Source organism: Micromonospora sp. WMMA1923 (assembly GCF_049179195.1).
GTDB lineage: Bacteria > Actinomycetota > Actinomycetes > Mycobacteriales > Micromonosporaceae > Micromonospora > Micromonospora yangpuensis.
Map to the genome: position 1 here is coordinate 6064644 of NZ_JBMHLZ010000001.1, position 55182 is coordinate 6119825.

Below are 55182 nucleotides of genomic sequence, written 5' to 3' on the forward strand. Positions count from 1 at the left end.
CGTCTCGGGTACGTGGCGGGACCTGACCGACAACGTGAACTCGATGGCGTCGAACCTGACCAGTCAGGTGCGCAACATCGCCTCGGTCACCACGGCGGTTGCCAAGGGCGACCTGTCGCAGAAGATCACGGTGGATGCCCGGGGCGAGATCCTGGAGCTGAAGTCGACCGTCAACACGATGGTGGATCAGTTGTCCTCGTTCGCCGACGAGGTGACCCGGGTGGCCCGGGAGGTGGGCACCGAGGGCAAGTTGGGTGGTCAGGCCCAGGTGAAGGGGGTTGCCGGCACCTGGCGGGACCTGACCGACAACGTGAACTCGATGGCCTCGAACCTGACCGCCCAGGTCCGCAACATCGCCCAGGTCTCCACCGCGGTCGCCCGGGGCGACCTGTCGCAGAAGATCACGGTGGACGCCCGGGGCGAGATCCTGGAGCTCAAGGACACCGTCAACACGATGGTGGATCAGCTGTCGTCGTTCGCCGACGAGGTGACCCGGGTGGCCCGGGAGGTGGGTACCGAGGGCAAGTTGGGTGGTCAGGCCCAGGTCAAGGGCGTCTCGGGTACGTGGCGGGACCTGACCGACAACGTGAACTCGATGGCGTCGAACCTGACCAGCCAGGTGCGCAACATCGCCTCGGTGACCACCGCTGTCGCCAAGGGCGACCTGAGCCAGAAGATCACCGTCGACGCACAGGGCGAGATCCTGGAGCTGAAGAACACCGTCAACACGATGGTGGACCAGCTGTCGTCGTTCGCCGACGAGGTGACCCGGGTGGCCCGCGAGGTCGGCATCGAGGGCAAGCTCGGCGGACAGGCCCAGGTGAAGGGGGTCTCCGGCACCTGGCGGGACCTCACCGAGAACGTCAACCAGCTCGCCTCCACCCTGACCACCCAGCTGCGGGCGATCGCCCGGGTGTCGACCTCGGTCACCCGGGGTGACCTGACCCAGCGGATCGCGGTGAAGGCCCAGGGCGAGGTCGCCGAGCTGAAGGACAACATCAACCAGATGATCGTCACCCTCCGGGAGACGACGCACAAGAACGCCGAGCAGGGCTGGCTCGACTCGAACCTGGCCCGCATCGGTGGCCTGTTGCAGGGCCAACGGGATCTCGGCGAGGTCTGCCGCATGATCATGCAGGAGGTCACGCCGCTGGTGAACGCGCAGCTCGGCGCGTTCTTCCTGGCCGACAACTCCGAGGGGGTGATGCGGCTACGGCTGACCGCCTCGTACGGCTACGTCTCCCGGGGCCACGACGTCACCTTCGGCCCCGGCGAGGGACTGGTCGGGCAGACCGCGCTCTCCCGCCGGACGATCCGGGTCGGCGCGGTGCCCGACGGTCGCATCACCCTGCGCTCCGGGCTGGCCGACACCCCGCCGGCCGATCTGGTCGTGCTCCCGGTGCTCTTCGAGGGCGAACTGCTCGGGGTGATCGAGTTCGCCACCGTCACGCCCTTCTCCGAGCTGCACCTGGCGTTCCTGGAGCGGCTGGTGCTCACCATCGGGGTCGCGGTCAACACCATCCAGGCCAACCGGCGTACCGAGGAGTTGCTGTCCCAGTCGCAGCGGCTGGCGCACGAGTTGCAGGAGCAGTCGGCGGAGTTGCAGCGCACCAACGCCGAGCTGGAGGAGAAGGCCAAGCTGCTCAGTGAGCAGAAGGCGAACATCGAGACCCAGAACCGGGAGATCGAGCTGGCCCGGCTCGGCCTGGAGGACAAGGCGCAGCAGCTCACCCGGGCCTCGGCGTACAAGTCGGAGTTCCTGGCCAACATGAGCCACGAGCTGCGTACCCCGCTGAACTCGTTGCTGCTGCTGGCCCGGCTGCTGGTGGAGAACTCGGAGCAGAACCTCACCCCCAAGCAGATCGAGTTCGCCCGGACCATCCACGGCTCCGGGTCGGACCTGCTGCGCCTGATCGACGACATCCTCGACCTGTCCAAGATCGAAGCGGGCCGGATGGACATCGAGCCGACCGAGATCCGGTTCGCCGAGATCCGCGGCTACGTCGAGCAGGCCTTCGCGCCGCAGGCCGAGGAGAAGGGCCTGGACTTCCAGGTACGGGTGGCCAAGGACCTGCCCCCGGCGCTGGTCACCGACGCCCAGCGGTTGCAGCAGATCCTGCGCAACCTGCTCTCCAACGCGGTCAAGTTCACCGACAACGGCGCGGTGACGCTGCGGATCGCCCCGGCGGCGGAGAACGTGGTCTTCGACGTGCCGGCGCTCACCAACGCCCGTCAGGTGATCGCCTTCACGGTGATCGACACCGGGATAGGAGTCTCCGACGACAAGCTGTCGCTGATCTTCGAGGCGTTCCAGCAGGCCGACGGCACCACCAGTCGCCGGTACGGCGGCACCGGGCTCGGGCTGTCGATCAGCCGGGACCTGGCCCGACTGCTCGGTGGCACGATCACGGTCACCTCGGCACCCGGGCAGGGCTCGACGTTCACGCTCTTCGTACCCGACGTGCTGGCCCCGGACGCGGTGGTCGCGCCGCTGCCGCCCTCACCGGCGCGGGCCGGGCTGCCGTCGTCGCTGCTGATGCCCCCGCTGGAGCTGCCCCAGGCGCCGCAGACCCCGGCCACCCGGCGGCTGGAGGGGGCCACCGTGCTGATCGTCGACGACGACGTACGGAACGTCTTCGCCCTGACCAGCGCGCTGGAACTGCACGGGATGACCGTGCTGTACTCGGACAACGGGGTGGACGGGGTCCGGGTGCTGGCTGAGCACCCGGAGGTGGACATCGTCCTGATGGATGCCATGATGCCCGACCAGGACGGTTACGAGACGACCCAGCAGATCCGACGCAACCACCGGTTCGCCGACCTGCCGGTGGTCTTCCTGACCGCGAAGGCGATGCCGGGGGACCGGGAGTCGGCGCTCGCGGCGGGCGGTAGCGACTACATCACCAAACCGGTCGACCTCGACCAGTTGATCGAGCTGATGTCCGGCTGGATCAGCCGCAGCCACGGCAAGGAGAGTTCGTGACCCAGATGGCCAAGGCGTTGCTGGTCGACGACCGCCGGGAGAACCTGATGGCCCTGGAGGCGATCCTCCAGGGCCTGCCGGTCCAGTCGGTGGCCGTGGAGAGCGGTGAGGCGGCGCTGAAGCAGCTGCTGGTCGACGACTTCGCGGTGATCCTGCTGGACGCCCAGATGCCCGACATGGACGGGTTCGAGACCGCCGGGCACATCAAGCGGCGGGAGCGGACCCGGCACGTACCGATCATCTTCCTCACCGCCGCGGACCGGGACGCCCAGCTCGCCCTGCGCGGCTACGCGGCCGGCGCGGTCGACTACCTGACCAAGCCCTTCGACCCGTGGGTGCTGCGGGCCAAGGTGTCCGTCTTCGTCGAGCTGTGGGTCAAGTCCCGTCAGCTCGCCGCCCAGTCCGACCTGGTACGGGAGCGGGAGACCCAGTGGCGCACGTTGGCCGAGGCGGTCGACGAGGCCACCGCGCTGCTGCGCACCGACACCCCGGACGCCCGGAGCCGGGCCGTGGAACTCCTCGAACAGGCCCGCTGGGGCCCGACCGGCTGAGCCGCCGCCGGAGGGTCAGCCGGTGGCCTGGTTGTTGCGGATCATCAGGGCCGAGCGCAGGCCGGTGATGTCCAGGACGCGGAGCAGGAAGTCGCCCACGTTGGTGAGGATCAGCAGGCTCTGCGCGTGGCTGGCCTTGCGGCTGAGCACGACCAGGGTGCCCAGCCCTTGCGAGTCGCAGAAGGTCACCCCGCCCAGGTCGAGCACGATCCGCGGCGGTGCGTCGGCGAGGGCCTCGTTGACGACTGTCGACAGCTGGGCGGCCGTGAGCATGTCGATCTCACCGGCGAGGCGAAGCACCACTTCGTCCCCCGACCGGTGTACCGTGATGGACAGTTCGGCACGATCCACCCGGTCAGCCTAGCGCGATCCGTCCGGCCCGGCCCGTCGAGGCGGATCCGGGCGTGCCGGGCGGGTGTGATTCTCCCCGTGGACGGGCCCGCCCAGCCGCCCCGCCACCCCGCCGAGCAACCGGTTCCGGGCACCGCCGCGACACCGCCCGCAGCGCGTCGGCGGGTGGTCGCCGTCGGGTGAGCCCGGTAACGCTGAGCGGGGTGCCTGCCGATTCGGCTTCCGGCGCTGACACAATGGCTCCATCGTGACCGAAATGTTTCCCGCCGGACCCGGCCGCTATCCGGCCGCCGCGCCGGCCTCCGAGGCCCTGTTCGACCGCGCCCGTGCCCTGGTGCCGGGCGGGGTGAACTCCCCCGTGCGCGCCTTCCACTCGGTCGGCGGCACCCCGCGTTTCATGGTCCGGGGGGAGGGGCCCTGGCTGTACGACGCCGACGATCGGCGCTACGTCGACCTGGTCTGCTCCTGGGGTCCGTTGATTCTCGGTCACGCCCATCCCGAGGTGGTGGCCGCCGTGCAGGCCGCCGCGGCGAAGGGCACCAGCTTCGGCACCCCCACCCCGGGTGAGGTGGAGTTGGCCGCCGAGATCGTCGAGCGGACCCCGGTCGAGCAGGTCCGGCTGGTCAACTCCGGCACCGAGGCCACCATGTCGGCGATCCGGCTGGCGCGCGGATTCACCGGCCGCTCCAAGATCATCAAGTTCTCCGGTTGCTACCACGGGCACTCAGACGGCCTGCTCGCCGCCGCCGGCTCCGGCGTGGCCACCCTCGGGCTGCCCGACTCACCGGGCGTCACCGGCGCGGCGGCCGGCGACACCATCGTGCTGCCGTACAACGACGTGGCCTCGGTCGAGGCGGTCTTCGCCGCCGAGGGGCCGCAGATCGCCGCGATCATCACCGAGGCCGCCGCCGGCAACATGGGCGTGGTGGCCCCCCGCGACGGCTTCAACCAGGCGCTGGCCCGGATCGCCCACGCGCACGGTGCGCTGCTCATCGTGGACGAGGTGATGACCGGGTTCCGGGTCTCCCGCGCCGGCTGGCACGGCGTCGACCCCTGCGACGCGGACCTGTGGACGTACGGGAAGGTGATGGGGGGCGGGCTGCCCGCCGCGGCGTTCGGCGGACGCGCGGAGATCATGGCCCGACTCGCGCCGGCCGGCCCGGTCTACCAGGCCGGCACGCTCTCCGGTAACCCGCTGGCCTGCGCCGCCGGCCTGGCCACCCTGCGGCTGGCCGACGAGGCGCTCTACCGCCGGCTGGACGAGACCGCCGCCGTCGTGGGCCGGCTCGCCAGCGACGCGCTCACCGCCGCCGGTGTCGCCCACCGCCTGTCGTACGCGGGCAGCATGTTCTCGATCTTCTTCACCGACGCCGAGGTGGTCGACTACGACACCGCCCGCACCCAGCAGGTGCCGGCGTTCCGGGCGTTCTTCCACGCCATGCTCGCCGCCGGGGTGTACCTTCCCCCGAGCGCGTTCGAGGCGTGGTTCGTGTCGGCGGCGTTGGACGACGCCGCCCTGGACCAGGTCGCCGGGGCCCTCCCGGCGGCGGCGACAGCAGCGGCAGCAGCGGCAGGCACCGGGGGGTAGCTGGTGAGCGCGAGGAGTGAGCCGGTTTTGCGAGCCCCGCAGTCGCGAACGAAGGGGGCAGTGGTGAGCGCGAGGAGTGAGCCGGTTTTGCGAGCCCCGCAGTCGCGAACGAAGGGGACAGAGCGGTGAGCAGTACGGTCGTCCACGTGCTCCGGCACGGCGAGGTCTACAACCCTGGCCAGATCCTCTACGGCCGGTTGCCCGGTTTCGCCCTCTCCGAGCTGGGCGTACAGATGGCCAAGGCCGCCGCCCAGGGCCTGGCCGAACGCGAGGTCGTGCACGTGGTGGCCAGCCCGCTGGAACGCGCCCAGCAGACCGCCGAGCCGATCGCCGCCCAGTTCGGCCTGCCGGTCGGGGTGGACGAGCGGCTGATCGAGAGCGCGAACTGGTTCGAGGGCAAGCGGGTCTCGCCCGGCGACGGCTCGTTCCGGGACCCGCGTAACTGGTGGGTGCTGCGGGACCCGGTCACCCCGTCCTGGGGCGAGGCGTACGTGGCCATCGCGGAGCGGATGTTCGCCGCCCTGCACGCGGCCCGGATCGCCGCCGAGGGGCGGGAGGCGGTGCTCGTCTCCCACCAGCTGCCGATCTGGACCCTGCGCCGGTACGTCGAGCGCAAGCGGCTCTGGCACGACCCGCGTCGCCGGCAGTGCGGGCTGGCCAGCCTCACCTCGTTCCACTTCGACGGGGCCAAGGTGGCCGGTATCGGGTACAGCGAGCCGGCCGCGCACCTGATCGCGATGTCGCCGACCGCCCGGACGGCCAAGGGGGCCTGATGAGAGCCCGCAGGTGGATCACCGGTGCGCTGGCCGCCACGGCGGTCGCGGCGGGTCTGGTCGGCTGCTCGGCCGACGACGGCGAGCAGCGCTGCACCAACACCGAGGGCATCATCGAGTGCGCCCCCGACGAGCGGTCCACGGTGCCCGAGGTGACCGGTGAACTGCTCGACGGCACCCCGTACGACCTGACCGACGCCCGGGGACAGGTGGTCGTGGTCAACTTCTGGGGCTCCTGGTGCAACCCCTGCCGGGCCGAGGCCGACGACCTGGAGAACACTTACCAGGCGACCAAGGGCTCCGGGGTCACCTTCCTCGGCATCAACGTGCAGGACGACCGGGACAAGGCGGTCGCCTTCGAGGAGAGCTTCAAGGTCACCTACCCGAGCGTCTTCGACCCGGCCAGCCGGCTGGCCCTGCGCTTCGACATCGCCCCGAACAGCGTCCCGGCCACCTTCGTGCTGGACCGGGAGGGCCGGATCGCCACCGTGATCCGGTCGGCGGTCACCCAGCAGCAGCTGCAGCCCGCCGTGGAGAGGGTCGCCGCCGAACAGGCCGCCATGGCCGGACCGGGCTGATGGGCGAGACGTTCCGGGAGTTGGCCCAGAGCGGTCCGCTGCTGCTCGCCATCGGCGCGGCGGCGCTGGCCGGGCTGGTCAGCTTCCTCTCCCCGTGCGTCCTGCCGCTGGTCCCCGGCTACCTCTCCTACGTAACCGGCCTAGCCGGCACCGACCTCGAGGTAAGGAAGGGCCCCCGCTTAACGCCTACGGTAGAGAAGGGTTCCCCGCTCACCACCCCGAGCGGCGGGACGGCCGTCGGCAGCGGGGCGCCCGGGGACGGTACGACGTCCGACGCGGGAGCCGTCGGAGTGCGGGAGCGGATTGGGAAGCAGGCCGGGGAGCACGCCGCCGGGCGCGGGGAGCGGGCCGGGGAGCAGGCCGGTGGACGTCGGGCGGCGGCGGTCAAGGGCCGGGTGCTCGCCGGGACGTTGCTGTTCATCGCCGGCTTCACCGTCGTCTTCGTCTCCACCGCGGTCGTCGTCTCGCAGCTCGGCCAGCTTCTCTTCGCGTACGACCGGATCGTGGAGATCGCCGTCGGCTCGCTGATCGTCCTGCTCGGCCTCGGGTACCTGGGCCTGGTCCCGGGGTTGCAACGCGAGTTCAGGATCAGCCGGCTGCCCTCGGCCGGCCTGCTCGGCGCGCCGGTCTTCGGCGCGGTCTTCGCGCTGAGCTGGGTGCCCTGCGTCGGCCCGACCCTCGGCGCGGTGCTCGGGATGGGCGCTGTCGGCGGTCAGACCGACCGGGCCGTGGTGCTGGCCGTGGCGTACTGCGTGGGGCTGGGGTTGCCGTTCGTGATCTTCGGGTTGGGCTTCCAGCGCCTGCTCGGGGTCTTCAAGGCGGTCCGGCGCAACAGCCGCTGGGTCACCCGGGTCGGCGGCGCGCTGCTGATCCTGATCGGGTTGGCGCTGGTCACCGGGGGTTGGCAGAACTTCGTGATCTGGTTGCAGACCACCGTGGGGGTCGGCGAGGTGAGCATCTGATGACCACCGTGCAGCAGGGGCAGCCGGGCGCCGCCGGTGACGACCGGGGCCGGGACGCCACCACGGACGACCCGGGCCGCCGGGACGCCACCACGCCGCCGCGTCGGCGGCGTACCAACTGGTTGTTGGCCCTGCTGCGCAACTCGTGGCGGCAGCTGACCAGCATGCGTACCGCGTTGATCCTGCTCTTCCTGCTCGCGGTGGCCGCCATCCCGGGGTCGGTGCTGCCGCAGCGCGGGGTCAACCCGGAGGACGTGCGCGACTACTTCGTCCGGTATCCGGATCTGGCGCCGGTGCTGGACCGGCTCGGCGCGTTCGAAGCGTTCGGGTCGGTCTGGTTCTCCGCGATCTACCTGCTGCTCTTCACCTCGCTGGTCGGCTGCATCGTGCCCCGGCTGCGCGACCACGTGCGGGCCCTGCGGATGCGCCCGCCGGCCGCGCCGAAACGGCTGGACCGGCTGCCGCAGCACGCGACGCTGCCGGCCCCCGCCGGCGGCGTCGAGGCCGTAGCCGAGGCGCTGCGCAGGCGCCGCTGGCGGGTCGCGGTCCGGGGCGACGAGGTCTCCGCCGAGAAGGGGTACCTGAAGGAGAGCGGCAACCTGCTCTTCCACTTCTCCCTGATCGCCGTGCTGGTCGGGGTGGCCTTCGGCTCCTGGTACGGCTGGCAGGGCAACCGCCTGCTGGTGGCCGGCGAGGACAAGGCGTTCTGCAACACCCGTCAGCAGTACGCCGAGACGAGCTTCGGCCCTCGGGTGGACGACGCCGCGCTGCCCGGCTTCTGCCTGACCCTGGACGACTTCGAGGCCCGGTTCCTGGACTCCGGCCAGCCCGAGTTCTTCAACGCCACGGTGACCGTGGAGGAGCCCGGCCGGGCGGCCCGCAGCGCCGAGTTCTCGGTCAACTCGCCGCTGCGGCTGGACGACGCCAACGTCTACCTGCTCGGCCACGGGTACGCCCCGGTCATCCGGTACACCGACCGTAACGGGCGCAGCCAGTCCAGCGTGGTGCCCTTCCTGACCACCGGCGACATGGGCCTGACCAGCGAGGGGTTGGCCGCGTTCCCGGACGTCAACGTCGACCCGGCGACCGGCGAGCGCAACCCCGAGCTGCAGGTCGCCTTCGAGGGGCTGTACCTGCCGACCGCGCCGCAGCAGCCACCGTACGTGCGCTCGGAGTACCCGAACGAGCGCAACCCGGCGGTGTTCCTGATCGGCTACCGGGGCAACCTGGGCCTGGACGCCGGCATCCCGGGCTCGATCTACCAGCTCGACCAGCGTCAGGTGAGCAACGGCAGGCTGACCCAGCTCGGTGACGGCAAGCTGCTGCGTCCCGGTGAGAAGTGGGTGCTCGACGACGGCACCGCTGTCGAGTTCCTCGGCACCCGGCGCTACGTCACCCTCTCCGTCCGGCACGACCCCGGTTCGACGATCCTGCTGGTCAGCTGCGCGACGTTGATCATCGGACTGATGGGTTCGCTGTTCGGCCGCCGACGGCGGGTGTTCTTCCGGGTCACCGACCCGGGAAGTGGATCTCCGACAGGCCGTAGTAGCTTGATGGAGGCCGGTGGCCTGCCCCGCACCGACCAACCCGGCTTCGCCGACGAGTTCAGTCAGCTCGTCACGGCGGTCAGCGGGGACGTCCGGGCCGGCGACGATCGGGTCGAGGACGGTCGGGGTCGGCCGCGAGAAGGGACCGAGTGATGTCCGCGCTCTCCGATCAGCTGGTGTCGATCGCGATCCTGGTGTACCTGGCCGCGATGATCTCCCACGCGGTCGAGTACGCGCTCGGCAACGCCCGTACCCCCGCCCGCCCCGCGACCCCGGCCCGCGAGCTGGTCGGCGCGGGCGTCGGGGCCGGCGGCTCCGGTGCCACGCCGCCCGACGGTACGACCGCCACGCCCGACGGCCCGACGCCCGGCGGCCCGCCCGTCGACCGGTCGCGGCTGGCCGGCCTGATCGCGGTCGTGGCCACCGCGATCGCCGCCGTGGTGCACCTGGCCGCGCTGGTCACCCGGGGTGTCGCCGCCGAGCGGATGCCCTGGGGCAACATGTACGAGTTCGTGCTGACGGTCTCGTTCATCGGCGTCGTCGGTTGGCTGGCGGTGCTCTGGAAGCGGCCCTCACTGCGTCGCCTCGGGCTCTTCCTCACCCTGGTCATGGTGCTGCTGCTGGCCGTCGCCGAGCTGGTGCTCTACGTGCCGATCGTGCCGCTGGTGCCGGCGCTGCAGTCGTACTGGTTCATCGTGCACGTCTCCACGGTGGTCTTCGCCTCCGGTATCTTCCTGCTCGGCTCGGTGCCGGCGGTGGCGTTCCTGCTGCGCAACGGCTACGAGCAGGGGCGACGCAGCTTCCCGTACACCCTGGCCAAGCGGCTGCCGGCGGCGGCCAGCCTGGAACGGCTCACCTTCGGCCTGCACGCCTTCGCCTTCCCGGTCTTCACCTTCGCGGTGATCGCCGGGGCGATCTGGGCCGAGGCCTCCTGGGGTCGGGCCTGGGGCTGGGACCCCAAGGAGGTCTGGTCCTTCATCTCCTGGGTGATCTACGCCGGTTACCTGCACGCCCGCGCCACCCCGAGCGTCAAGCGCAACGTGGCGACCTGGCTCGCCGTACTCGGTTTCCTGACCGTGCTGATGAACCTCTTCGGCGTGAACATCTTCTTCGAGGGCCTGCACTCCTACGGCGGCCTCTGACCCCACCGTCAGTGGCAGGTGCCGGTGCCGGAGTCGGTGAACGTCGCGCCGGTCACCGGGAGGAACTGCCAGGTGTAGCTCTGCGGCGAGAGCACCAGCTTCAGCACACCGAAGGTACGACCGTTGCGGACCTCGCTGTTGGCCGCCGGCTCCGGGAAGGTGGCCATCAGGGACCGGCCGCCGGTGCCCACCACGAACTCCCGGATCCCCCGGGCCGGGTCGGCGACCCCGCTCGGGTTCTGCGGTGCGAACCGTTCGTACTGGTGGTTGTGGCCGTTGACGACGATCTCGGCACCGGCGTCGTAGAGCGCCTGGAAGAGCGGCCGGACGTTCGACGACTCCCGGCCGCCGGAGCTGAACAGCGGATGGTGGTACTGCGCCAGGGTGCAGCGGGTCGGGTGGGCGGCGAGATCCGCGCGCAGCCACTGCTCCTGCGGTGAGCCGGCCTGACAGCCGCCCACCTGGCTGCAGTTGGTGTTCAACACGATGATGTGCCAACCGGCCTGGTCGAACGAGTAGTAGCCCTTGCCGCGCGGCAGCACCGGGCCGAAGTAGTCGAAGGTGGGCACGGCCCCGGCGGTGAGATAGTCGTGGTTGCCGAGGATCGGCTTGGTGCGGTCCTTGAACCGGCCCCAGGTCGGGCCGTAGCAGTTGGCGAGTTGAGCCGCCGTGCCGCTGTCGGTCAGGTCACCGCCGGCCAGCACGGTGCCGGCCTCCCGACTGATGATCTGTGCGGTCTGCGCCGCGCCTGTGGTGGCGCACGCCGAGATGTCCCCGGCGTTGAGCAGGACGTTTCCGCCGGTGTCGGTGCCGGTGCCGACCACCAGCCGGGGCGCGAAGGCGCTGGTCTCCCGACTGTCGTAGTAGGCGCCGTCCGGGTTGGTCGACGACAGCGAGAAGGCGTACGTGCCGTTGCCGGTGACCACGGCGGCGACGTCCAGCTCGTACCAGGTGTTGCGCAGCACCTTGCCCAGCGAGCCGAGCGGGCTGCCGATCGCGGCCGGCCGGTTGGCGTAGGTGAGCGTGCCCTCCGACCAGCCGGTGCCGGCCCGCTGGGCGGTGCCGCCGAACGGGCTGGTGGCGGTGGGGGTGTCCTGGGTGTGCACCTGCAACCGGGCGTTGAGCACCGGCTGGGTCAGCCCGGTGACCGCGAACTGCAGGTACGAGATCCGGGTGGGCGTGCCGGCGACCGCGAGGGTGTTCGTCGCGTCGTAGTTCGTGCCGGGGCTGGCGGCGTTGACATAGCTGTCCTGGTTGGCGAGGAAGGTGGTGGTCGTGCTGGCTGCCGTCGCCGGCGGCCCGCCGCCCAGCAACCCCACCCCCAGAATCAACATCAGCGGTACGACCCGAGCTGTCTGCCGTCTCATCCGAACCTCTGTTCCAGCGGAGATCACTGTGACGGCTCCGCCCTGTCCTGGGCGGCAGTGCACACCAGCACCCGTCAACGCCGGGTCACCACTCTCCGGGGTCCGGTGACGCGGAGGATTCGCCAGGCGTGATCGCAACGGCCCGCAGAACTAAAGATTTTCTTTAGTTTGATGCGCACTGACCCGGCTGTACGAGACGGGAGAGTCGACCCGGGTCAGGGGCCTGGTCGACCTGGTGTTGCTGGTGGAGGACGGCGTGCCAGCGGATGCCCACCTCGTTCGCCGGGTCGGCCACGTCTTCGGCATCCGGCAGACCCATTCCGTGCCAGATGAGCTACCGACGCCACCCCGAGCATGGGCTGAGCGGTACGCCCTGCTGGCCGAAGAGATCGGTCTTGCGGTTGCGTCGGCGGACGCGGCCCACAAGATCGTGTGCCGGCACTGGCAGCAGGCCAGAGCCGCTCGGGACGTGGACTAATCGCCGGTGAGGGTCTGCTCGACCTGGCGGGTGATCTGGTAGGCGATCTCCGGCACGTCGGCCAGCTCGATCCGTTCGGCCCGGAGCGCGAGTTGGGCGTGTAGCTCCCGGGCCACCGCGTCACGGATCTTGACCAGCAGCGGCGAGAGACCGTCCGGATCTCCACAGACGTACGCGTCCGACATGACTCCACCGTCCCGGCTCGACGGCTGCCCCGCAAGCACCGGTGAACTTTGTCGCCGCCAGCCCGATGCCCGTCCACCCGCCGTACCGGCCCATCCGCCGGCCTCGTCGGGGTCGGCCTGGGCGGGTCAGCCCGGCTCGTCCTCGTCCGCCGCTGGGCGGGGTTGGCGGTAGGCGGCGATGTACGCCTCCACATCCGACCGCAACCACACCGAGCCGACCGAAAGCGTCTGGAACGGTCGAGGAAAGTTGGGATGCATCGCGATCGCGCGGAACCGAGACCGGCTGACACCCAGCATCTTCAGGATCTCGCCAGCGGCGACGAGCGGGCCCGGCACCTCATCGGTCATAGCCAGAAGGTAGAACAGTGCTTTCGCGTCGCGGTTGACACGTTGACTAAAACACGCTAATGAGAGCGCGACTTCATGGGCGTGCTTGTGGAAACGCGTAGATAAGGACGCGTCAACGTTGACACGTCAGTATCTGAGGGTGTTGGCTTGGTTGCGCGGTGCCCCCGGTTCGGTGGAGCGGAGCTCGGCGGGCCGGGGTGCCGTGACGCGTCCCGCCCAGCTTCGGAGGCAGACCCGCGATGACCGGCAGGGAACCCGTGCTGATCCGATGCTCGTGGCTCGTGTTGACGTACCACCGGCACCGGCGGTGTGGGTCGTGCCGTGACGGCCGGTGTCCCCGCGTCGAGCTGGCCCGGCGGCGGATCCGGGCCTGGCGGCGGTACGGCTCGTGACCGCCGGACCGGTGCGGGTCAGGGTAGGTGCGGAGTTCCGGGCCGGCGACGTGCTGCACGTGACCCGGGCGGCGAGCATCCAGTTCAGCCAGCGGCCGATCATGTTCCGGCTGATCCGGGTGAAGACCGACTGGATCACGTACGACGGCTGGACCTGGCTCGACGGGTACCAACTGGACGAGCAGGGGAACGCGACCGCCCGGCGCAGCATCTTCGTCCAGTGGGCCGGTCTCCGCCTGATGGCACAGCCGGCACCACCCGCCGCCGGTGACGGCCGGAACCGCCACCCGAACCAGCGCCGGCCGCCCGTGCCCCGTCGAACCGGATAGCCGACGAGGGCGGGCTGGCCGGCTCAGGCCTGGAGGAAGGGGAGCAGGAGGGCGAGCAGCTCGTCCGGCTGCTCCTCGAAGAGCCAGTGGCCGCTGTCGGTGACGGTCTCGCCGGTCACCGAGTCGGCGTACCGGCGGACCTGCTCGGCGACCTGGTCGCCGAGGCTGGCCTGCGCGCCGATCGCGAGCACCGGCATGGCCAGCTTGGTCTTGCGGTAACCGGCGTTGTCCGCGACGTCCTGCCCGAACGCGCGGAAGCACTCGAAGCTCGCCCGCAGGTGGGCCTCGTCGCGCAGGTGCCGGGCGTACTCCTCGATGTCCGCCGCGTCCAGGCTGCCCTTACGGATCATGATCGAATCGGTGAACCTGTCGATCCAGAGTGCCTCGCGGCCGGCGACGAGCTGCTCCGGCAGCCCGTTGGTCAGGCTGAAGAAGCCGAAGTTCCACACCCCCGGGCCGGCGGCGGTCAACGCCGGGAACGCGTAGATGCTCTCGTCGGGGATCGGCGCCTCGCTGAGCACCAGCCGGCTCACCCGGTCCGGATGGGCCGCCGCGTACGCGTACGCGACCATCGTCCCGATGTCGTGACCGACCACCCGTAGGTCACGGTCCAGACCCAACCCAGAAAGCAACCCGTGTACGTCCCCAGCCAGCGTCTTCTTGTCGTAACCGGCCGACGGGGCGTCGCTGTCGCCGTAGCCACGCAGGTCCGGGGCGATCACCTCGAACGAGCGGGCCAGCTCCGGCAGCACGTGCCGCCACATGTACCAGGACTGCGGGTACCCGTGCAGCAGGACCAGGGTGGGGCCGCTGCCGCCCCGGACATAGTTGATCGTGACCTCGCCGACCTGCGTCCGCTGCTCGGCGAACCCCGCCGGCACCCGTCCGTCGCCCATGACGTCCTCCTGCTCCTCCGCCTCACCGGGCCGCCGGTCTACCCACCCGACTCCCGACCATGCCGCTCTGCGTCGTTCTGTGCCGTTACCACCCTGCCGCCGCGCCGCGCCGTGCCGCGCCGTGCCGCGCCGTGCCGTGCCGCGCCGTGCCGTGCCGCGCCGTGCCGTGCCGTGCCGTGCCGTGCCGGCCCGCAAGAAGGGGACCCTTCTCTACCGGAAGCGTTAACAAGGGGCCCTTCCTTGCACCTGAGGGGGGTGGGGGAGACTGGGGGGATGGCGGCTCGCAAGTTTCCGTACGACGATCTGAAGGACTTCCTCGCGGCGCTGGAGAAGGCGGGGGAGCTGCGGCGCGTCAGCGTGCCGGTGGACCCCACGCTGGAGATCAGCGAGGTGGTGACCCGGACGGTACGGGCCGACGGGCCGGCGTTGCTCTTCGAGCGGCCGACCCGGGGTGAGATGCCGGTGGCGATCAACCTGTTCGGTACCGAGAAGCGGATGGCGATGGCGCTCGGTGTGGAGAGCCTCGACGAGATCGGCGCGCGGCTCGGCGAGATGCTCAAGCCGGAGCTGCCGGTGGGGCTCTCCGGGATGATGGACGGCCTGGGCAAGGTACGCCAGCTCACCTCGATGCCGCTGAAGAAGGTCAGGACCGCCCCCTGCCAGCAGGTGGTGTACCGGGGCGACGACGTCGATCTGGACCGGCTGCCGGGGTTGCAGGTCTGGCCGGGCGACGGCGGGATCTTCCACAACTTCGGGCTGACCCACACCAAGCATCCGGAGACCGGCAAGCGCAACCTCGGGCTCTACCGGCTGCAGCAGCACTCGCCGACATCGATCGGGATGCACTGGCAGATCCACAAGAACTCCACCGCCCACCACGCGGTCGCCGAGCGGCTCGGCCAGCGGCTGCCGGTGGCGATCGCGATCGGCTGCGACCCGGCCGTGGCGTACTCGGCGAGCGCGCCGCTGCCGGCCGACATCGACGAGTACCTGTTCGCCGGGTACCTGCGCGGTGCCCGGGTCGAGATGGTCGACTGCCTGACCGTGCCGTTGCAGGTGCCGGCGCACGCCCAGATCGTGCTGGAGGGGTACATCGAGCCGGGCGAGCGGATGCCGGAGGGGCCGTTCGGCGACCACACCGGCTTCTACACCCCGGTCGAGCCCTTCCCGGTGATGCACGTGGAGTGCATGACCATGCAGCGCGACCCGGTGTACCACTCGATCGTCACCTCCCAGCCGCCGCAGGAGGACCACGGTCTCGGCAAGGCCACCGAGCGGATCTTCGCCCCGCTGCTGCGCTTCCTGATCCCGGACATCGTCGACTACGACCTGCCCGCCGCCGGGGTCTTCCACAACTGTGCGATCGTGTCGATCCGCAAGCGGTACCCGAAGCACGCCCAGAAGGTGATGAACGCGATCTGGGGCGCGCACATGATGTCGCTTACCAAGCTGATCGTGATCGTCGACGAGGACTGCGACGTGCACGACTACAACGAGGTCGCCTTCCGCGCCTTCGGCAACGTCGACTACGCCCGGGACCTGCTGCTCACCGAGGGGCCGGTGGACCACCTCGACCACGCGTCGTACCAGCAGTTCTGGGGTGGCAAGGCGGGCGTCGACGCGACCCGCAAGCTGCCCGAGGAGGGCTACCACCGGGGTTGGCCCGAGGAGATGCGGATGGCCCCCGAGGTGGTCAGCCTGGTCGACAAGCGTTGGAAGGAGTACGGCATCTGATGACCGCCACCGCCGAGGCGCCCGGGCGGGTACGCGCCTTCCTGAACCTGGTGGCGATCGAACACTCGGTCTTCGCGTTGCCCTTCGCGTACCTGTCGGCGTTGACCGCGATGCAGGTCAACGGGGGGCGGGTCCGCTGGCTCGACCTGCTGTTGATCACCGTGGCGATGGTCGGCGCGCGTACCTTCGCGATGGCGGCCAACCGGATCCTCGACCGGCGGATCGACGCGCGGAATCCGCGTACCGCGAATCGGGAACTGGTCACCGGGGCGGTGAGCGTGCGGACGGCCTGGACCGGCGCGGGCGTCGCGCTGGTGGTCTTCCTGGCCGCCGCCGCCCTGCTCAACCCGCTGGTCCTGGTGCTCGCGCCGCTGGCGGTGGTCCCGCTGGTCGTCTACCCGTACGGCAAACGCTTCACCGACTGGCCGCACGCGATCCTGGCGGTGGCCCAGGCGGTCGGGCCGGTCGGGGCCTGGCTCGCGGTCACCGGCACCTTCGCCGGCTCCTGGCCGGCCTGGCTGCTCGGCGCGGCCGTCGGGCTCTGGATCGGCGGCTTCGACCTGATCTACGCCTGCCAGGACGCCGAGGTGGACCGGGAGATCGGGGTACGCAGCGTGCCCGCCCGGTACGGCAAACGGTTCGCGCTGCACGCCTCCACGGTGGCGCACGTGGTGACGTTCGGGCTCTTCGTCTGGTTCGGGGTGCTTGTCGGCTTCGGCTGGCCGTGGTGGCTGGGGCTGCTGCTGACCGCGGTGGCGTTCGGGTACCAGCACGTGGTGGTCACCCCGACCGACCTGAGCCGGGTCAATCGGGCGTTCTTCACCGCCAACGGGTTTGTCGGCATCGCGCTCTTCGTCTTCGCCCTGCTCGACCTGGTGCTCCGCCTCGGCCTACGCCCCTGACCGTGCGCCCGGCCCGCCACCGGCGCCGGCGGTGTAAGAAGGGGACCCTTCTCTACCGGATGCGTTAAGAAGGGGCCCTTCCTTACCCGTAGCGGGCGCTTTCCAGGGTCCAGTCGATGGTGCCGCGGACGGCGTCGGCGACCCCGTCGAGGTGGGTGGTGACGGCCTCGTCCAGCGCCGGTCCGAACGACGGCACCGTCGCGCGGAGGGTCACGAAGCGGGCCATCGCGGCCCGCCACCGCTCGGCGACCAGCTCCACGGCGGCGTCGACCGGCACACCCCGCTCGGCGGCCACCGCCAGCACCAGGTTGTGCCCGCCGGAGGTCGCCCGGTCCCTCTCCAGCGAGGCCAGGTCGTTGTACCAGGAGAGCAGGTCGTTGCCGACCTCGCCGACCCGGCGCAGCGCCGGATGGTGGTACACCGCGTCGGGCAGCGGCCGGCCGGTGACGAACTCGATCAACGGGTACGACACGTACGCCGCCGAGGTGGCCCGGCGCAGCACCACGTACTCGTCGACGCCGGGCCGTCGACCGGTGGCCCGGTTCATCCGCTCCCGCCAGGTGCCGTCGAGGTGCTCGGCGACCGCGTCGGCGAACCTGGTCCGCCACCGGTCCGGCATCCGGTGCCGGGGTTCCCGCCAGGCCCGCAGCAGCAGCCGGCGCAGCGGACCGGTCAGGCCGGGATGCGCCGGCCGGGGCCCGTACCGCAGCAGGTAGAGCGTGCCCTCCCGCAACGCGCTGATCCGCTCCGGTGACAGTGCCTGCGGTCCGTCGCAGGCGTCGTCGACCAGGAAGAACCAGGTGAACAGGGCGGTGAGCACGCGCAGGTCGGCTTCGTCGGCGTGCGGGTAGAGCCGGGCCGCGTACCCGGCGAAGCGGGCCTGGTGCAGCCGGTGCCGGGCCGGGCCGTCCAGCGGCAGACCCGACTCGGTAAGCAGGGCGGCCAGCCAGTCCTGCACCTCGTCGACCATGGGCGCCGGTCGGCGGGCGGGCAACGGGCAGGCCGACGCCAACGCCCGGAGGGTGCGATCGACCATGGCCCGTCCTCCCCGTACGGCTGCTGGCCCGCAGCATGCCAGGCGGGCCCGGCACGGGGATATCCGGGCACACTTCGCCCATCCCCACCTGGGCTTTCCCGTCCGGATACCGGGGCCGCCCAGCGGGTTCCCAGGCGTACCAGGCAGGCTGGACGGTATGCGTGAGCCATGGGTGGTCGGGGTCTCCGGGGCGTCCGGCACCCCGTACGCGGCGGCCGTTGTCCGGGCTCTGCTCGATGCCGGCGCGGCGGTCGACCTGATCGTCTCCCGGGCGGCCCGGTTGACCGTGCTGGACGAGACCGGCCGGCCGTTCCGGGACGGGCACTGGGCCGACGACCTGGCGGCCTGGCTCGGCCGGGACCTGACCGACGCCGACGTCCGGCACTGGCCCGCCGGTGACCTGGCCGCCGGGCCGAGCAGCGGCTCCTACCGGGTACGCGGCATGGTGGTGGTGCCGGCCAGCACCGCCGCCTGTGCCGGTATCGCCATCGGCCTGTCGAAGGACCTGTTGCAGCGGGCCGCCGAGGTCAACCTCAAGGAACGTCGCCCGGTGGTGCTGGTGCCCCGGGAGACGCCGGTGACCCGCAGCCACCTGGAGCACCTGATCGCACTGCACGACGCCGGTGCGGTGGTGCTGCCGGCCAGCCCCGGCTTCTACGGTGCCGGGGCGTCCGCCTCCGCGGCGCAGCTGGTCGACTTCGTGGCCGGGAAGGTGCTGGACGCGCTCGGCGTACCGCACACCCTGTTCCGGCGCTGGTCCGGTGAGCTGGCAGCGGACCGTTCCCGGTCCGGGCCGGCCGGACCGGGGGTGGACCGGACCTGAGGTCCGGTCCGGCCCCACGGCGCCACCCGGTCAGTAACGGCGCACCCGGTCAGTAACGTTGCCACCGGTCAGTAACGGTGCCACCGGTCAGTACATGCCGGCATTTGCCGGCCCGGGGCCGGTCGACGCCGCCGGGCCCACGTTGCGTGGTCTGCCGACGTCTTCCGCCTCGTCCAGCATGCCCTCCCCTTCAAGCAGGGCCCGCACCTCGGATTCCCGAAACCGGCGATGCCCGCCTGGAGTCCGGATACTGCCGATCCGGCCGGCCGCCGCCCATCTCGTCACAGTCTTCGGGTCCACCCGAAACAGCGCGGCGACCTCACCCGGTGTCAGCAGGCGATCTCCAGTGTCCACAGCCCCCTCCTCGCGTCGACGAAGCCCTCGGCTGAACACACTGCCCCCGGCTGGTGCGAGCCCAGAGCCGTCATGAGGGACGTATGGCAATTACAGCACCAGCGAACAGGCCTGTCCGCCAAACGTGAGAAACGCACGGAGTGGGAAGTTGGTCTATGGGATTTGGTGGTCGACCCTTGCCGACCGCTAGGGTCTACAGTCCGTGGACGCCATCGACCTGAGCCTCGTGGAGCTGTTGCGCGGTAACGCCCGTCTGTCCTACGCCGAGCTGGCCCGCCAGGTCGGTCTCTCCGCCCCGGCGGTACACGAGCGGGTGGGCAAGCTGGAGTCCAGCGGTGTGGTCCGGGGCTACCGGGCGGAGGTGTCGCCCGAGGCGATCGGGCTGGGCGTCACCGCGCTGATCGGGATCGTCGAGGGCTCCGGGGGCGACACCGACGACGTGCTGGAGGCGTTCCGGGCGATGCCCGAGATCGAGTCCTGCTACTTCATGGCCGGGGTGGAGTCCTTCCTGCTCAAGGCCAGGGTGGGCACCATAGCGGAGCTGGAGCAGCTGATCATGCGGCTTAACCGGACGCCGGGGGTGGCCTCGACCCGTACCGCGGTCGCCCTCTCCACCAAGTGGGAGAACCGCCCGCAGCCCGTCCCCACCCCGCCCGCCGGTTGACGAATACTTTTCGCTGTTACCGTTCCGGGGTGACACATCTGGACCGGTGCGACGAGGCCAGCCGGACGTGGGTCACCGAGGCGATCGCCACGGTCGAAGCCGACGCCAACCGCTCCGCCGACACCCACCTGCTCCCCTTCCCGCTGCCCCGCGCGTGGGGGATCGACCTGTATCTCAAGGACGAGTCGGTGCACCCGACCGGGTCGCTCAAACACCGGCTGGCCCGCTCCCTCTTCCTGTACGGCCTCTGCAACGGCTGGATCGGTCCGGACACCACGATCGTCGAGGCCTCCTCCGGCTCGACCGCGGTCAGCGAGGCGTACTTCGCCCGGATGCTGGGGTTGCCGTTCATCGCGGTGATGCCGGCCAGCACCTCGCCGGAGAAGATCGCCCAGATCGAGTTCCAGGGCGGTCGCTGCCACCTGATCCGGGACCCGGCCCAGGTCGTCGTGGAGGCCCGCTGGCTGGCCGAGGACTCCGGCGGCCACTACATGGACCAGTTCACCTACGCCGAACGAGCCACCGACTGGCGGGGCAACAACAACATCGCGGAGTCGATCTACGCGCAGCTGGCCCTGGAACGCCATCCCGTCCCGGACTGGATCGTGGTGGGCGCGGGCACCGGCGGGACCAGCGCCACCATCGGTCGGTACGCCCGCTACCGCCGGCTGCCCACCAAGCTCTGCGTGGTCGACCCGGAGAACTCGGCCTTCTACCCGGCCTGGCAGGCCGGCGACTGGTCGCTGCGTACCGGCCGGGGCTCCCGGATCGAGGGGATCGGCCGCCCCTGCGTGGAAGCGTCGTTCCTGCCCTCGGTGGTGGACCGGATGATCCAGGTACCCGACGCGGCCTCGCTGGCGGCGATGCGGGCCGGTTCGACCGTGCTCGGCCGCCGGGTCGGCGGTTCGACCGGCACCAACCTCTGGGGAGCCTTCGGACTGATCGCCGGAATGCTGGCGGCCGGCCGGACCGGCTCGGTGGTCACCCTCATCTGCGACGCCGGCGACCGGTACGCCGACAGCTACTACGCCGACACCTGGGTCGCCGACCAGGGCCTCGACCTCACCCCCCACCTCGCCACCATCGACCACTTCCTCACCACCGGCACCTGGCCCCCGTGAAAGGAAGGGCCCCTTCTTAACGCATCTGGTCGAGAGGGGTACCCCGCTAACACCGCCGCCGGGCGCCCGACCCCGCCGCGTCGGATGCCCGCCGGGTGGGGTGCCCGCCGGGTGGGGTGCCCGCCGGGTGGGGTGCCCGCCGGGTGGGGTGCCCGCCGGGCGTCGGGTGCCCGCCGGGCGTCGGGTGCCCGCCGGGCGTCGGGTGCCCGCCGGGCGTCGGGTGCCCGCTGCGTCGATGGGCGCCGGGGTCGGGGTACGAGGCGCGGCGGGTCAGGCTGGGGCGTCGTGGCGTACCGCCAGGCCCGGGTAGCGCAGCAGGTAGCCAGCGGGGTCGAGGGTCAGGTCGGCGGTGAAGGTGTCGCTGGTGAACCGGACCTGCCCGGCACCGAGCGCGGTGTAGACCTGCTCGGCCGGTACGACCAGCAGACTCGGCACCAGCACCCAGGCGACCGTGATGCGGTGCTCGGTCCCGGCCGGCGCGGCGGTCAGCCCCAGCCGGCGTACCGGCAGGGTGTTGAAGAGCGGGGAGCCGCCCAGGTCGACGTCGGACGCGTCGACCAACCCGTCCGGGTCGTCGGTACCGGGCAGGCCTGCGGTGGGCTGCCCGGCGGCGGTCAGCGCCCGGTCCAGGTCACCCTGCTCGGTGGTGGTCACCCGCCATCCGTCGGTGCCATGTTCCAGGTGTACGCCGCGCAGCCAGCCGGCCCCCTCGGCCTCCACCTCCAGCCGGCTGGTCGCCCAGTCCGGCCCGGTGACCAGGGTGTACCGGCAGGTGTACGGGATCGGGTCGACGGCGACCTGGGTACCCCGCGCGGTCAGACCCCGCTCGTCGGTGACCAGGGCGTGCTCCGCCCCGGTGGTGTCGATGCGGCTCCAGAACAGCGACTGTCCCATGAACCGGACGTTACCCGCCATTGCTCGCTGCCGGGCCGAGACTTCGGGGAGGCGGTGGTACCAGTGCGGACTGGACACCACCACCTCCCCGAGGCGGCGCTGAGGGTGCGGGTCGGTCAGTGGGTACGTGCGGGAGCCCGGCCGCCCTGGCCCCGGCGGTCGTCATGGCCGCGGCCGTCCGGCCGGAAACCGCTGCGGCGCTCGCCGCGCGGGTCACCCGTCCGGTCGCCCCGGTCGGCGAAGCGCTGCTCGCCCTGCGGCCGGTCGCCGAACCGGCGCTCGCCCGTGGGGCGGTCCCGGAAGCCTCGCTCACCACCGGGCCGGTCGCCGAAACGCTGCTCGCCCCGGGGGCGGTCACCGAAATCGCGTCCGCCGGCCGGGCGGTCCCGGAAACCCCGTCCGTCGGCCGGGCGGTCACCGAAGCCGCGTCCGTCGGCCGGGCGGTCCCGGAAGCCGCGGTCACCGGCCGGGCGGTCGCCGAAGGAGCGATCGTCGCGGTCACCGAACCGCCGCGCCGGCCGGTCGCCGAAGCGCTGCTCACGCCGGTCACCGAAGCCGCGGTCGCCGGAGCCGCCCTCACGCCGGTCACCGAAGCTCCGGTCGCCGGAGCCGCCCTCGCGCCGGTCACCGAAGCTCCGGTCACCGGAGCCGCCCTCGCGCCGCTCACCGAAGCTCCGGTCGTCCCGGCCACCGAAGCGCTGCTCGCGCCGGTCACCGAAGCCGCGCTCGTCCCGGCTACCGAAACCGCGCTCGCCGCGGTCACCGAAGCGGCGCGGACCGGCCGACCGGCTGTCGTGGCGACGGGCCGGCGCGGGCTCCTCGCGGACCGGTACGCCACTGGGCTCGCGGGCACCGACCAGCTCGACCAGCGCGGTGTCACCGGCCCGTACCCGGGCTTCGGCCGGTGCCACACCGGCCTTCTCCAGCATGGCGAGGGTGGTCCGGCGCTGCTTGGGTAGGACCAGGGTGGCCACCGCGCCCGACTCGCCGGCACGGGCGGTACGCCCGGCCCGGTGCAGGTAGTCCTTCGGGTCCTTCGGCGGGTCGACGTGCAGGACCAGGGTGACCCCGTCCACGTGGATGCCCCGGGCGGCCACGTCGGTGGCGACCAGCACGTTCATCCGGCCCTCACGGAACTCGGCGAGCGTGCGGGTACGCATCCGCTGGGTCTTGCCGCCGTGCAGTCCACCGGCGCGGACGCCGACCGCCGCGAACTGCTCCACCAGCCGGTCCACGCCCAGCTGGGTACGGGCGAAGACCATGGTCCGGCCGTCCCGGGCCACGATCGACGCCGCCACCGCGAACTTGTCGTGCGGCGGGATCAGCAGCATGTGGTGGTCCATGGTGGACACGGCGGCGGTGGCCGGCGCGGTGGAGTGCGTGACCGGATCGGTCATGAACCGCTTGACCAGCGCGTCGACGTCACCGTCCAGGGTGGCCGAGAAGAGCAGCCGCTGGGCCCGCGCCGGGGTCTTCGCCAGCAGCTCGGTGACCTCGGGAAGGAAGCCCATGTCGGCCATCTGGTCGGCCTCGTCGAGCACGGTCACCTCGACGTCGTCCAGCCGGCAGACCCCTCGGGCGATCAGGTCGCCGAGCCGGCCCGGGGTGGCGACGATGATCTCCACGCCCCGACGCAGCGCGTCGATCTGGCGGTCGTACGGCACCCCTCCGACAGCGGTCTTGAGGAACACGCCTACCGACTTGCCGAGCGGTACCAGGGCGTCGTTCACCTGCATGGCGAGTTCCCGGGTGGGCACCAGGACCAGGGCCCGGGGGTGCAGCGGCCGGGCCCGGCCGCCGTCGGCGACCCGGGCCAGCAGGGGCAGGCCGAAGGCGAGGGTCTTGCCGGAGCCGGTCTGGCCCCGGCCGAGGACGTCACGGCCGGCGAGGGCGTCCGGCACGGTGGCCCGCTGGATCTCGAAGGGCGTGTCGATGCCCTGGCGGGCCAACGCCCGGACCAGCGCCGGGGGCAGGCCCAGCGCGGCGAAGTCCGGCGCGGCCGTGACCGACACCTCGGCGTCGGCCGGCACGGCGCTGACCGGCACGGCGTCGCTCTGGTCGGCGCTCACCGGAACGGCGCTCACCGGAACGGTGCCGGGCTGGTCGGTACTGGCCGGAGTGGTCTCCGGCTGGTCGAGAGCGGTCGGGGACGTGCTGGGAACAGCAATGGTGGTCAAGAAGAGCCTTTCGAGCGGGGCGCATCTTCGCGATGGCCCCGTCGCAGCTCGAAGTGCCGCCGGATCGCCCGCAAGATCGCCCAGGGGCGCGGTCGTCCGCGCCGGGTCAGTGATCCCCACCAGTGTACGGGGAGCCGGCGAGGTCGCCACCGGCCGTACGGGGGTAGTGGGCGGACTCACCCGCGCGCCGGCCCCGTCAGCCCGCGGCGGCACCGCCCAGCAGGTTGTCCATCAGATCGCTGCCGATCAGTACCACCAGCACGCTGATCGCCACCAGCAGGGTCAGCGCGACGGCGAGCACGATCACCACCCGGGTGTTGCTGGACCGTTGGTTGGACGGCTCCGACCAGCCCTGCGCCAGGATGTGCCCGGTCAGCGAGCCGGAGTTCTCCACCGCCGGATTGCCCGGCGGCAACGAGACCGTGTTGAACCCCGGTCCGTCGGTGCCGCTGCCGTACACCGTGCTGGCCAGGTCCGGGCCGCCGTCGTACCGGCCGGTGGTGTTCGGGGGTGACCAGGTGGAACGGGGCTGGGCCGGCGTCACCGGCGGGGTGGAGACCGGTCGGTTCGGGCTCGCGGACCCGGTTGCGCTGGCGCGGGCGTACGCCGGGGAGGTGGCGGGCGGCGGCGGGAAGGGCGGCGCCGGCATCGGACCGGGCGGTGCCGGCGGCGGGGGGATCCGCGGACCGGGGGGTGGGACCGGCGGGCCGGGCGGCGTCGGCACCGGCGGGGACGGCGCCGGTGCGGGGGGTACGGGCCCGGGGCCGGGGGGTACCGGCGTCGGGACCGGCTCCGGCTCCGGCATGGGCGGGGTAGGTGGCCCGACCGGCTCCGGGGTGGGCTCGGGGGTCGGCGGCCCGACCGGCTCCGGCTCCGGGGTGGGGACGGGCTCGGGGGTGGGGGCGGGTTCGGGCGTGTGCGCGGGCCACGGACTGGGTGCCGGCTCGGGAGTCGAGGCCGGTGGCCGGGCCGGGTCGGCGGAGGCCTGCTCGGTGGAGGCCTGTTCGGCCGGCGCGTGGCCGGTCGGGGTCGACCGGTACACCTTCGGGCTGCTGGCCGGCGTGGCCGACGCGGCGACGGCGTCCGCAGCGTCGGCGGCCGAGATCCGGACCAGCCCGGGTACGGCGGCGCTGGCCCGCGCCGGTCCCGGCTCGGAGCCACCGGTGCGCTGGGCCGGCACCTGGGGTCCGGCCGGCCGGGTGCCCTGGGCCGGGTGGGGTGGCGGGATCGCTCCGGCGGAGGCCGGCGTGGTGCCGCTCGCCACCTGCGGGGCGTCGTCCGACGCGGGGGCGGCGGCCGGTTTCGGGGCTCCGCTGGCCGGCGGTCGTTCCTGCGTGGAGGACCTGGCCCGGTACATGGTGCCGCCGGTGGGGCGGGTCCACCCGGCGTCCTGCGGCGGTGCCGTCCGGTTGGCGACGCTTACCTGCGCCCGGCCGGTGCCGGCGGCGGGTGCCGCGGCCTCCGACGGGCCAGGCTCCCGTCCCGCCGGATCGGGCGTGGGACCGGGGTCCGCCGTCTCCACCGGAACCTGCTGCTCGCCCATGCTCGTCCTCCGCGCCGACGCCCGCGCCCGGACCCGTGAGGTGAGGCCGGGAGTGCTTGGTGTCACGGTGCCATACTCCGGCCGCGCAGCACAGCCGGAGTGAGCCGTTCCGCCGGCCGGTCGCCGGAGTCGACGACCGCCGAGCCACCGCGCGATCGGGTACGCCATCTCGGGTGACAAGTGACCTTGACATGGACGCCCGCGTCAAGCAGTCTTGACTAGACAAGGTTGCTTGACACATTGGGCGGGCATGAGAAACGACCTTCGAGAGTTACGGCTGGCAGCCGGGCTGTCCCAGCGGGAGTTGGGCCAGGTGCTGAACGTCTCGCGGCAGACCGTCAACTCGATCGAGACCGGCCGTTACGACCCGTCACTTCCGCTGGCGATCGCCATCGCCCGGCACTTCCAGCGCACCGTGGAGGAGATCTTTCATGTCGACTGAGCGGCACGTATCCGAGACCCGGGAGCGGGGCGGCAGGCAGCCGGTCATCTTCCTCGGGCTTCTGCTGGTGATCCTGGCGGTGGTGGTGCCCACCGGTCTGTTGCTGCGCGAACACGGCCCCGGGAACATGGGCTCGGGCTTCCTGATGGGGGCGGCCGTCGGGCTGGTCGGCGTCGCGGTGGGGTTCTGGCGACTGACCAGGCGGCCGGACCGGGCGACCACCTTCGAGCGGGCCTGGACCCAGACCGGCGACGAACGGGACGACGCGGTGCTCACCCGCTCCCTGGCGGTCCTCGGCCTGCTCGCCGTCCCGCTCACCGGCGTCGCCGCGATCGCGATCGGGCTCGGCGCCCCGGTGGAGATGATGCTCGCCCTGCTGCTCCTGGCCCAGGCCGCGGTGGGGGCGACCGCCTTCACCGTGATCAACCGCCGTAGCTAGCGGCACCCCACCGCCGTAGCTGGCGGCGCCCCACCGCCGTAGCTGGCGGCACCCCACCGCCGTAGCTGGCGGCACCCCACCGCCGTGGCTGGCCCAGGGTCAGTCGGCCCGGCTGGTGCCCGGTGCCGGCGTCGGGGTCTCGGCGGCCGACTCGCCGCTGCCCTGCGGGGTGGGCGTGCTGCTGGCCGAGACCGACGGCGACGGCGACTCCGACTCGGTGGGCGTCGGCGTCGGGGCCGGCGTGGTCGGCGTGGTTGACGGCGACGGGGTCACCGGTGGCTTCGTGGTCGGCGGCGTGGTCGGCGTCGGCGTCGGCTTGGTGGTCGGCGTCGGGATCGGCTTCGGCGGCGTACTCGGCTCGGGGGTGGGCTTCGGCGCCGGCGGCTTCGGGGGCTTCGGCGCGGGCGGCACCGGTGCCGGCGTGGGCTTGCCGGGCACCGCGCCGATCACCCGGGTCGCCGCGTACAGCCGCGACCAGCCGACGGGGGAGATCTTCACCACGTCGCCGGTGGTGGGCGCGTGCACCATCCGGCCGTCGCCGATGTACATCCCCATGTGGTGGATCGACTGCCAGCTGCTGCCCGAGGCGAAGAAGACCAGGTCACCCGGGAGCAGGTCGCTGCGGCCCACCGTCCGGGAACGGGTGGCGTGGTACTGGTCCCGGGCCACCCGGGGAAGGTCGAAGTAGTCGGCGCCCTTCGACCGGTACGCGGCCCAGACCAGGCCGGAGCAGTCGAACGTGTCCGGCCCCTCGGCACCCCAGACGTACGGGTCGCCGCGCTGGGCCAGCGCGTACCGCACCGCCGCCATCGCCCGGGGGTGCGCGGTCGCTCCGTCGCCGCTGCCCGCGTTGACGTACTCGGTGCCGAGCCGCTGCTCGGCGGCGTCCTGCTGGCGCTCGATCTGGACCAGCTGGGCGGCGTTGTCCTTGCGCAGCTTGAGCAGCTGCGTCTCCTGGGTACGGCGTTGCTGCTCGACCGTGGCGAACTGGGTCTGAGCGCCCTTGGCCCGGGACTCGGCGGCGGTGAAGGCCTCCACGGCCACCCGCTCGCCGTTGCGGGCCCGGGTCAGCTCGCCACTGGTGGCCGTGCTGGCCCCGGTCACCTTGTCGCCGCGGGCGATCCGTTGGAGCTGGCCGAGCTCGTGCAGGTCCTGCCCGAACTCGCCGGACGGCAGCGCGGCGGCGGCCTTGAGGGTGTCCGCCGCGGCGACGTCGACCTTCCGCTGGGCCTCGGTGAGGGCCTGGCGGGCCAGCTCCAGGTTCTGCGTGGCGGTGGCCAGCTGGGACTGCGCCTCGGTCCGCTGCTGTTCGAGGGTGAGCAGTTGGTCACCGAGCAGCCCGAGCTGGGTCTGGGCGGTGTTGATCTGCATCGCCAACGGGCCGGTGGCGAGGTTGACGACCGGCGTGGCCGGTGCGCCCGGGGCCCCCGGCAGGACCGGGGTGCCGGCGCCCGGCTGTCCGCCCGGCAGCTGCAGTCCGCCGGCGGCGACCGGGCGGGACCCGGAGTCGGGCACCGTGGTCGGCAGGGCCGGCTCGGCGTATGCCGGTGCGCTCAACACGGCTGCGGCGACGGCACCGAGTAGGGCAGCCCAGAGCCTCGGCCGCAGCACCGGCGAGATCACCGGGCTGCTCCGTCGCCGTCGTCGCCCGTGCCCGCTGTCGACCATTCCGCTCCTCGTCCCGCGCTGGTCGCGCCGGTGGGCGCGCCGATCGGGGGCGCTGCGGCCGGTGTGCGCAGCCAGTGTGTGTCGCCCCCCTAGTTTTCCTACCGCACCACGCTGCCGATGTCGATGCGTGCGGGGGTAACAGGATCCTGAGAGTGCGGTGAACTGCGTCGCTGATGGCCGACCGTACTGCCGGCTACTCGTCCGTTCGACGTAGGCTCGACCCGGACCGCAGTGGAAGGGACGTGGCTTTCGATGGACGCCGGACTCAAGCGTGAGCTCGAAGCGAAGGTGTACGCGGGCGAGCGGCTGACCCGCGAGGACGGGATCGCCCTCTACGACAGCGACGACCTCGCCTGGCTGGGACGGTTGGCCCACCACCGGCGCACCGAGCTCAACGGCGACCGGGTGATGTTCAACGTCAACCGGCACCTCAACCTGACCAACGTGTGTAGCGCGAGCTGCGCGTACTGCTCGTTCCAGCGCAAGCCGGGCGAGAAGGACGCGTACACGATGCGCATCGACGAGGCGGTCCGCAAGGCCAAGGAGATGGAGGACGAGCAGCTCACCGAGCTGCACATCGTCAACGGCCTGCACCCCACCCTGCCCTGGCGCTACTACCCCAAGGTGCTGCGGGAGCTGAAGGCCGCGCTGCCGAACGTCAAGCTCAAGTGCTTCACCGCGACCGAGGTGCAGTGGTTCGAGAAGATCAGCGGGCTGACCGCGGACGAGATCCTCGACGAGCTGATGGACGCCGGCCTGGAGTCGTTGACCGGCGGCGGCGCGGAGATCTTCGACTGGGAGGTCCGGCAGCACATCGTCGACCACGCCTGCCACTGGGAGGACTGGTCGCGGATCCACGCGCTGGCCCACGCCAAGGGGATGCAGACCCCGGCGACGATGCTCTACGGCCACATCGAGGAGCCCCGGCACCGGGTCGACCACGTGCTCCGGCTGCGTGAGCTGCAGGACGAGACCGGCGGCTTCGCGGTCTTCATCCCGCTGCGCTACCAGCACGACTTCGTCGACTCCGCGGACGGCAAGATCCGTAACCGGATCCAGGCCCGCACCACGATGGCCGCGCCGGCCGAGTCGCTGAAGACCTTCGCCGTCTCCCGGCTGCTCTTCGACAACGTCCCGCACCTGAAGAACTTCTGGGTGATGCACGGGCTGTCGGTGGCCCAGTTGTCGCTGAACTTCGGCGTCGACGACCTGGACGGCTCGGTGGTCGAATACAAGATCACCCACGACGCCGACTCGTACGGCACGCCGAACACCATGCACCGCGACGACCTGCTGCACCTGATCTGGGACGCCGGTTTCCGGCCGGTCGAGCGCAACACCCGCTACGAGGTGGTCCGGGAGTACGACCCCGCCCCGTCACTGGCCGAGCGCCGCGCCGAGCCGCAACAGGTCTGGGCCTGACCGCACCCGTACGCTGACCACGACATGAGTGAAGCTGGCGGGTTTCCCCGACGTGACACCGACGGGCGCATCCTCACCCTGGGCGACCTGCTCGGGGTGAGCCTCGCCGGGGTGGTCATCGGGGTGCTGGCGCTGGTGCTGTTCGACGCCGCCTTCGCGTCCTTCGGCGCGGGCGACTTCGGCAGCGCCAACGGCTGGCTGGCGATCATCCTGCCGGCCTGGCTGTTCTGGGACGACTTCCGGGCCTGGGAGTTCGGCGCGGCCCGGGTGGTCGCGGCGCTGGTGGCCGCGGTGACCGGGGTGCTGGCCGGGCTGCTGGTGGCCGGGCTGGCCGCCGGGCTGCCCGCGTTGGCCTCCGGCGCGCTCGCGGCGGCGGCCTTCGCCGTGGCGTACGCGACCATCTGGTTCCCCGGCGTCCGCTGGCTGGCCCGCCGGACCGGTTGACCTTCGCGCCGGGCCCGCCCGGTTGACCTTCGCGCCGGGCCTGCCCGGTGGACCTGGAAAGTGGGAGAGGGAGTGGCGACGTGAGCGCGGCGCTGAAGTACACACTGGGCCGGATCGGGCTGTTCGTCGTGGTGCTGGGGGCGCTCTGGCTGGTCGACATGAGCGTCTTCCTGCGGTTGCTGCTGGCGTTGGTCTTCTCCGCCGCGCTCTCCTTCTTCCTGCTCGGCAGCTGGCGCAACGAGATGGCCGAGGAGATGGCCGGCGCGGCGACCCGCCGCCGGACCGAGAAGGAGCGGCTCCGTTCCGCCCTGGCCGGCGAGGACCAGCCCGCCACTGAGGACCGACCCGGCGGAAACCGGCCCACCGATGGGGACCGGCCCACCGCCGGGGACCGGCCCACCACTGGGGACCAGCCCGCCGACGAGCGGCCCGGCCCGTCCGGCGGGCGGGACTGACGTGCGGGTTCCGGTCGACGGGGGCAGGATACCGCCGGGATGATGACGTGCTCGGGATGAGAGCCGCAGCGAAGGACATTGATATGACCATGTGAGTGGGTGCCGAAGGTCGCCGCAGAACGCGGCGCGCCGCACCCGAGGAGGCTCGCATGATCCGTACCCCCCTCCGTCGCCGGCTGGCGTTGGCTGTGGTCACCGGCTTGGCCCTGGTGACCGCCGTCAGCGCACCGGTCGCCGCCCGGCCCGCCCCGGAACGCGCCGCCGAGCCGGCCGCCACCGGCTACCGGGTGCTCGGTCCGCGTACCGTCGCCGACCGCACCGCGGTCGCCGGCACCGGTGCCGCCATCGACTACGTCGAGCACGGCGTGCTGCACGTCTCGGCCACCCGGGCCGAGGCCGCCGCGATCACCCGGCTCGGCTTCCGGCTGGAGGCGGTCCCCGCGCCCCCGGTCCACGAGCACGACCACGCCACCGACGGGGTCGGCACCACGGCCTTCCCGCCGGCCGACAGCAACTACCACGACTACGCGGAGCTGACCGCCGTGGTGAACAAGGTCGTCGCGGACCACCCGAGCATCGCGCGCAAGATCAGCATCGGTCGGTCGTACGAGGGACGCGACCTGATGGCGGTGAAGATCTCCGACAACGTCGGCACCGACGAGAACGAGCCGGAGATCCTCTTCAACTCACAGCAGCACGCCCGCGAGCACCTCACCGTCGAGATGGCGATCTACCTGCTGAACCTCTTCACCGACTCGTACGGCACCGACTCCCGGGTGACCAACATCGTCAACACCCGGGAACTCTGGATCGTGCCGACGGTCAACCCCGACGGCAGCGAGTACGACATCGCCACCGGCTCGTACCGCTCCTGGCGCAAGAACCGGCAGCCCAACAGCGGTACGACGGCGGTCGGCACCGACCTGAACCGCAACTGGTCCTACCAGTGGGGCTGCTGCGGCGGCTCGTCGGGCGTGAAGTCGTCGGAGACCTACCGGGGCCCGTCGGCCTTCTCCGCACCGGAGACCACCGCGCTGCGCAACTTCGTCAACGGCCGGGTCGTCGGCGGGGTGCAGCAGATCAAGGCGAACATCGACTTCCACACCTACTCCCAGTTGGTGCTCTGGCCGTTCGGCTACACGTACAACAACACCGCCACCGGCATGACCGCCGACCAGTACAACACCTTCGCCACGCTCGGCCAGCAGATGGCGGCCACCAACGGCTACACCCCGCAGCAGTCCAGCGACCTCTACATCACCGACGGCGACAGCATCGACTGGATGTGGGGGCAGCACAAGATCTGGGCGTACACCTTCGAGATGTACCCCGGCTCGGCCTCCGGGGGCGGCTTCTACCCGCCCGACGAGGTGATCCCGGCGCAGACCTCCCGTAACAAGGAGGCGGTGCTGCTGCTCAGCGAGTACGCCGACTGCCCCTACCGCGCCATCAACAAACAATCCCAATACTGCTAACCCCTGGTAAGGAAGGGCCCCTTGTTAACGCTTTCTGTATAGGAAGGGGCCCTTCCAAACACCTGGGCCGGGCACCCGGCGGGCTTCGGCGGTGGTGTCCAGGTCACCCCGCGCCACCTGCGGGAAAGAGCATCCTGCGCAGGTGCGCTACGGTGCTACCGATCGTCCGCAGCGAAGCCGGTGCGAAACCGGCGCTGTCCCGCAACTGTGATGCCCCAGCCGCGGCGTCCGGCCCCTCCGGCCGGCGCCGTTCGGCGTGCCCGGCCGTCCGGCCGGGGTCGATCGGATCGGCCCACCGGCCGGACCGGTACGGGGATGAGCCAGGTCGCCTGCGGCGCGGTCGCGATACGCGCTCTCGAGGAAGGGCGCCTCGCCCATGGGCGGCCCCGGTCCCCTGTCGGCGAAGCACCAGACTCCTCGACCGACAGGAGGCACCAGCATGTCCAGACGTACCCCCAGGTTGTTCACCGCGGCGATCGCGGTGGCCGCGCTCGCGCTCGGCGGCTGCGCCCAGGGCGGCTCCGACGAGCCCGCCGCCGGCCCCACCCCGGGCGGCGCCGCCTACCCGGTGACGGTCGGCGAGCTGACCCTCGACAAGCGGCCCGAGCGGATCGTCTCGCTCTCGGCCACCGCCACCGAGATGCTCTTCGCCATCGGCGCGGGCAGCCAGGTCACCGCCGTCGACGACCAGTCGAACTTCCCGGCGGACGCCCCGAAGAGCGACCTGTCCGGCTTCCAGCCGAACGCCGAGGCGATCACCGCGAAGGACCCCGACCTGGTGGTCCTCTCCAACGACATGAACAAGATCGTCGACCAGCTGACCAAGCTGAAGATCCCGGTCTTCCTGGCCCCGGCGGCGACCACGCTTGACGACTCGTACCGGCAGATCACCGAGCTGGGCGCGCTCACCGGCAACGTCGACGCCGCCGCCGACCTGACCACCCGGATGCGCGACGAGATCACCAAACTGGTCGCGGACCTGCCGCAACGGGCGGAGAAGCTGACGTACTACCACGAGCTGGGGCCGGAGCTGTACAGCGCGACCAGCAAGACCTTCATCGGCTCGCTCTACGCCCAGGTCGGACTGACCAACATCGCCGACGCCGCGGACGCCGACGGCAAGCAGGGCGGCTACCCGCAGCTCTCCCAGGAGTCCATCATCAAGGCGGACCCGGACTTCGTCTTCCTCGCCGACACCAAGTGCTGCCAGCAGTCGGCGGAGACGGTCAAGGCGCGCAGCGGCTGGTCCGGCCTGACCGCGGTCAAGAACAACCAGGTAGTCGCCCTGGATGACGACATCGCCTCCCGGTGGGGCCCGCGCGTGGTCGACCTGCTCCGGTCGATCGTCGACGCGGTCGCCAAGGTGCCGGCGTGACCTGGTCCGCCGTCGGTTACCGCAGGTCGACCCGGCCTTGATCCGACCGCGAGCCGCGCGACCGGCGGTGCCGGCCGGTCCGGGCAAATCGGCCGGTCCGGGTCCGTCGGCCGGTCCGGGCAAGTCGGCCGGTCCGGGTCCGTCGGCCGGCGCGGGCAGATCGGCGGGTCCGGGCCCGGCTGCGGGTTTGGGCAAAACGGCGGGGCCGGCCCGGTCGGCCGGTTCGGCCAGCGCGCCCGCCGGACTGCGGGCGCGCTGGCTGGTCGCCGGTATCGCCGCCGTCGGGCTCGCGCTCGTCGCCGGTGTCTCGTTCGGCCCGGTCAGCCTTCCGCCGGGCAGCGTCGCGGTCGAGCTGCTCAACCTCATTCCCGGGGTACGCCTGGAGAGCGGCCTGACCGAGCGCGAGATCGCCATCATCACCGAGCTACGGCTGCCCCGGGCCGTACTCGGTCTGCTCGTCGGTGGACTGCTCGCCCTGGCCGGCGGCTGCTACCAGGGCGTCTTCCGCAACCCGCTGGCCGACCCGTACCTGCTGGGGGTGGCGGCCGGGGCCGGCCTGGCGGTCACCGCGGCGATCGCCCTGCGCGGCGGCGGGGACGGGTCGGGCAGCATGCCGGTGACGATCCCGCTGGCCGCGTTCGTCGGCGCGCTCGGCGCGGTGCTGATGACCTACCTGCTGGGCGCGGCCGGCGACCGGGGCCGCTCCCCGGCGACGCTGATCCTGGCCGGGGTCGCCGTCTCCGCGTTCCTCTCCGCCGGGCAGACCTACCTGCTGCAACGCAACGCCGACAGCATCCAGCTGGTCTACTCCTGGCTGCTCGGGCGGCTGGCCACCGCCGGTTGGGCCGACGTCCGGTTGGTGCTGCCGTACTTCCTGGTCACCGTGGTCGTGGTGCTGCTGCACCGGCGGGAACTGGACGTGCTCTCCCTCGGCGACGACGAGGCCAGCAGCCTGGGCCTGCACCCGCAACGTTCCCGGTACCTGCTGGTCGCCGCCGCCTCGCTCGGCACCGCCGCGGCGGTCTCCGCCACCGGCCTGATCGGGTTCGTCGGGATCATCGTGCCGCACGCGGTACGGCTGCTCGCCGGCTCGAGCTACCGGGTGATCCTGCCGCTGTCCCTGCTCTTCGGGGGTGCCTTCCTGGCGCTGACCGACGTGATCGCCCGGACCGCCGCCGCCCCGGCCGAGGTACCGATCGGCGTGGTCACCGCACTGCTCGGCGGGCCGTTCTTCGTCCTGGTCCTGCGCACCACCCGCCGGATGCTCTCGTGACCCCGGATCCCGCCGGTCCCGCCGACCCCGCCGGCACTGTCGGCCCCGCCGGCACTGTCGGCCCCGCCGGCACTGTCGACCCCGCCGACCCCGCCGGGGCGGCGGCCGTCGAGGTGCGGCAGTTGCGGGTGGAGTTGGGCGGGGTGCCGGTGCTGACCGGGGTCGACCTCACCGTCGCCCCCGGCGAGTGGGTCACCGTGATCGGCCCGAACGGCGCCGGCAAGTCGACCCTGCTGCGGGCCGTCGGCGGCCTGCTGCCCGCGCCGGACGCCATCTGGCTCTTCGGTACGCCGAGCGCCCGCCTGCGCCGTCGCGACCGGGCCCGGGTGGTGGCCACTGTCCCGCAGTCGCCGGTCGTGCCGCCCGGAATGGCGGTGCTGGACTACGTCCTGCTCGGGCGTACCCCGTACATCCCCCCGCTGGGGCGGGAGTCAGCGGCCGACCTGGCCGTGGTGCACGAGGTCCTCCGCCGGCTCGACCTGCTCGGCTTCGAACGTCGTGAGCTGGCCACCCTCTCCGGTGGGGAACGGCAGCGGGTCTTCCTGGCCCGGGCGCTGGCCCAGGGCGCCACCCTGCTGCTGCTCGACGAGCCGACCAGCGCGCTGGACATCGGCCACCAGCAGGAGGTGCTGGAGCTGGTCGACCAGCTCCGCCGGGAGCACGGGCTTACCGTGCTGGCCACCATGCACGACCTCTCGGTCGCCGGGGAGTACGCCGACCGGCTGGTGCTGCTCTCCGCCGGTCAGGTGGCCGCCGTCGGCCCGCCCCGGGAGGTGCTCACCGAAGACCTCCTGGGCACCCACTACCGGGCCACCGTCCGGGTGATCCAGGGCGAACACGGCCCCCTGGTAGTCCCCGTCCGCCCCCGCTGAGGTGTAAGGAAGGGCCCCCTGTTAACGCTTTCGGTAGAGAGGGGTTCCCTTCTCACGATCGGGTGTTAAGAAGGGGCCCTTCCTTACCGCTGGGGGTGGAGGGTGATGACGGAGAAGAGGGCGCCGTGGGGATCGCGGAGCGCGGCGATCCGGCCGACCGGGAGGTGCCAGGGTGGCACCAGGATCTCGCCGCCCAGCTCCACGGCCTGCTCGGCGGCGGCGTCGGTGTCGGTGACCGCGAAGTACACCGACCAGTACGCCGGCAGGTCGGCGGGGTAGCCGTCACCCAGCGGCGGCATCATCCCGGCGACGATCCGGCTGCCGCACCGCCAACCGGTGTAGGGGACCGGGTCCATCGGTTGCTCCTCCGGCTGCCAGCCGAAGACCAGCTCGTAGAAGGCCTTCGCCCCCTCGGGGTCGGGGGTGACCAACTCGGTCCAGCTCAACGCCCCGGGCACGTTGAACACCTCGGCTCCGCCCATCGCCATCGGCTGCCACACGCTGAACGCCGCGCCGGCCGGATCGGCGAAGACGGCCATCCGCCCCTGGTCGAAGATCTCCAACGGGGGTACCACGACCTGTCCGCCGGCTTTGGCGACCCGGGTGGCGACCAGGTCGGCGTCGTCCGTGGCCACGTACGTCGACCAGATCGGCACCTGGTCCGGGGTGGCCGGCGGGCCGACCCCGGCGGCGGCCTGCCCGTCCAGCAGGAACGTGGTGTAACCGCCCGCTTCGGGCTGGGGCGAGACCCGGCCGGTCCAGCCGAACAGCCCACCGTAGAACCGTTTGGCCTCCGCCAGGTCCGCGGTGGCCAGGTCGGCCCAGCAGGGGATGCCCGGTGCGACGGCGTTCACGCTGACCCCTCTCGGCCGGTGACGGCTCCCTGCCGGCATCGTGGCACCGCCGCGCCGGCCGGCGCAGCCGAACCGGCCAGAAGCCCCCGCACACCCGGCGCCGACAGATCCGCGCCGCGCCGCCTCGCGCCGCGCCGCCTCGCGCCGCGCCGCCTCGCGCCGCGCCGCCTCGCGCCGCGCCGCCTCGCGCCGCGCCGCCTCGCGCCGCCTCGCGCCGCGCTACCCCGCGTCACGCCGGACCGCCCGGACCAGACCGGACGGCCCGGACCAGACCGGACGGCCCGGGCCGGCCCGCCCCCGTTGCGTTCCGGGCCGGCCCAGGGGCTACCTCACCTCGGTGCCTGGTCAGGTGAACCGACGGCCCTCGTCCCGTCGGTACGCCCAACCGGCGAGCGCGGCCAACACCGCGACCCACACCGCGAGCATGCCGACCGAGAGCGGATCGGGGCGGAAGTCGCCGACCGACGCCCACATCAGTTCGACCGCGCCCCGGGTGGGCAGGTACGGGGCGATCACCTCGATGAAGCCGGGGGCCTGACCGGGTGCGGAGAGCAGCCCACCACCGAAGGCGAGCGGGAAGAACAGCACCTGGGCGACCACGATCGCCGCCTTGCTCGGCAGGGCGTACCCGATGGTCAGCCCCATCAGGGTGAACGGTACCGAGATCACCGCGACCGTGCCGGCGGCCAGCGCGAACCCGGGCAGGCTGATCCGGGCCTCGGTCAGGGTCGCCGCGATCAGCAAAACCGGGATCAGCGAGAAGTAGCTGAGCAGCAGCCCGGCCAGCACCCGACCGGCGAAGCGGGGCGCGGAGCCGACCGGCAGGGTCCGCAGGTACGGGTCCCAGGGCTGGGCGCGGTCCTCGGCGACGCCCACGCCGTACTGGAAGATGTTGGCGCTGAGCACGGAGAAGGTGACCATGGCGGCGGTGGCGAAGGTGGCGGGGGTGGGGTCGTCGCCGGCGAACGGCACCACGAAGAAGAGCATCGCGGCGGCCGGGAAGAACGCGCTGCCCACCACCGCGATCGGGATGCGGACGGTCTCCAACAGTTGGTAACGGGCATGGACCAGGGTGAGCTTCATGGTCAACGACTTCCGATCGGTTGTTCGTCGGCGGTGATGGCGAGGAACGCCTCCTCCAGGCTGGTGGGGCGGACCTCCAGGTCCCGGAACGGCACCCCGCCGGTGACCAGGTCCCGGACCAGCCGGTCGGCGTCGGTGGTGAAGAGGTGGGTACGCCCCTCGGCCCGTTCGACCCGGGTCACGCCGGGCAGTTCCGGCAGGTCGTCGGCGGTCAGGCTGACCCGGCGTACGCCGACCACGTCGCGTACCGCCGCCACCGTGTCGTCGGCGAGCACCCGGCCCCGCCCGATGACCACGACCCGCCGGGCCAGCGCCTCCACCTCTTCGAGGTAGTGGCTGGTCAGCAGCACCGTGCCGCCGTCGGCGTGGAAGGCCCGGACGGCGTCCCAGAGGGTGTGCCGGGCCTCGACGTCCAGTCCGGTGGTCGGCTCGTCGAGCAGTACCAGCCGGGGTCGGCCGACGAAGGCCAACGCCACCGCCAGCCGGCGGCGCTGACCGCCGGAGAGCCCGCCGGTCTGCCGGCGTACCAGGTCGGTGAGGCCGAACCGGTCGAGCAGTTCGCCCCGGGGCACCGGGTCGGGGTAGTGGGCGGAGACGAAGTCGACGACCTCGCCGACCCGCAGCGTGCCGGGTAGGCCGGTCTCCTGCGGGGTGACCCCGACCGACCTGCGGTGGGCCGGGTCGCGGGGATCACCGCCGAAGAGCTGCACCCGGCCGGCGGTGGGTCGGCGCAGCCCGACGAGGAGGTTCATCAGGGTGCTCTTGCCGGCACCGTTCGGGCCGAGCAGCCCGACCAGTTCGCCGGCGGAGACGTCGAGGTCGACGGAGTCCAGGGCGAGCACGTCGCCGTACCGTCGGGTGGCCTGTTCGGCCCGGGCGAGGATCATGTGGTGTCCTTCCGGCCGGCGGTCCCGGCGGGGTCGGTGCGGACGGCGACGCCGGTCGGGCCGGCAACGTCGGCAACGTCGGCGGTCCCGGCGGTAGCAGGGGGGCCGGCAGCCGGGGTGAGCAGGGCGCGGATGGCGTCGGTGTACTCCTCGAAGGCCAACCGGCCCCGCCGGGTCAGGGCGATCAGGGTGGCCGGGGTCCGGCCCCGGTGGGTCTTGGTGACCTCGACGTAGCCGGCGTCCTCCAACTTGCGCAGGTGTACCGAGAGGTTGCCCGGGGTCATGGCGAGGATCTCCTGCAACCGGGGGAAGGCGATCAGGTCGCCCTGGCCGAGGGTGGCGAGGGTGGCGACCACCCGCAGCCGGGCCTGGGCGTGGATCACCGGGTCGAGTTCGGTCACCGGCGGTCCCGTTGGCGCAGCCAGCCGAGCAACCCGGCGAGGATCATCCCGCCGCCACCGGCGACCGCGACGACCAGCGCGTGCCAGCCGGGTCCGGCGACCGAGCCGAGCACGTTGAGCACGGTGATCCAGACGCCGAGCAGGAAGAGCCGACGGTCCAGCCAGACCGCGCCGCCGGCCATGTGCAGCACCCCGGTCAGGCCGACCGACAGGGCCGACCAGAGCAGCCCGGTCAGCTCCGGCGGGAGGCTGTCGGAGACCCGACCGGCGACCGCGAAGACGGTGAGGAAACCCAGGAACCAGGACCAGCCGTACCAGGCGCCGCGTCGGGCGGAGTCCCCGGTGACGTCCCCGTAGGCCCGCGCGCTGGCCACCCCGGAGACGATCCCGGCCGCGCCGAGCAGCACGAAGAGCACGGTCAGCGGCAGCCAGGCGGGCAGGTCGACCAGGACCCGTCCGTTCGGCGAGAAGCGCAGGAAGAAGAGGCCGAACCCGATCAGCCAGGCCAGGCCCCAGGGCCAGTAGTAGGCGCGGGGGTCGGGTTCGAGGCGGCGGGCGGCGGTGGCCTGCTGCTCACGGATCAGGCGCAGGGCGGCGGCCGGGTCAGCCGGCGGAAGCTCGTCTTCGACGTTCACGCAAAGAACTTTAAAACATAAAGTCAAGGGCCTGGGTGCCGGGGCGTGAGGGCCGGGCCGCTGCTCAGCACCGGTGCCGGACGCGGGAGTCGGGTCGGGGCTCAGCCCCGCTGCTGGACGCGGGAGTCGGTTCGGTGCTCAGTCCCCGGCGAGTGGGGCGGGCAGGGGCGCGGTGTGCAGCACGGTCAGCCGGGACACCGCCCGGGTCAGCACCACGTAGAGCCGGTGCAGGCCACGCGGCTCGGCGGCCACGATCGCGGCCGGCTCGACGACCACCACGTGGTCGTACTCCAGGCCCTTGACGTCCGTCGCGGTGACCAGGGTGACCCGCTCGGCGGCCTCGACGTCGTCGGCGGTCGAGGTCGCGACCCCGGCGTCGGTCAGCGCCGCGCGGAGCCCGGCCACCGCGTCGTCGGCGGCGATCACCCCCACCGAGCCGTCGTGCCCGAGCGCCGCGCGCACCTCGGCCACCGTCGCCCCCGGAAGATCGGTCACGGTACGCACATCGAGCGCGCCGTCGCGGCGCAACGACTCGGCCGGGGGTACGTCGACGGCGAGCGCCGGCAGCAGCCGGTTGGCGAACTCCACCACCACGGCGGGTACCCGGAACCCGACGGTCAGCGGCACCACGGCCGCGTCCGGCTTGCCCAGGTGGGCCAGGGACTCCCGCCAGTCGGCGGCGGCCCACGGCGCGGTGCCCTGGGCCAGGTCACCGAGGAGGGTGACCGACCCGTGCTCGCTGCGGCGGGCGATGGCCCGACACTGCATCGGGGAGAGATCCTGCGCCTCGTCGACCACCACGTGCCCGAACCCGGCCGGCCGCTCCAACAACCCGGCGACCTCGTCGATCAGTACCGCGTCCGCCGCGCTCCACCGGGTCGCCTTCGGCGTCCGGCCGACCCGCCCGGACCGCAGCAGCTCCTGCTCGTCCGGGCTGAGCAGCCCGTCGGCGGCGCTGGCCAGCACGGCCGGGTCGGTACGCAGCAGGTGCCACAGCCCCTCGGCGGTCAGTGCCGGCCAGACCGCGTCCAGGAAGGCGGTGACCGGCGTGGCCCGGCCCATCCGGCGCAGCCAGGCGTCCCCGGGCGACTCGGCCCGCCGGGCCTCCGCCTGCCGTTGCAGCAGCCCGACCACCCGGGCCCGGACCCGCTCCCGGCCGGTGGCGTACGGCAGCCCCTCGCGGCGGGTCTCCTCGACGATCCGGTGCAGCGGGTCCAGACCGATCCGCCACCGGAACGAACCGTCGGAGACCATCACCGGTTCGGTGGGCTCGGCGATGTGCCCGTCGACCGCCCGCCGCAGCACCTCGGCCAGCCGTACGTCATGTTTGAGCGCGGCGACCGCCGGGGCGTCCACGGCACGGACCGGAACCCGGGTCAGCAGCCCCTCGACGGTGGCCTGCGCGACCTCGACCTCACCGAGGGCGGGCAGCACCGCCGCGATGTAGGCCAGGAAGGCCCGGTTCGGCCCGACCACCAGCACCCCCGTGCGACGCAGCCGCTCCCGGTGCAGATAGAGCAGGTACGCGGCCCGGTGCAGTCCGACGGCCGTCTTGCCGGTGCCCGGCGCACCCTGCACACAGATCGACACCGCCAGGTCGGCCCGGACCAGCTCGTCCTGCTCGGGCTGGATGGTGGCCACGATGTCCCGCATCGGACCCACCCGGGGGCGCTCGATCTCGGCGGTCAGGATCCGGCTGGCCGTACCCAACTCCTCACCCCGGGCCAGGTGCTCGTCCTCGAAGCTGGTCAGCTCGCCACCGTTGAACCCGAACCGCCGCCGGACCACGACCCCCTGCCGGTCGCGGACACTTGCCCGGTAGAACAACCGGGACAGCGGCGCCCGCCAGTCCAGCACCAGCGGCTCACCCCGCTCGTCGGCGACGTGCCGCCGACCGACGTGGTACACCTGCCCGCCGTGTTCTGCCGGCCCGCCGGGCTCTGCCGGCCCGCCGGGCTCTGCCGGCCCGCCGGGCTCTGCCGGGTCGAGGGTGAGGCGGCCGAAGAAAAGCGGCGCGTCCGGCCGGTCGGCCAGCTCGATCACCCGCCGGGAGAGATGCCGCCCGAGCTGCTCTGCGGTGTACGCGTCCCCGGCGACCCGGTCACCGGTGGCGTACAGCGCCTCGGCGCGTTCCCGCATCCGCCGCAGGGCGGCCCGGGAGCGGGCCAGATGGGCCTGCTCGGCGGCCAGGTGCCCTTGTCCGGCGGCCGGCTGGTCTCGTCCGGCGGCCGGGTGGTCTCGTCCGGTGGCGAGGTGATCGGCGGGGCCGGTGGCGGCGACGTCTGCTGCGGGCACGGTGCACTCCGGGCGTATCGTCCTGTTTGCTCGCGTCTCCGGAGGCGGATGGCCGGCGTCCGGCGCGGGGACGTCCGCTTCGGTGCGTGTCACCTCGGCCGTCAAGCGAGCAACCATGCTAAGCCGGCCCGGGTCACCCCGCCACCGCATTACCGCCCCGTTGAGCCCGGTCAGGCGGCGAAGCGTTACCCGCCTGGGGTTCTCGTCGTTGCTTGTTAGTTCACTGGCCGTCGCGGGATGCGGGGTTGGCCACTCCGGGGGCCACCGGCGGGGGCGTACGACACCGGCGGGGCTACCGTCGGGGGATGGCTGAGCGCATCGCCCGCCCCCGGGTCGGACACATCCAGTTCCTGAACTGCCTGCCGATCTACTGGGGGCTGATGCGCTCCGGCGCGTTGATCGACGTCGACCTGCACAAGGACTCGCCCGACCGCCTCAGCGCCGCGCTGGTCGCCGGTGACCTGGACATCGGGCCGATCTCGCACGTCGAGTACCTGCGGCACGCCGACGAGCTGCTGCTCCTGCCGGACCTCGCGGTGGGCAGCGACGGGCCGGTGCTCTCGGTCAACATCGTCTCCACCCGGCCGCTGGCCGAGCTGGACGGCGGCAAGGTCGCCCTCGGCTCCACCTCACGGACCGGGGTGCTGCTGGCCCAACTGCTGCTCGGTGAGCGGTACGGCGTACGCCCGGAGTACTTCCGCTGCCCGCCCGACCTGACCCAGATGCTGCTGGAGGCCGACGCCGGGGTGCTGATCGGCGACGTGGCGCTGCGGGCGCACTACGAGGCACCCCGCCGGGGGTTGGAGGTCACCGACCTGGGGCAGGCCTGGCGGGAGTGGACCGGGCTGCCGATGGTCTTCGCCGTCTGGGCGGTACGCCGGGACTTCGCCGCCGCCCATCCCGGCCTGGTCAAGGAGGTGCACGAGGCGTTCCGGCGCTCGCGCGACCTCTGCCTGGCCGAGCTGGACCAGGTCGCCGAGGGCGCGGCCCGCTGGGAATCGTTCGACGCGGAGACCCTGGCGTCGTACTTCCGGGTGTTGGACTTCTCGCTCGGCGAGCGTCAGGTGGCCGGGTTGCGGGAGTTCGCGCGCCGGGCCGCGGCGTTGGGTGAGGCTCCGGCGCTGCCGCCGGACGGCCCGGCCTTCTTCACCGGCTGACGCAGTCGCACCCGCTGCCTTGCCTGCTCTGCTCACCCGCCCGGCTGCTGCTTACTGCGGATCCGGGGTGTGAGAGGGGTGCCCCGCTCTACCGAAAGCGTTAACAGGGGGCCCTTCCTTACACGCGGAGGAGGGCTTTGGTGATCTTTTCGCAGTTGTCCATGCCGTACTCGTAGCCCTTGCCGATGGGGTAGCGGACCATCACGCCCATGGTCCAGTCGTCGGCGATGGCCAGGCAGTTGACGTGGATCTCCTGCTCCCGGGTGCGGTCGACCCAGCCGTTCTTGATGGCGATCTGCTTGCGTTCGGCGGCCGGGAAGGCCTTGCGGATGCCGAAGTCGCCGGCGCCCCGGACCTGGCGCATCTCCTTGAGCAGCCAGTCGGTCCACTTCGGGCCGGCGGCGCGCCCGTCGGCGATGCAGGCGCCGAGCCGGGTGGTGTCGCGGGGGGAGAGGTTGGTCCGGCTCCAGCCCCGGTCGGCGGCCGGGCTGCTGTCGGTCATCTCGCAGCGGGAGACCATCCGCTTGATCGAGGCGGACCGGCCGACCTCGGTGTAGAACTGCTCGGCCCGGGTGTTGTCGCTGTCCCGGATGATCAGCGTGGCGTCGGCCAGCTTGCCGTCGCTCGGGGTGCGGTCGTCCTCGTCGGCCTGGCGTAGGTAGTCGGCCACGATCCAGGCCTTGATCAGCGACGCGGTGGTGCTGGTCTCGGACATGTTCTCCGAGCCGGTGATCTTGCCGGTCCGGGTGTCCATGACGCTCCAGCTGTACCAGCCGTCGATGTCCAGGTCCACCTCGGTGCTGCTGAGGTCGAAGGGCAGCGGTGGTGGCGCCGGCGGACTGGGCTTGGCGGTGGGCCGGGAGCTGCGGTCGGTGGGGTTGCCGTCGCGGGTTGCCTGCCCGGGGGCGTCCCCCCAACGGGCGGCGGCGGTCGACTCCAGCGGCGAGCCGGGCAGCAGCCGGAGCGAGACCAGGACCAACCCGACAAGTACGGCGGCGATGGCGATCAGCCGCAGTGCGGAGTTGTCCCCACCGGTGCGGCGTCGGGCCCGTCTCCTGCTGGCCATCAGAGCTTGCCGACCTGGTGCTGCGGCACCTTGAGGGCAGCGCCTGGTTGCGGGGTGACCAGCTGACTGGCGACGGTGGCGCAGGTCTGGGCTCCGTAGTTGAGCCCTCGTTTCTGCGGGTAGCGCAGCAACACGGCAAGACTCCACTTCTCGGTGACGGCAAGACAGTTCACGTGCCAGTTGCCGTCATAGTTCAATGGCGTCCAACCGTTCTTCATGCTGACCGGGCCCTGGTCGAGGATCGAATCGGGTAGCCCGTCGATGATGCCCCACCGTCCGCCGCCCTCGCGCGCCTTCTGGTCCTTCGCGGCGGTGCTGCCGCGCACCTTCGCCATCTCCGCCAGCAGGAACTCGGTGTGCTTCGGCCCGGCGGCCGTGCCGTCGGCGAGGCAGTCGCCGAGGCGGACCGCGTCCCGCGCCGACATCTCGGTGAAGCTCCACCAGCCGACGTACCCGGGCACCTTGCCCGGCTTGGTGTCGGTGAGCTTGCAGGTCTGGACCATCCGTCGGATGGTGCCCGCTCCGCCGACCTCGTTGTAGAGCGTGTTGGCCGCGTCGTCGTTGCTGTCCCGGATCGCCTCGACGATGTGCCGGCGGAAGTTGGCCGGGACCGGCTTGTCACCGAGGTCTTTGAGGTAGGCGGCGGCGAACCACGCCTTGATCATCGACTCGGTGGAGCTGGTCGAGGCCTTGTTCTTCGCGCCGGCGATCTCTCCGGTCTCCCGGTCGAGCAGGGCCCAGGAGAAGAAGTCGCCCTTGAAGCTCACGGTGACCGGGCCGGCCGCCAGGGTCGGTGGCGGCGGTGCGGTGGGCTCGGGGGTGGCCACGCTCTGCGTGCCACCACCGCTGCCTTCGGTGTCGTCGTCACCGGCCAGTTTCGCGTACGCGGTCGGCACCAGCATGACGCCGCCGAGCAGGATCGCCGCGACGGCGAGCACCATGATCACGCGAGGTCGCATGAGTGGGTGAGCTCCAGATGTCAGGGGCCGGGGGGCCGGCCTGGTTGCCGAGTGGCGGGCGAGCCGCCGAGGCCGGGGGAGGGCCTGGTCGTCGGCGGCCTTCGATGGCCGCCCGGGGTGACCGGCAAAGTTTACGTCCGGGCGGCCCGGACGGCACGACCCGACACCGCTCGATGCGCCGACAAGCCGAGGAATCGGACCACTATGCGGCTGTTGAGAGGATTCATCTTGCTTTCGTGACCTAATTCATAGCTATTCCGAGCGAGCCTCACCGGGCGAATCGGGCACGGCGTAACGGAAGGAGCATTCCGAAGTCTGTTACACCCTCTGGTGCTTCTCGTGCTGAGCTGTAACACTTGTCGGTATGTATGGCAACGACTTCTCCGGTCCTGAGGAAGCGCCCGGCGGCGGCCTGCTCGGCGAGGTCGAGGCGGCCGAGACGGCGCTGCGCGAGGCCGCCGCCCACCAGCGGAGCAGCCCCGCAGCCGAGCCCGGCGTGGACCTCGCGGCCTACTTCACCGACGTGATCGCGGCGGACCAGAAGATCGAGCCACGGGACTGGATGCCGGAGGCGTACCGGCGGACGCTGATCCGCCAGATCGCCCAGCACGCCCACTCCGAGATCATCGGCATGCAGCCCGAGGGGAACTGGATCAGCCGCGCCCCCTCGCTCAAGCGCAAGGCGATCCTGCTGGCCAAGGTCCAGGACGAGGCCGGCCACGGGCTCTACCTGTACGCGGCGGCGGAGACCCTCGGCATCAGCCGGGACGAGCTGGTCGAGCTGCTTCTCGCCGGCCGGCAGAAGTACAGCTCGATCTTCAACTACCCCACCCTGACCTGGGCCGACGTCGGTGCGATCGGCTGGCTGGTGGACGGGGCGGCGATCGTCAACCAGGTCCCGCTCTGCCGCTGCTCCTACGGGCCGTACGCGCGGGCGATGATCCGGGTCTGCAAGGAGGAGTCGTTCCACCAGCGCCAGGGCTACGAGATCCTGCACACCCTCAGCCACGGCACCGAGGCGCAGCGGGCGATGGCCCAGGACGCGATCGACCGCTGGTGGTACCCGTCGCTGGCGATGTTCGGCCCGCCCGACGGCGACTCCACCCACTCCGAGCAGTCCATGGCCTGGAAGATCAAGCGGTTCTCCAACGACGAGCTGCGGCAGCGCTTCGTGGACATGTGCGTGCAGCAGGCCGAGATCCTCGGCGTCCGCATCCCCGACCCCGACCTGCGCTGGAACGACGAGCGGCAGGCGTACGACTTCACCCAGCCCGACTACGACGAGCTGCTGCGGGTGATCAAGGGCAACGGCCCCTGCAACCGGGAGCGGATCGCGCACCGTCGCCGCGCCCACGCCGACGGTGCCTGGGTCCGCGACGCCGCCACGGCGTACGCGGCCAAGCGGGCCGACCAGAAGGAGAAGGTGGCCGCATGACCGAGTCCTCGCCGCTCTGGGAGGTCTTCGTGCGGGCCCGGCGCGGGTTGTCGCACACCCACGTGGGCAGCCTGCACGCCCCCGACGCCGAGCTGGCCCTGCGCAACGCCCGCGACCTCTACACCCGCCGTCAGGAGGGGGTGTCGATCTGGGTGGTGCCGGCCGGCGCGATCACCGCCTCCAGCCCCGACGAGAAGGACGCCTTCTTCGACCCGGCCGCCGACAAGGTCTACCGGCACCCCACCTTCTACGAGGTACCGGACGGGGTGGCCCACCTGTGAGCGGCGACCTGTTCGAGTTCACCCTCCGGCTCGGCGACGACGCCCTCGTCGCCGCGCAGCGGCTGGCCGAGTGGACCACCCGCGCGCCGGAGATGGAGGAGGACGTCGCGCTTGCCAACATCGCCCTCGACCAGCTCGGCGCGGCCCGGTTGCTGCTGAGCTACGCCGGTGAGCTGGAGGGCGCCGGCCGGGACGAGGACGCGCTGGCGTACCTGCGCTCCGACCGGGAGTTCCACAACTGCCTGCTGGTGGAGCTGCCCAACGGTGACTTCGCGGTCACCATGGCGAAGCTGTTCTTCCTCGCCGCCCACCAGCGGCTGCACTACGACTGGCTGGTCGCCTCGACCGACGAGCGGATCGCCGCGATCGCGGCCAAGGCCCGCAAGGAGTCGGCCTACCACCTCGACCACTCGTCGCTCTGGGTGAAGCGGCTCGGCGACGGCACCGAGGAGTCGCACCGGCGGATGCAGGCGGCGGTGGACGAGATCTGGCCGTACACGCACGAGCTGTTCGCCGCCGACGAGCTGACCGCCAGGCTGGACGCGCAGGGGGTGGGGGCCGCCCCGGCGACCCTGCGTGACCAGTGGCTGAGCACCGTCGAGCCGGTGCTCGCCGAGGCCACGCTCACCCGACCGGCGGACGGCTGGGCACCCGGCGGTGGCCGCGACGGACTGCACACCGAACACCTGTCGTACCTGTTGGCCGAGTTGCAGGTGCTGCACCGCGCACACCCGGGGGCCCGCTGGTGAGCCGCGCGGCAGCAGCCCCCAGCCGGAGGCGGCGGTGGTAGACCTGCGGGCGGCCGTGGCGGCGGTGGTGGACCCGGAGATCCGGGTGATCACCATCGACGAGCTGGGCATCCTGCGGGCGGTCGACGAGGAGCCGGGCACCGGCCGGGTCACCGTGACCATCACCCCCACCTACACCGGCTGCCCGGCGATGGACGTGATCCGGGCCGACATCCGCCGGGCGCTCGCCGCCGTCGGCCGCCCCGACGCCGAGGTGCGCACCGTCTACAGCCCACCGTGGAGCACCGACTGGATCTCGACGACCGGCCGGACGAAACTCGCCGCCGCCGGCATCGCCCCACCGGCCCCGGCGGGCCCGTCGACCCCGGCCGGCTCATCGGCCCAGGCCGGGCCATCGGCCCAGGCCGGCCCTCGGGGTCCGGTGCCGCTGACCCTGGCCGTACGCTGCCCGCGCTGCGGCTCGCCGGAGACCGAGCAGGTCAGCCGCTTCGGCTCCACCGCGTGCAAGGCCCTGTGGCGCTGCCGATCCTGCGCCGAACCCTTCGATCACCTGAAGGCGCTGTGACTGTCACCATCAACCGCCCGGTCCGTCGCCGGCCGGTCTTCCACCCGCTGCCCGTGGTCGCCGTCGACCGGCTCACCGCCGACGCCGTGTCGGTCACCTTCGCCGTGCCGCCGGAGCTACGGGAGACCTTCGCGTTCTCCGCCGGCCAACACCTGACGGTACGCCGCCCCGTTGCCCCCGACGACACAGCTGGAGTGGCTGGTGCCGTCGGTGCGGTCGGGGCCGACGGCGGTGCCGTTGGTGCGGCTGGTGCCGGAGACGGTGCCGCTGGTGCGGCTGGTGCCGGCGGCGACACCGCTGGCGCGGCGGGTGCGGGTGCGGACGTACGTCGGTCGTACTCGATCTGTTCGACCCCGGCGGAGTTGGCCGGGCACGGTCGGCTGCGGATCGGCGTGCGGGAGGTCCCCGGCGGGGCGTTCTCCGCGTTCGCCTGCGGGGTGCTGCGCAGCGGCGACACCGTCGAGGTGCTGCCCCCGCTGGGCCACTTCACCTCGGCGTTCACGCCGGACCGGGTGCGCCGCTACGGCGCGGTGGTCGCCGGCTCCGGCATCACCCCGGTGCTCGGCCTGGTCGGCACGGCCCTGGCCGTCGAGCCGGCCAGCACCTTCACCCTGGTGTACGGCAACCGCACGGCCAACAGCGTGATGTTCGCCGAGGAGCTGGCCGACCTGAAGGACCGCTACCCGACCCGGCTGCACCTGGTGCACGTGCTCTCCCGGGAGCTGGGCGAGTCGCCGCTACTCTCCGGCCGGATCGACGCCGAGCGGCTGACCCGGCTGCTGGACACGGTCGTCCCCGCCGAGGCGATCGAGGAGTGGTTCCTCTGCGGCCCGTACGGGCTGGTCGTGGACGCGCGGGCGGTGCTGGCCGCCCGGGGGGTGCCCGACGCGGCGGTGCACACCGAGCTGTTCCACGTCGACGCCCCGCCCGAGCCGGTCCGCCGTGCGAGCGAGGAGCCGACCGGGGGCGCGGAGGTGACGATCGTGCTGGACGGGCGCTCGTCCCGGTTCACCATGGGCGCCGGTGAGCGGGTGCTGGACGCCGCGCTGAAGGTCCGTGGCGAGTTGCCGTACGCCTGCAAGGGCGGGGTCTGCTCGACCTGCCGGGCGAAGGTGGTCGACGGCGCGGTGACGATGGCCCGCAACTACGCGCTGGAGCCGGACGAGGTGGCCGCCGGGTACGTCCTGACCTGCCAGTCCACCCCCACCACCGACACCCTCACCGTCGACTACGACGCCTGACCGCCCGGACCGCCCGGACCGCCCGGCACGGAGCGTGTCCATATCGTTCCACTATGTTCAACAATGGAATCTATGCTGCTAATGTCGCCGACGATCGATCCAGGCTTCACAGTCGAAAGGAAGCCATGCGTAAACTGACGTCGGCGGTGCTCGCTGCCGCTATGACGATCGTCGCGATGCAGACCCTGGCCAGCGCCCCCGCCCAAGCGGCGGCCGCCCAGGAGTACGTCGCGCTCGGTGACTCCTACGCCTCCGGGGTGGGGGCGGCACCGTACGACTCGGCCAGCGGTGCCTGTCTGCGCAGCCCGAAGAGCTACCCGAAGGTGTGGGCGTCGTTCCACCCGGCGTACTCGGCGAAGGACGTGACCTGCAGCGGGGCCACCATCGCGGACGTGCGGAGCAAGCAGCTCTCCGCGCTGAGCAGCCGGACCACCCTGGTCAGCATCACCGTCGGGGGCAACGACGCCCAGTTCTCCCCGGTCGCCACGGCCTGCCTGACCGAGAGTGAGTCGTACTGCGAGGCGGCCACCATGTATGCCTCGTACTACGCCCGTAACCAGATGGTCGGCGAGCTGGCCGGCCTCTACACCGACATCAAGAAGCGGGCCCCGGGGGCCAAGGTGGTCGTCCTCGGCTACCCGAGGCTGCTCGCCCCGACGGGTTCCTGCGGGGCGATCAGCCCCAGCGCCGCCAAGCGCACCTACATGAACGCCAACGCCGACGCGGTGGCCGAGGGCACCCGGGCGGCGGCCAGCCGGGCCGGCGTGACCTTCGTCGACATGCGGCCGGTCTTCGCCGGCCACGAGGCGTGCAGCGCCAAGCCGGCCATCAACGGCGTCAACCTGGCCCGTCTCACCGAGACCTTCCACCCCAACGCCACCGGGTACGAGTACTACGTCTACCTGCTGGCCGCCAACCGCACCTGATCCGCGTACCCCTCGACGGTAACCTCGGGGCCGCTCGACCGTCCGCCCCCGGACGGCCGGGCGGCCCCGTCCTCGTCGGGCTCCCGGCGCTGTCGAGCTGATGTCGCGGACGGCTCAGCGGCCGGCCAGCTCGGTGGGCCGGAGGCTGGCGGTCCAGTAGGTCAGGTCGGAGTGGTGCTCGGTCAGCACGACCGGCTCGCCGCAGGCCTCCTCGATCAGCTTGACCGCATCGTCCAGGTGCGCCGGGCAGCCGTCCCAGTCCTCGTCGCAGAAGAGCTGCAACCCGGCCTCACCCCGGTCGTCGCCGAGCGCCTGCGCTCCCTCGGGCGACACCAACACCACCGTGTACCGGCCAGCCTCCCGCTCGGCCTCGCTCGGCGGCTCCGGCTCGTCCCGCCCGCGCCGCCGGAACCGCTCGACCACCGACGGGATCGGACCGGGCGAGTCCGCCGGATCGTACGGCCGCAACCAGGCGGGCTGGGGAATCTGCATGGTGGCCTCCTTGATTCGAATGACTGAAAGCAACATTGCGATCCATGGTTGCGTGTTGCCGACTCGGAGTCAATACTCAACGCAACGACTCGCGTTCTCGATGTGACGGCGGGTCCTGGAGATCGGGAGGATCGGGATGGCCAAGACGAGTCAGCCCACGGTGGTCGGTCGAGGGCTCGGGGGTGAGCTGCGCGAACTCCGGACGGGACGAGGGCTGCCGCAACGCCGGGTGGCCATCCGGCTCGGCTGGCAGCCGTCCAAGTTGTCCCGGATCGAGAACGGGATCCAGGGCGTCTCGGCCGCCGACGTCGCCTCCCTGCTGGTGATCTACGGCATCACCGGTGACGAGCGCAAGCGGCTGCTCGGGATGGCCGAGCGGTCGGCCGAGACCGGTTGGTGGGAAACGATCGGGGGGCTCTCCGAGGAGTCGCGCACCCTGATCCGCCTGGAATCCGAGGCGACCAGCATCGTCAACTGGGAGCCGATGCTGGTGCCCGGGCTGTTGCAGACGCCGGACTACGCCCAGGCGGTGATGGTCGGGTGCGGGGTGCCGGCGGACGATTCGCAGGGTCGGGTGGCCGCCCGACTCGGTCGGCAGGCGATCCTGACCCGGCCCAACGCTGCGGCGTTGCGGGTGTTGCTCGACGAGATGGTGTTGCGCCGGGCGCTCGGTGGTCCCCAGGTGATGGCCCGGCAACTTCGGCACCTGATCGAGGCCGCCGAACGGCCGACGGTGACCCTGCGGGTGGTTCCGCTGGCGGTCGGCGGGCACACCGGCCTGGACGGGTCGTTCGCGCTCTTCGACTTTCCGCGCAACCGGTCGGTGGTCTTCATCGACCACAAGTTGACCGGGCTGTTCCTGGAGGAGGCCCCGCAGGTGGCGCACTTCCGGCGGGAGGCGGATAGGCTTAGCGAGGTGGCGCTCAGCCCCGTCGATTCGGTGGAACTCGTTGCGCGATACGCAACGGAGCACGAGCGAGAGTGAGCCTCGGATGATCACCCCTGAGCTGTCCGGCGTTACCTGGCGTAAGTCGACCCGCAGCGGTTCCAACGCCAACTGTGTCGAGGTTGCCGAGACGGCACATGTGGTGGGGGTGCGGGATTCCAAGGATCGGTCGGGGCCGGTATTGGCCTTCGACCGGCCGGCCTGGTCGGCCTTCGTCGCTGGCCTGTCGACGCGTCCCTCGTCGTGGTGATCTGAATGACCATCCCCGGGTTGTCCGAGGCTTCCTGGCGCAAGTCGACCCGCAGTGGCTCCGACACCGACTGTGTCGAGGTTGCCGAGACGGCACATGTGGTGGGGGTGCGGGATTCCAAGGATCGGTCGGGGCCGGTGTTGGCCTTCGACCGGCTGGCCTGGTCGGCCTTCGTCGCTGGCCTGTCGGAGCGACTGCCCGGGTGACAGGTGCCGCCCCGGGCAGGCGGATGTCCAGGTGCAGCAGCTGATCGTCCCGGTCGATTGATGCCTTTTGCCCGTTGGGGCTGCCTTGATCGACTCGGTTGGGCTGATCTGGCTGGGTCGAACGCCCCCGGATACCGCCATTTCGGCCCAACCGAGTCGATCAACGTCACCGGCCCCCGGAGACGGGTTCCGCCGCGGGCGATAGTCCCTCGGGCCCGGCCCCTCCGTACGGTGGTGGCGACGGTCAGGTGGCGGGCGTCCCGTCGAGCGTCTCTTTGGCCGGCGTCGAAACTTGCGTGGAAGATCACCGCGGGCAGCCCGACCCACGCCTCCACACACCCGCTACGCCCACAGGCGCAGGTCTTGGAGTCCGCGGCCCTCCCAGTCGCGCTCCGTCTTCCGAACCACCCGGCCCGTCGCCGACGTCCCGCAGTGAAGAATCGGAACAATCGCTCCAAGGCGGCTAATTTCCGCTCGGGACAACCACCCCGCCCCGCCGACCTCCCAACTCCCAAAGGCGCCGGGCCCTCCCCGTACCCGGTTGCGTGTAGATCTTGGACACTTACCGTCGTATTTGGACGGTAAGTGTCCAAGATTCACTTCGGAGCCCGCATTCGCAGTAAGGGGGTGGGTGAATCGCCGGGTTTCGGGGGTTTTCTGGCGCGGCAGAATCCGGCAGTGGGTCCGCTTGGGCCACCCGATTGGCCGTGGACGCGACCAGGTGAATATCTCTGGAACCGGGGGGCGGGTTTTTGGGGAGATTTGCGTGACCTTCCCAGGAAGGGTCACGCAAAACTGAGGAGAAACCGAGACCGGGACCCATCGACCCACGCCGACGGGGACCCGCTCCGCTGAGTCGACCTGGTGGCGGCTGTTTCCTGGATCCGGTGGCCTCCCAGGCACCGCAGGCCACCGGATCCAGGATCGAGCGGGGTCGGGCCGGGCGGGGCCGGGACGGGCCGAGACGGGCCGGGACGGAGCGGGCCGGGCCGGGACGGAGCGGGACGGAGCGGCACGGTACGGGACGGAGCGGGCCGAGACGGGACGGAGCGGGCCGAGACGGGACGGGACGGGACGGGGCGGGATCGAGCGGGGGCGGGACGGGGGCGTGGTGGGGGTGGGGGTGTCAGGGGAGGGCGAGTAGGGCGGCCATCTGGCGCATCTGGTGGTCGAAGTGCTGGTCGCGGGCCTCGATGACGTTGTTGAACTGGCCGAAGAGTTCGAAGCTGATGGTGCCGAAGCAGTGGATCCAGCCGGTCATGCCCCGGGCCAGCAGTGTCTCGGGGAGGTCGGCGAAGCTCTCGTCGCCGAGGCTGGCGAGGGTGTCGCGTACCGGGGTGAGGTCGGCCCGGACCGCCCCGGGCAACTCGTCGGGGTCGGGGGCGGTCAGGGTGCCGGCGGTGAAGCCGTCGACGAGGATCCGGATCAGGGTGACCGGGGTGCGGGCGGCCGCCACGACGGTGTCTGGCGGGGCGGCGTAGCCGGGGACCGGGCTGCCGAAGAGCAGGGCGTACTCGGCGGGGTGGGCCAGCGCCCAGTGGCGTACCGCATGGCAGGTGGCCAGCCAACGGCCGCGCAGGTCGGTGCGGTCGGTGACCTGGGCGTCGCCGGTCTCGGCGGCCTCGCCGACGGCGTCGTAGGCGTCGACGATCAGGGCGGTGAGCAGTTCGTCGCGGCTGGGGAAGTAGCGGTAGATCGCCGAGGAGACCATGCCCATCTCCCGGGCGACGGCGCGTAGCGACAGGTTCGCCCCCTCCGCGGCGAGGTGGCGGCGGGCGATCGCCTTGATTTCGTTGATCATCTCGGCGCGGGCCTTGGCCCGGATGCTGGCGGCAGGCATGCCGGTGAGTGTTGCACACATCCGAGAGCACTGCTCTTGACAAGGCCGGTGGTGATGAGTGAGCATTGGTCTCACAAGAGAGCGGTGCTCTCGCTTCTGAGGGAGGAACCCCCATGGCTCTACACCTTGTCGTCGGCGCCGGACTGGTCGGCTCGACCACCGCGCGACAGCTCGCCGAGCGCGGCGAGCAGGTCCGGATCGTCAGCCGCTCCGGGCGGGGCCCGACCCACGAGCTGATCGAGCGGATCGCCGCGGACGCCACCGACGCCGGCCGGCTCGGCGACCTCGCCGAGGGCAGCGCCGCGATCTACAACTGCCTCAACCCGGCGTACGACCGCTGGCTCACCGACTGGCCGCCGATGGCCGCCGCGCTGCTCAGTGCCGCCGAGCGCTCCGGCGCGCCGCTGGTGATCGCCGGCTGCCTCTACGGGTACGGCGAGGTCACCGGCCCGATGACCGAGCAGAACCCGCTCGCCGCCACCCACCCCAAGCTGAAACTGCGCGCCGACATCTGGCGCGACGCCCTCGCCGCCCAGCGCGCCGGCCGGATCCGGGCCGTCACCGAGGTACGCGGCAGCGACTACCTCCAGGCGCAGTCGATCTTCAGCTTCTTCCTCGGTAAGCCGCTGCTGGCCGGGCGACGCGCCTTCGTCCCCGCCCCGCTCGACGTGCCGCACACCTGGACCTCGACCAACGACATGGCGGCCATGCTGGTCACCGCCGCCACCGACCAGCGGGCGTGGAACCGGGCCTGGCACACGCCGAGCGCGGCACCGGCGACCATCCGCGAACTCGCCACCCGCTTCACCGAGGTGGCCGGAGCGCCCGCGCCGAAGCTCACCAGCATCCCCGGCCCGGTCTTCCGCGCAGCCGGCCTCGTCGCCCCGGCGGTCCGCGAGTTCCAGACCACGGCGTACCAGTTCAACCGGCCCTTCGTGATGGACAGTACGGCGGCCACCACCACCTTCGGCCTGCGCCACCAGCCACTGGACGAGGCACTGCGCGAGGCGGTCGCTCGGCACCGGTCGGCTAGCTGATCAGCCTGGTTGATCGTCCGGGAGGCCGGAGCCCTGGCCGCGGGTGAGCGGTGGTGCGGCGGTCGGCCCGTTCCTCGCCAGGTGCATCTTCAACACGATCGCCATGACCAGGGCGGCGACGAACAGGTTGCAGCCGAGGTATCCCATCCCGGTGCAGGTGGTGATCACCGCCAGGCCGAACGCGACGGACACCGCCGTCCAGCCGACGCGGGGCGGGACGGACCTGGGGGCAGGTTGCCCTCCGGTGGTGTCGCGAGGCCGACGGCAGAGCGCGAGGACGACCGCTGCCACGAC

Annotated in this window: 53 protein-coding genes and 5 pseudogenes (2 of these 58 running past the window's edge); 36 read left to right on the top strand and 22 right to left on the bottom strand. The window is 71.9% G+C overall.

Annotation, left to right across the window (positions count from 1 at the left end; all coding sequences use genetic code 11):
* On the top strand, nt 1-2983 hold the 3' portion of the coding sequence (locus ACN28G_RS27635) for a hybrid sensor histidine kinase/response regulator (protein ID WP_091433251.1). 1385 nt of this gene lie to the left of the window's left edge; the window shows 2983 of its 4368 coding nt (coding positions 1386-4368); the start codon falls outside the window, past its left edge; it ends in the stop codon at nt 2981-2983.
* Entirely contained in the window at nt 2980-3534 is a 555-nt protein-coding gene (locus tag ACN28G_RS27640; protein ID WP_091433254.1) for a response regulator, read from the top strand. The genes ACN28G_RS27635 and ACN28G_RS27640 overlap by 4 nt, the downstream gene beginning before the upstream one ends.
* 15 nt (nt 3535-3549) lie before the next feature.
* On the opposite strand, the gene ACN28G_RS27645 is transcribed toward ACN28G_RS27640, so the two are convergent.
* A complete protein-coding gene (locus tag ACN28G_RS27645; protein ID WP_091433257.1) occupies nt 3550-3885 on the bottom strand; it encodes an STAS domain-containing protein in 336 nt (111 codons plus the stop codon).
* A 247-nt stretch (nt 3886-4132) separates the two neighbouring features.
* Between ACN28G_RS27645 and hemL the strand changes: the two genes are divergently transcribed.
* The 7 genes and pseudogenes from hemL to ccsB all read left to right on the top strand — a co-directional run.
* The gene (gene hemL, locus ACN28G_RS27650) at nt 4133-5473 is read left to right on the top strand and encodes a glutamate-1-semialdehyde 2,1-aminomutase (RefSeq protein ID WP_091433260.1); all 1341 of its coding nucleotides are present in this window, start codon (nt 4133-4135) and stop codon (nt 5471-5473) included.
* Between the two features lie 125 nt (nt 5474-5598).
* Nucleotides 5599-6246, top strand: coding sequence for a histidine phosphatase family protein (locus tag ACN28G_RS27655; protein ID WP_091433263.1), 648 nt, complete (start codon nt 5599-5601; stop codon nt 6244-6246).
* A complete protein-coding gene (locus ACN28G_RS27660; RefSeq protein WP_421480678.1) occupies nt 6246-6824 on the top strand; it encodes a TlpA family protein disulfide reductase in 579 nt (192 codons plus the stop codon). Before ACN28G_RS27655 ends, ACN28G_RS27660 begins: the two co-directional genes overlap by 1 nt.
* Nucleotides 6824-7786 (top strand): cytochrome c biogenesis CcdA family protein, encoded by a 963-nt coding sequence (locus tag ACN28G_RS27665; protein WP_421480679.1) that lies wholly within the window; start codon nt 6824-6826, stop codon nt 7784-7786. Before ACN28G_RS27660 ends, ACN28G_RS27665 begins: the two co-directional genes overlap by 1 nt.
* On the top strand, nt 7786-9486 hold the full coding sequence (gene resB / locus ACN28G_RS27670) for a cytochrome c biogenesis protein ResB (RefSeq protein WP_091433271.1): 1701 nt from the start codon (nt 7786-7788) through the stop codon (nt 9484-9486). Before ACN28G_RS27665 ends, resB begins: the two co-directional genes overlap by 1 nt.
* Nucleotides 9486-9654 (top strand): annotated as a pseudogene (locus ACN28G_RS27675) (c-type cytochrome biogenesis protein CcsB); the annotation flags it as partial. The gene resB and the pseudogene ACN28G_RS27675, both read left to right, overlap by 1 nt.
* 65 nt (nt 9655-9719) lie before the next feature.
* A pseudogene (gene ccsB, locus ACN28G_RS27680) lies at nt 9720-10475 on the top strand (c-type cytochrome biogenesis protein CcsB); the annotation flags it as partial.
* Between the two features lie 8 nt (nt 10476-10483).
* On the opposite strand, the gene ACN28G_RS27685 reads toward ccsB, so the two are convergent.
* From ACN28G_RS27685 to ACN28G_RS27695, 3 genes are all read right to left on the bottom strand, one after another.
* Entirely contained in the window at nt 10484-11842 is a 1359-nt protein-coding gene (locus ACN28G_RS27685) for a DUF7594 domain-containing protein (RefSeq protein ID WP_217628759.1), read from the bottom strand.
* 474 nt (nt 11843-12316) lie between these two features.
* A complete protein-coding gene (locus tag ACN28G_RS27690) occupies nt 12317-12505 on the bottom strand; it encodes a hypothetical protein (RefSeq protein ID WP_091433288.1) in 189 nt (62 codons plus the stop codon).
* 126 nt (nt 12506-12631) lie between these two features.
* Nucleotides 12632-12853 (bottom strand): helix-turn-helix transcriptional regulator, encoded by a 222-nt coding sequence (locus ACN28G_RS27695; protein ID WP_091433291.1) that lies wholly within the window; start codon nt 12851-12853, stop codon nt 12632-12634.
* Between the two features lie 331 nt (nt 12854-13184).
* On the opposite strand from ACN28G_RS27695, the gene ACN28G_RS27700 reads away from it, so the two are divergent.
* On the top strand, nt 13185-13574 hold the full coding sequence (locus tag ACN28G_RS27700; protein ID WP_421480680.1) for a hypothetical protein: 390 nt from the start codon (nt 13185-13187) through the stop codon (nt 13572-13574).
* Nucleotides 13575-13597: 23 nt separating this feature from the next.
* On the opposite strand, the gene ACN28G_RS27705 is transcribed toward ACN28G_RS27700, so the two are convergent.
* Entirely contained in the window at nt 13598-14470 is an 873-nt protein-coding gene (locus ACN28G_RS27705) for an alpha/beta fold hydrolase (RefSeq protein ID WP_421480681.1), read from the bottom strand.
* A gap of 273 nt (nt 14471-14743) precedes the next feature.
* Here ACN28G_RS27705 and ACN28G_RS27710 point away from each other — a divergent pair, with 273 nt between their 5' ends.
* Complete coding sequence (locus ACN28G_RS27710) at nt 14744-16204, top strand: menaquinone biosynthesis decarboxylase (RefSeq protein ID WP_421480682.1); 1461 nt, start codon at nt 14744-14746, stop codon at nt 16202-16204.
* On the top strand, nt 16204-17106 hold the full coding sequence (gene mqnP / locus ACN28G_RS27715; RefSeq protein ID WP_091433300.1) for a menaquinone biosynthesis prenyltransferase MqnP: 903 nt from the start codon (nt 16204-16206) through the stop codon (nt 17104-17106). The genes ACN28G_RS27710 and mqnP overlap by 1 nt, the downstream gene beginning before the upstream one ends.
* A gap of 82 nt (nt 17107-17188) precedes the next feature.
* Here mqnP and ACN28G_RS27720 read toward each other — a convergent pair whose 3' ends face one another.
* Complete coding sequence (locus ACN28G_RS27720; RefSeq protein ID WP_091433303.1) at nt 17189-18142, bottom strand: terpene synthase family protein; 954 nt, start codon at nt 18140-18142, stop codon at nt 17189-17191.
* Between the two features lie 157 nt (nt 18143-18299).
* On the opposite strand from ACN28G_RS27720, the gene ACN28G_RS27725 reads away from it, so the two are divergent.
* Entirely contained in the window at nt 18300-18965 is a 666-nt protein-coding gene (locus tag ACN28G_RS27725) for a UbiX family flavin prenyltransferase (RefSeq protein ID WP_091433306.1), read from the top strand.
* Between the two features lie 87 nt (nt 18966-19052).
* On the opposite strand, the gene ACN28G_RS27730 is transcribed toward ACN28G_RS27725, so the two are convergent.
* Nucleotides 19053-19319, bottom strand: a complete 267-nt coding sequence (locus ACN28G_RS27730) for a BldC family transcriptional regulator (RefSeq protein WP_091433310.1) — start codon at nt 19317-19319, stop codon at nt 19053-19055.
* A gap of 202 nt (nt 19320-19521) precedes the next feature.
* Here ACN28G_RS27730 and ACN28G_RS27735 point away from each other — a divergent pair, with 202 nt between their 5' ends.
* Nucleotides 19522-19983, top strand: a complete 462-nt coding sequence (locus ACN28G_RS27735; protein WP_091433313.1) for an Lrp/AsnC family transcriptional regulator — start codon at nt 19522-19524, stop codon at nt 19981-19983.
* Between the two features lie 29 nt (nt 19984-20012).
* The gene (locus ACN28G_RS27740) at nt 20013-21104 is read left to right on the top strand and encodes a PLP-dependent cysteine synthase family protein (RefSeq protein ID WP_421480683.1); all 1092 of its coding nucleotides are present in this window, start codon (nt 20013-20015) and stop codon (nt 21102-21104) included.
* Nucleotides 21105-21374: 270 nt separating this feature from the next.
* Here the strand turns inward: ACN28G_RS27740 and ACN28G_RS27745 are convergent, their stop codons facing one another.
* From ACN28G_RS27745 to ACN28G_RS27755, 3 genes are all read right to left on the bottom strand, one after another.
* Complete coding sequence (locus ACN28G_RS27745; protein ID WP_091445769.1) at nt 21375-21998, bottom strand: putative glycolipid-binding domain-containing protein; 624 nt, start codon at nt 21996-21998, stop codon at nt 21375-21377.
* 116 nt (nt 21999-22114) lie between these two features.
* Nucleotides 22115-24043, bottom strand: coding sequence for a DEAD/DEAH box helicase (locus tag ACN28G_RS27750; protein WP_421480988.1), 1929 nt, complete (start codon nt 24041-24043; stop codon nt 22115-22117).
* A gap of 328 nt (nt 24044-24371) precedes the next feature.
* Nucleotides 24372-25718, bottom strand: a complete 1347-nt coding sequence (locus ACN28G_RS27755) for a hypothetical protein (protein ID WP_421480684.1) — start codon at nt 25716-25718, stop codon at nt 24372-24374.
* Nucleotides 25719-25968: 250 nt separating this feature from the next.
* On the opposite strand from ACN28G_RS27755, the gene ACN28G_RS27760 reads away from it, so the two are divergent.
* Both ACN28G_RS27760 and ACN28G_RS27765 read left to right on the top strand, forming a co-directional pair.
* Nucleotides 25969-26160 carry a helix-turn-helix transcriptional regulator gene (locus tag ACN28G_RS27760; RefSeq protein WP_091433327.1) on the top strand — a complete coding sequence of 64 codons (192 nt, stop codon included), beginning with the start codon at nt 25969-25971 and terminating at the stop codon, nt 26158-26160.
* Complete coding sequence (locus ACN28G_RS27765) at nt 26150-26599, top strand: hypothetical protein (RefSeq protein WP_217628760.1); 450 nt, start codon at nt 26150-26152, stop codon at nt 26597-26599. The genes ACN28G_RS27760 and ACN28G_RS27765 overlap by 11 nt, the downstream gene beginning before the upstream one ends.
* Before the next feature lie 99 nt (nt 26600-26698).
* Here the strand turns inward: ACN28G_RS27765 and ACN28G_RS27770 are convergent, their stop codons facing one another.
* Nucleotides 26699-28267: a C40 family peptidase gene (locus ACN28G_RS27770; RefSeq protein WP_421480685.1), complete on the bottom strand. Its 1569-nt coding sequence runs from the start codon at nt 28265-28267 to the stop codon at nt 26699-26701.
* Nucleotides 28268-28519: 252 nt separating this feature from the next.
* On the opposite strand from ACN28G_RS27770, the gene mqnE reads away from it, so the two are divergent.
* From mqnE to ACN28G_RS27805, 7 genes and pseudogenes are all read left to right on the top strand, one after another.
* Entirely contained in the window at nt 28520-29689 is a 1170-nt protein-coding gene (gene mqnE / locus ACN28G_RS27775; protein WP_421480686.1) for an aminofutalosine synthase MqnE, read from the top strand.
* A gap of 24 nt (nt 29690-29713) precedes the next feature.
* Nucleotides 29714-30133 carry a hypothetical protein gene (locus ACN28G_RS27780; RefSeq protein ID WP_421480687.1) on the top strand — a complete coding sequence of 140 codons (420 nt, stop codon included), beginning with the start codon at nt 29714-29716 and terminating at the stop codon, nt 30131-30133.
* An 80-nt stretch (nt 30134-30213) separates the two neighbouring features.
* Nucleotides 30214-30588: a DUF4229 domain-containing protein gene (locus ACN28G_RS27785; protein WP_421480688.1), complete on the top strand. Its 375-nt coding sequence runs from the start codon at nt 30214-30216 to the stop codon at nt 30586-30588.
* 149 nt (nt 30589-30737) lie between these two features.
* A pseudogene (locus ACN28G_RS27790) lies at nt 30738-32060 on the top strand (M14 family metallopeptidase); the annotation flags it as partial.
* A 442-nt stretch (nt 32061-32502) separates the two neighbouring features.
* Nucleotides 32503-33438: an ABC transporter substrate-binding protein gene (locus ACN28G_RS27795; RefSeq protein ID WP_091433348.1), complete on the top strand. Its 936-nt coding sequence runs from the start codon at nt 32503-32505 to the stop codon at nt 33436-33438.
* Between the two features lie 187 nt (nt 33439-33625).
* A complete protein-coding gene (locus ACN28G_RS27800) occupies nt 33626-34711 on the top strand; it encodes a FecCD family ABC transporter permease (protein ID WP_091445773.1) in 1086 nt (361 codons plus the stop codon).
* A 113-nt stretch (nt 34712-34824) separates the two neighbouring features.
* Nucleotides 34825-35583 (top strand): ABC transporter ATP-binding protein, encoded by a 759-nt coding sequence (locus tag ACN28G_RS27805; RefSeq protein ID WP_421480989.1) that lies wholly within the window; start codon nt 34825-34827, stop codon nt 35581-35583.
* An 83-nt stretch (nt 35584-35666) separates the two neighbouring features.
* On the opposite strand, the gene ACN28G_RS27810 is transcribed toward ACN28G_RS27805, so the two are convergent.
* The 6 genes from ACN28G_RS27810 to ACN28G_RS27835 form a co-directional block, all read right to left on the bottom strand.
* The gene (locus tag ACN28G_RS27810; protein ID WP_421480689.1) at nt 35667-36476 is read right to left on the bottom strand and encodes a VOC family protein; all 810 of its coding nucleotides are present in this window, start codon (nt 36474-36476) and stop codon (nt 35667-35669) included.
* A 306-nt stretch (nt 36477-36782) separates the two neighbouring features.
* A complete protein-coding gene (locus ACN28G_RS27815; protein ID WP_421480690.1) occupies nt 36783-37520 on the bottom strand; it encodes an ABC transporter permease in 738 nt (245 codons plus the stop codon).
* A gap of 2 nt (nt 37521-37522) precedes the next feature.
* Nucleotides 37523-38407: an ABC transporter ATP-binding protein gene (locus ACN28G_RS27820; protein WP_421480691.1), complete on the bottom strand. Its 885-nt coding sequence runs from the start codon at nt 38405-38407 to the stop codon at nt 37523-37525.
* Nucleotides 38404-38808, bottom strand: coding sequence for a transcriptional regulator (locus ACN28G_RS27825; RefSeq protein WP_421480692.1), 405 nt, complete (start codon nt 38806-38808; stop codon nt 38404-38406). Before ACN28G_RS27825 ends, ACN28G_RS27820 begins: the two co-directional genes overlap by 4 nt.
* Complete coding sequence (locus ACN28G_RS27830) at nt 38805-39443, bottom strand: transporter (RefSeq protein WP_421480693.1); 639 nt, start codon at nt 39441-39443, stop codon at nt 38805-38807. Before ACN28G_RS27830 ends, ACN28G_RS27825 begins: the two co-directional genes overlap by 4 nt.
* A gap of 138 nt (nt 39444-39581) precedes the next feature.
* Nucleotides 39582-41633 carry a HelD family protein gene (locus ACN28G_RS27835; protein WP_421480990.1) on the bottom strand — a complete coding sequence of 684 codons (2052 nt, stop codon included), beginning with the start codon at nt 41631-41633 and terminating at the stop codon, nt 39582-39584.
* A gap of 410 nt (nt 41634-42043) precedes the next feature.
* Between ACN28G_RS27835 and ACN28G_RS27840 the strand changes: the two genes are divergently transcribed.
* Complete coding sequence (locus ACN28G_RS27840; RefSeq protein WP_421480694.1) at nt 42044-42895, top strand: menaquinone biosynthetic enzyme MqnA/MqnD family protein; 852 nt, start codon at nt 42044-42046, stop codon at nt 42893-42895.
* A 118-nt stretch (nt 42896-43013) separates the two neighbouring features.
* Here the strand turns inward: ACN28G_RS27840 and ACN28G_RS27845 are convergent, their stop codons facing one another.
* Complete coding sequence (locus ACN28G_RS27845) at nt 43014-43961, bottom strand: hypothetical protein (RefSeq protein ID WP_421480695.1); 948 nt, start codon at nt 43959-43961, stop codon at nt 43014-43016.
* Nucleotides 43961-44920, bottom strand: a complete 960-nt coding sequence (locus tag ACN28G_RS27850; RefSeq protein WP_091433372.1) for a hypothetical protein — start codon at nt 44918-44920, stop codon at nt 43961-43963. Before ACN28G_RS27850 ends, ACN28G_RS27845 begins: the two co-directional genes overlap by 1 nt.
* 364 nt (nt 44921-45284) lie before the next feature.
* Between ACN28G_RS27850 and paaA the strand changes: the two genes are divergently transcribed.
* The 7 genes and pseudogenes from paaA to ACN28G_RS27885 all read left to right on the top strand — a co-directional run bounded on the left by paaA (nt 45285) and on the right by ACN28G_RS27885 (nt 50117).
* Nucleotides 45285-46355: a 1,2-phenylacetyl-CoA epoxidase subunit PaaA gene (gene paaA / locus ACN28G_RS27855; RefSeq protein WP_421480696.1), complete on the top strand. Its 1071-nt coding sequence runs from the start codon at nt 45285-45287 to the stop codon at nt 46353-46355.
* A complete protein-coding gene (gene paaB, locus ACN28G_RS27860) occupies nt 46352-46636 on the top strand; it encodes a 1,2-phenylacetyl-CoA epoxidase subunit PaaB (protein ID WP_091433379.1) in 285 nt (94 codons plus the stop codon). Before paaA ends, paaB begins: the two co-directional genes overlap by 4 nt.
* On the top strand, nt 46633-47385 hold the full coding sequence (gene paaC, locus ACN28G_RS27865) for a 1,2-phenylacetyl-CoA epoxidase subunit PaaC (RefSeq protein ID WP_421480697.1): 753 nt from the start codon (nt 46633-46635) through the stop codon (nt 47383-47385). Before paaB ends, paaC begins: the two co-directional genes overlap by 4 nt.
* 34 nt (nt 47386-47419) lie before the next feature.
* The gene (gene paaD, locus ACN28G_RS27870; RefSeq protein WP_421480698.1) at nt 47420-47950 is read left to right on the top strand and encodes a 1,2-phenylacetyl-CoA epoxidase subunit PaaD; all 531 of its coding nucleotides are present in this window, start codon (nt 47420-47422) and stop codon (nt 47948-47950) included.
* Nucleotides 47947-48117 (top strand): annotated as a pseudogene (locus tag ACN28G_RS27875) (phenylacetic acid degradation protein); the annotation flags it as partial. The gene paaD and the pseudogene ACN28G_RS27875, both read left to right, overlap by 4 nt.
* Before the next feature lie 147 nt (nt 48118-48264).
* Nucleotides 48265-49191 (top strand): annotated as a pseudogene (locus tag ACN28G_RS27880) (2Fe-2S iron-sulfur cluster-binding protein); the annotation flags it as partial.
* A gap of 125 nt (nt 49192-49316) precedes the next feature.
* Complete coding sequence (locus ACN28G_RS27885; RefSeq protein WP_421480699.1) at nt 49317-50117, top strand: SGNH/GDSL hydrolase family protein; 801 nt, start codon at nt 49317-49319, stop codon at nt 50115-50117.
* A gap of 114 nt (nt 50118-50231) precedes the next feature.
* Here ACN28G_RS27885 and ACN28G_RS27890 read toward each other — a convergent pair whose 3' ends face one another.
* A complete protein-coding gene (locus ACN28G_RS27890) occupies nt 50232-50609 on the bottom strand; it encodes a hypothetical protein (protein WP_091433392.1) in 378 nt (125 codons plus the stop codon).
* 136 nt (nt 50610-50745) lie between these two features.
* Here ACN28G_RS27890 and ACN28G_RS27895 point away from each other — a divergent pair, with 136 nt between their 5' ends.
* The 3 genes from ACN28G_RS27895 to ACN28G_RS27905 are packed head-to-tail and all read left to right on the top strand — an operon-like array spanning nt 50746 to nt 52011.
* Entirely contained in the window at nt 50746-51594 is an 849-nt protein-coding gene (locus ACN28G_RS27895; RefSeq protein WP_091433397.1) for a helix-turn-helix domain-containing protein, read from the top strand.
* A 7-nt stretch (nt 51595-51601) separates the two neighbouring features.
* Nucleotides 51602-51805, top strand: coding sequence for a DUF397 domain-containing protein (locus ACN28G_RS27900; protein ID WP_421480700.1), 204 nt, complete (start codon nt 51602-51604; stop codon nt 51803-51805).
* A gap of 5 nt (nt 51806-51810) precedes the next feature.
* Nucleotides 51811-52011 carry a DUF397 domain-containing protein gene (locus ACN28G_RS27905; RefSeq protein ID WP_091433403.1) on the top strand — a complete coding sequence of 67 codons (201 nt, stop codon included), beginning with the start codon at nt 51811-51813 and terminating at the stop codon, nt 52009-52011.
* A 1126-nt stretch (nt 52012-53137) separates the two neighbouring features.
* Here ACN28G_RS27905 and ACN28G_RS27910 read toward each other — a convergent pair.
* Nucleotides 53138-53851 (bottom strand): TetR/AcrR family transcriptional regulator, encoded by a 714-nt coding sequence (locus ACN28G_RS27910; protein ID WP_421480701.1) that lies wholly within the window; start codon nt 53849-53851, stop codon nt 53138-53140.
* 113 nt (nt 53852-53964) lie between these two features.
* On the opposite strand from ACN28G_RS27910, the gene ACN28G_RS27915 reads away from it, so the two are divergent.
* Complete coding sequence (locus ACN28G_RS27915) at nt 53965-54888, top strand: NAD-dependent epimerase/dehydratase family protein (RefSeq protein ID WP_421480702.1); 924 nt, start codon at nt 53965-53967, stop codon at nt 54886-54888.
* On the opposite strand, the gene ACN28G_RS27920 is transcribed toward ACN28G_RS27915, so the two are convergent.
* Nucleotides 54889-55182 carry the final stretch of a hypothetical protein gene (locus ACN28G_RS27920; RefSeq protein WP_421480703.1) on the bottom strand. Its footprint extends 960 nt past the window's final position, so the window shows 294 of its 1254 coding nt (coding positions 961-1254); the start codon falls outside the window, past its right edge; the stop codon is at nt 54889-54891.

Bases quoted from the DNA above. Each gene is read 5' to 3' on its own strand.
- ACN28G_RS27780 (WP_421480687.1), top strand. From the start codon at position 29,714: ATGAGTGAAGCTGGCGGGTTTCCCCGACGTGACACCGACGGGCGCATC.
- paaA (WP_421480696.1), top strand. From the start codon at position 45,285: ATGTATGGCAACGACTTCTCCGGTCCTGAGGAAGCGCCCGGCGGCGGC.
- ACN28G_RS27765 (WP_217628760.1), top strand. From the start codon at position 26,150: ATGTCGACTGAGCGGCACGTATCCGAGACCCGGGAGCGGGGCGGCAGG.
- ACN28G_RS27815 (WP_421480690.1), bottom strand. From the start codon at position 37,520: ATGAAGCTCACCCTGGTCCATGCCCGTTACCAACTGTTGGAGACCGTC.
- ACN28G_RS27895 (WP_091433397.1), top strand. From the start codon at position 50,746: ATGGCCAAGACGAGTCAGCCCACGGTGGTCGGTCGAGGGCTCGGGGGT.
- mqnE (WP_421480686.1), top strand. From the start codon at position 28,520: ATGGACGCCGGACTCAAGCGTGAGCTCGAAGCGAAGGTGTACGCGGGC.
- ACN28G_RS27840 (WP_421480694.1), top strand. From the start codon at position 42,044: ATGGCTGAGCGCATCGCCCGCCCCCGGGTCGGACACATCCAGTTCCTG.
- ACN28G_RS27910 (WP_421480701.1), bottom strand. From the start codon at position 53,851: ATGCCTGCCGCCAGCATCCGGGCCAAGGCCCGCGCCGAGATGATCAAC.
- ACN28G_RS27660 (WP_421480678.1), top strand. From the start codon at position 6,246: ATGAGAGCCCGCAGGTGGATCACCGGTGCGCTGGCCGCCACGGCGGTC.
- ACN28G_RS27705 (WP_421480681.1), bottom strand. From the start codon at position 14,470: ATGGGCGACGGACGGGTGCCGGCGGGGTTCGCCGAGCAGCGGACGCAG.
- mqnP (WP_091433300.1), top strand. From the start codon at position 16,204: ATGACCGCCACCGCCGAGGCGCCCGGGCGGGTACGCGCCTTCCTGAAC.
- paaB (WP_091433379.1), top strand. From the start codon at position 46,352: ATGACCGAGTCCTCGCCGCTCTGGGAGGTCTTCGTGCGGGCCCGGCGC.
- resB (WP_091433271.1), top strand. From the start codon at position 7,786: ATGACCACCGTGCAGCAGGGGCAGCCGGGCGCCGCCGGTGACGACCGG.
- ACN28G_RS27725 (WP_091433306.1), top strand. From the start codon at position 18,300: ATGCGTGAGCCATGGGTGGTCGGGGTCTCCGGGGCGTCCGGCACCCCG.
- ACN28G_RS27695 (WP_091433291.1), bottom strand. From the start codon at position 12,853: ATGACCGATGAGGTGCCGGGCCCGCTCGTCGCCGCTGGCGAGATCCTG.
- ACN28G_RS27710 (WP_421480682.1), top strand. From the start codon at position 14,744: ATGGCGGCTCGCAAGTTTCCGTACGACGATCTGAAGGACTTCCTCGCG.
- ACN28G_RS27665 (WP_421480679.1), top strand. From the start codon at position 6,824: ATGGGCGAGACGTTCCGGGAGTTGGCCCAGAGCGGTCCGCTGCTGCTC.
- ACN28G_RS27900 (WP_421480700.1), top strand. From the start codon at position 51,602: ATGATCACCCCTGAGCTGTCCGGCGTTACCTGGCGTAAGTCGACCCGC.
- ACN28G_RS27690 (WP_091433288.1), bottom strand. From the start codon at position 12,505: ATGTCGGACGCGTACGTCTGTGGAGATCCGGACGGTCTCTCGCCGCTG.
- ACN28G_RS27905 (WP_091433403.1), top strand. From the start codon at position 51,811: ATGACCATCCCCGGGTTGTCCGAGGCTTCCTGGCGCAAGTCGACCCGC.
- ACN28G_RS27685 (WP_217628759.1), bottom strand. From the start codon at position 11,842: ATGAGACGGCAGACAGCTCGGGTCGTACCGCTGATGTTGATTCTGGGG.
- ACN28G_RS27915 (WP_421480702.1), top strand. From the start codon at position 53,965: ATGGCTCTACACCTTGTCGTCGGCGCCGGACTGGTCGGCTCGACCACC.
- ACN28G_RS27890 (WP_091433392.1), bottom strand. From the start codon at position 50,609: ATGCAGATTCCCCAGCCCGCCTGGTTGCGGCCGTACGATCCGGCGGAC.
- ACN28G_RS27845 (WP_421480695.1), bottom strand. From the start codon at position 43,961: ATGGCCAGCAGGAGACGGGCCCGACGCCGCACCGGTGGGGACAACTCC.
- ACN28G_RS27720 (WP_091433303.1), bottom strand. From the start codon at position 18,142: ATGGTCGATCGCACCCTCCGGGCGTTGGCGTCGGCCTGCCCGTTGCCC.
- ACN28G_RS27885 (WP_421480699.1), top strand. From the start codon at position 49,317: ATGCGTAAACTGACGTCGGCGGTGCTCGCTGCCGCTATGACGATCGTC.
- ACN28G_RS27760 (WP_091433327.1), top strand. From the start codon at position 25,969: ATGAGAAACGACCTTCGAGAGTTACGGCTGGCAGCCGGGCTGTCCCAG.
- ACN28G_RS27820 (WP_421480691.1), bottom strand. From the start codon at position 38,407: ATGATCCTCGCCCGGGCCGAACAGGCCACCCGACGGTACGGCGACGTG.
- ACN28G_RS27795 (WP_091433348.1), top strand. From the start codon at position 32,503: ATGTCCAGACGTACCCCCAGGTTGTTCACCGCGGCGATCGCGGTGGCC.
- ACN28G_RS27850 (WP_091433372.1), bottom strand. From the start codon at position 44,920: ATGCGACCTCGCGTGATCATGGTGCTCGCCGTCGCGGCGATCCTGCTC.
- ACN28G_RS27745 (WP_091445769.1), bottom strand. From the start codon at position 21,998: ATGGGACAGTCGCTGTTCTGGAGCCGCATCGACACCACCGGGGCGGAG.
- ACN28G_RS27810 (WP_421480689.1), bottom strand. From the start codon at position 36,476: ATGCCGGCAGGGAGCCGTCACCGGCCGAGAGGGGTCAGCGTGAACGCC.
- ACN28G_RS27755 (WP_421480684.1), bottom strand. From the start codon at position 25,718: ATGGGCGAGCAGCAGGTTCCGGTGGAGACGGCGGACCCCGGTCCCACG.
- ACN28G_RS27770 (WP_421480685.1), bottom strand. From the start codon at position 28,267: ATGGTCGACAGCGGGCACGGGCGACGACGGCGACGGAGCAGCCCGGTG.